Genomic DNA, 53,721 nt, shown 5'->3' on the forward strand with positions numbered 1-53,721 from the left:
GGATCAGCACTTCCAGATCACCCGAGCCGACACAACCCACCAGCGTGCGTCCGCGTGGCGGCTGCCCGTCTCACCCTTGAGGTCGAACTTCAGTTCGACGATGCCACTTTCAAGAGCCTTAACCGTGATGGCTTTACCTTCGTAAATCATCAACTGATCTCCACGATATGGAAGCTGAACAGTACACGTCGGACGCAGGCGAACGGCTGGGCAGGACGTCAATCGTCAATGCTACGCCAATCCACCCGGCACACCCGCCAACGCGATAGTCGGGATTCTGTAGGAGCGGTTTTAAATACAAACGCTCAATTCATACGCCCGTTTGATTTGGGTACGCCACCTTCACGGAATTTCCGACAATTGTCAATCGCCCAAAATGCGGGTTGAAACTCGACTTTCCGGTCACTTCCGTAACACGAAGACCTGCAACACGCGGGTGCATGTGGAGCCATTCATAGGATCAATCATTAGAAAAGTCGCCCTAATTCGCTGCAGCCCGTGCTGAACAAGCTACGCTGGCGAGACCTTGGGGAAAATTTCAGCGCTTTTGGCGAATGCCTGGCGCAAGATGGGACTGCAACAAATTTACCGGCCTGCCTGGCCATCCCGCCCGATGATGTTGTCGGGCTTTTTTATTTCTGCCCCCTTCTGTAGGAGCGAGCATGCTCGCTCCTACAGGGGATCGGTTTCAGGCGAGCGCCTTGAGTGTGGCATCGATGTGCTGCAATACCTCGGCCTCGCCCTTCTCGCCCCAATACAAGGCGATCATTTGCTTGTCGGCCTCGACCCTATAGACATTGCTCGGCAACTTTTCGAAATGATCGAGCAACGTCCGATCCTCGCAGGCTTCCTGCCACTGGTTCACCCACTGACCCGGCGTTTTTTGCCAGTAGCTCCAACAGGCAGGCTGCGTGCCGCGCCGTGGCCGGTAGTACTGCGCACAAGGGTTTGGAGGCTCCTGGCCGAGCCAGTGTGGCCACTCCTGAGGTGCCAGTTGCATGGCCAGCCCGATGCGCCGCGCCTCCATCCGCAACGCCATGCGACCACTCTGGTGGCGGGACGGTCGCAACCATGCCAGGGGGCTGAGCACCACCAGCAGGATTGACACCGCTATCCAGACCGTCATATCTGTACTCCCGATTCTGAATGAGCGCATTGAGTCACTTTGAATCCAATGCGCTTGAAACCAGCCATACTTACCAATATTGCGTTCCTCAGGAGGAGCACCTCATGCCCTACAACCATATTCTGGTCGCTGTAGATCTAACCGAAGAGTGCGACCCTGTCATCCACCGTGCCCGCGAGCTGGCGGTCAACAACGGGGCGAAATTGTCCCTGGTGCACATTGTCGAGCCAATGGCCATGGCCTTTGGCGGTGATGTACCGATGGACCTGTCACAACTGCAACAACAGCAGTTCGATCAGGCCAAGGAACGCCTGGAGCGGCTGATCGTGAAATACCCTGAGCTCTCCAAGGAATACAGCCACCTGACTTACGGCCAGCCACGCCAGGAGATCCACCACCTGGCCAAAGAGCAAGAATGCGACATGATCGTGGTGGGCAGTCATGGCCGGCATGGCCTGGCATTGCTTCTGGGTTCAACTGCCAACGACGTACTGCACGGCGCACCGTGCGACGTGCTGGCTGTGCGTCTGCAAAGCAAATCCTGACAACACATCACGACTACTGTAGGAGCAGCGAGCAGGCTCGCGATGGATGCAAGAACGCCGCTGAGTGTCAGACATCCAGCGGCGCTGTCTACGACATCGCGAGCATGCTCGCTCCTACAGTGAATGCCGAGCCAGGATCAATCAGGCATCCAGCTCGGCCCAGCGCTCGACCATCACGTCGAGTTCGGCCTGCAACTGCGCCAGTTGAGCGATCACCGCCGCAGTCTCGGTCGACGGGCGCAGGTAGAACCCGGCATCTGCCATCTGCGCTTCAATGACAGCGATCTGCTGTTCCATGTCGTCGATCTGCCCCGGCAACGCCTCCAGCTCGCGCTGCAACTTGTAGCTGAGTTTTTTCTTCGCCGCCGGAGCCTCGACGACCGGAGCGACCGGGGCCGGCTCGGCCTTGACGATCGCGGAGTTAAGGTCGGCCTTGCCGGACTTGCTTTCCGTCACGCCCAGCAGGCGCGGCGACCCGCCCTGACGCAGCCAGTCCTGATAACCACCGACATACTCGCGAACCTTGCCCTCACCCTCGAACACCAGGGTGCTGGTGACCACGTTGTCGAGGAATGCCCGGTCGTGGCTGACCATCAGCACGGTGCCGCTGAAGGTCAGCAGGACTTCCTCAAGCAGCTCCAGGGTTTCGACGTCGAGGTCGTTGGTTGGTTCGTCGAGAACCAGCAGGTTGGCCGGCTTGCTGAAAAGCCTGGCCAGCAGCAAACGGGCGCGCTCACCACCGGACAGCGCCTTGACGGGCGTACGGGCACGCTGAGGGCTGAACAGGAAATCACCCAGATAACTCAAGATGTGGCGACTCTGGCCGTCGATCTCGATGAAGTCGCGACCTTCGGCGACGTTGTCGATGACGGTCTTTTCCAGGTCCAATTGGTGGCGAAGCTGGTCGAAATAGGCGACATCGATCTTCGTCCCCTCTTCCACTTTACCGCTGGTCGGCTGCAAACCGCCCAGCATCAACTTCAGCAGCGTGGTCTTGCCGGTTCCGTTGGCACCCAGCAGGCCTATGCGATCGCCGCGCTGCAAGACCATGGAGAAATCCTTGACCAGGAACGGACCGTCGGGATGGGCGAAGCTCACGTTCTCCATCACCATCACTTGCTTGCCGGACTTTTCCGCCGTTTCCAGCTGAATGTTGGCCTTGCCGGTACGCTCACGACGCTCGCTGCGCTCGACACGCAGCGCCTTGAGCGCGCGCACGCGTCCTTCGTTACGCGTGCGTCGGGCCTTGATGCCCTGACGAATCCACACCTCTTCCTGGGCAAGTCGCTTGTCGAACAGCGCGTTGGCGGTTTCTTCGGCCGCGAGCGCGGCCTCTTTATGCACGAGGAAACTGGCGTAGTCGCCGTTCCAGTCGATCAGGCCGCCACGGTCCAGCTCGAGGATGCGGGTCGCAAGGTTTTGCAGGAAGGAGCGGTCGTGCGTGATGAACAGCACGGCGCCCTGGAAATCCTTCAGCGCTTCTTCAAGCCAGGCGATCGCACCGATATCCAGGTGGTTGGTCGGCTCGTCGAGCAACAGCAAATCAGGTTCGGACACCAGTGCCTGAGCCAGCAGGACGCGACGACGCCAGCCACCCGACAGTTCGGCAAGGGTCTTGTCTGCCGGCAACTGCAAGCGGCTCAAGGTACTGTCGACCAGGGTTTGCAAGCGCCAGCCATCGCGAGCTTCGAGGTCGTGCTGGACGTGCATCAGCTTTTCCAGATCGGCATCGGTCACGATGTTCTGGCTCAAGTGGTGATATTCGGCGAGCAACGCGCCAACACCGTCCAGGCCTTCGGCGACGACATCGAACACCGTCCGCTCGTCGGCTACCGGCAATTCTTGCGGCAATTCGCCAATCTTGAGCCCGGGCGTACGCCAAACGGAACCATCGTCGGGCTTCTGGTCGCCCTTGACGAGCTTCATCATGCTGGACTTTCCAGTGCCGTTGCGGCCGATGATGCACACCCGCTCACCACGGGCGATCTGCCAGGACACCTTGTCCAACAACGGCATGGCGCCGAAAGCAAGGGACACATCGCTGAATTTGAGCAGGGTCATGAGCTTCTCCAAAAACCGGGCGCGCATTCTACCTGAATCGAGGCTTCAGAAGGCCGGCAATTTCACTGTCGCAGCACTCTGCACAACAAATGTTGCGAACTGATGCAGTCAGGCCCGCAAAGCTTTCGCCCGCTGCTGGCAAAAGGCTAAGCTACAGATAATTCAGTGCGGGCATCGCCGGCACTTGTCATGATTTTTCTGTCCGGACGTCTCATGCGCAGTCGCCTTCTCAACCTTTTGTCCTGTTTTTTACTCTCTGCCGCTGCCGTTCAATCCGCCCAGGCGGTGGACCTATCCACCCAACGCCAATATTACGATGAAGCCAAGCGCGCCCTGGCCAAGGGCGACAGCGGCCCCTATTTCCGTTACAGCCAGGCCCTGGCCGATTATCCGCTGGAACCTTATCTGGCCTATGACGAGCTGACCGCGCGCCTGAAAACCGCAAGCAACGCCGAAATCGAAAAATTCCTCGCCGAACACGGTGACCTGCCCCAGGCCAACTGGATGAAATTGCGCTGGTTGCGCTGGCTGGCCGATCGCGACGATTGGGCGACGTTCGTGAAATATTACGACCCCAAGATGAATTTCACCGAGCTGGACTGCCTCAACGCGCAGTACCAGCTCAGCCACAACCTCAAGGCAGAAGGCAATGCCAACGCCAACAAACTGTGGCTGACCGGCAAATCCCAACCGGAAGCCTGTGACACGGTGTTCGGCATGTGGGCCGCCGAAGGTCAGTTGACCGAGCAGAAGCGCTGGGAGCGCATCAAGCTGGCTGCCCAGGCGCGCAACTATCCGCTGGCCAACAGCCTGATCAACGGCCTCAACACCCTCGCCCCACGTGGTCGCCTGTTGATCGACGTGGCACAAAGTCCCGAGCTGCTCAACCAGCCATCACGCTTCACCCCGGCCGACGAGGCCATGTCGGATATCGTCAGCCTTGGCCTGCGCCGCCTCGCTCGCCAGGACCCGGACAAGGCCATGGACCTGCTCGACGGTTATGCCAGCAGCATGCACTTTTCCCGCGACGAAAAAGTGGCGATCGCCCGGGAAATCGGCCTGACGCTCGCACGTCGTTTCGACAGCCGCGCGCTGGACGTGATGACCAAGTACGACCCGGAGTTGCGCGACAACACCGTATCCGAATGGCGCCTGCGTCTGCTCCTGCGCCTGGCCCGCTGGGAGGATGCCTATCAACTGACGCGCCGCCTGCCCCAGGACCTGGCCACCACCAACCGCTGGCGCTACTGGCAGGCTCGCAGCCTGGAACTGGCGCAGCCGCAGAGCCCGGAAGCGCAGACTCTTTATAGAAGCCTTGCCCGCGAGCGCGACTTCTATGGCTTCCTCGCCGCCGATCGTTCGCAGTCGCCTTATTCACTGATCAACAAACCGCTTGCCCTGAGCCAGGCAACGATCAACAAGGTGCGTAACACCCCCGGCATACGCCGGGCCCTCGAATTCCACGCCCGTGGGCAGATCGTCGACGGCCGCCGCGAGTGGTATCACGTCAGCAAACACTTCAGCCGCGATGAAATGGTCGCGCAGGCAAAACTGGCCTATGACCTGAAGTGGTATTTTCCGGCGATCCGTACCATCAGCCAGGCACAGTACTGGGATGACCTGGACATTCGCTTTCCGATGGCCCATCGCGAAACCCTGGTCCGTGAAGCCCGGAACCGTGGACTGCATTCGAGCTGGGTATTTGCCATTACCCGCCAGGAAAGTGCCTTCATGGATGACGCCCGCTCCGGTGTCGGCGCCAGCGGCCTGATGCAACTGATGCCCGGCACCGCCAAGGAGACCGCGCGCAAGTTCAGCATTCCCTATGCGTCGCCGCAGCAACTGTTCGACCCGGACAAGAACATTCAGCTCGGCGCTGCTTATTTGAGCCAGGTCCACAGCCAGTTCAACGGCAACCGTGTGCTTGCCTCCGCCGCCTACAACGCCGGCCCCGGACGTGTTCGTCAGTGGCTGCGTGGTGCCGATCACCTGAGTTTCGACGTGTGGGTAGAAAGCATTCCGTTCGACGAAACCCGCCAATATGTGCAAAACGTGTTGTCGTATTCGGTGATCTACGGCCAGAAACTCAATTCACCACAACCGCTGGTGGATTGGCATGAGCGCTACTTCGACGACCAATGATTCCGTAGGAGCCAGCGCCCCCCCCAATCCGTAGGAGCCAGGCTTGCCGGCGAAGGCGTCTTCAATGGCGCCACACCACGTCAAACCAGTTCGCCGGCAAGCCTGGCTCCTACAACGAAAGCGTTTTCGAATGCGCCAAACCGCGTCAAACCTGTTCGCCGGCAAGCCTGGCTCCTACAGCGAAGGCGTTCTCAATGGCGCCACACCGTGTCAAACCTGTTCGCCGCACCGCTCATTCCTACCGTTCGGTCGCGACCTGCTCGTTACTGAATTGCAATGCCGCCAACCGCGCATACAGCGCATTGCTGGCGATGAGCTCCTGGTGCGTGCCCACCGCCACCAGCTTCCCTTGATCCATCACCGCTATTCGATCAACGTTTTTCACGGTCGCCAGGCGATGGGCGATGACCAGGGTGGTGCGGTTTTTCATCAGGCTCGGCAGGGCCTGCTGGATCAGATGCTCACTCTGTGCATCGAGGGCGCTGGTGGCCTCGTCCAGCAGCAGGATCGGCGCATCCACCAACAAGGCCCGAGCGATGGCCAGACGCTGGCGCTGGCCTCCGGACAATCCAAGACCACCGTCGCCCAAGTGGGTCTGGTAACCCAGGGGCATGGCTTCGATGAAATCGTGGGCGTAGGCGATCTTTGCCGCCTCCCGGACTTCAGCCAGGGTCGCTGCCGGATTGCCGTAACGAATATTGTCCTCGATGCTGCCGAAAAACAGCGCCGGGGTTTGCGAGACAAGGGCGAAGCAGCGACGCAAATCCAATGGGTCAAGTCGAGTCAACGCAACACCATCAAGCAATATTCGCCCTTCATCCGGATCATAAAAACGCAGCAGCAGGTCGTAGACCGTGGACTTGCCGGCACCCGACGGCCCGACCAACGCCAGGGTTTCGCCCGCCCGCACAGTCAGATTCAAGCCATCGACTGCAAAGCTTTCGGGGCGCGACGGGTAGGAAAAACGTACATTTTGCAGCAGCAAGTCGCCCTTCACCCGCGCGGGCAAGCTCACTGGATCACGGACCGGCGGCAGGATAATGTTTTCGGAGCGCAACAATTCAGCGATCCGCTCCGCCGCCCCTGCCGCACGCTGCAATTCGCCGATCACCTCGCTCAGGGTGCCGAACGCACTGCCCACGATCAGGCTGTAGAAAACGAATGCCGCCAGCTCACCCGCGGAAATCCGTCCGGCAATCACGTCCATGCCGCCCACCCAGAGCATGACACCCACGGCGCCCAGCACCAGAACGATCACCAGGGTGATCAGCCAGGCTCGCTGAAAAATGCGTTTGCGGGCGGTATTGAACGCCTCCTCCACGGTCATGGCAAAACGCTGCTCGTCCTGGACCTGATGGTTGTAGGCCTGCACGGTCTTGATCTGACCCAGGGTTTCGGAGACGTAGCTGCCGATATCGGCGATCCGGTCCTGGCTCAGGCGCGACAGATGACGTACCCGGCGACCGAAGATGAGGATCGGCGCAATCACCAGCGGCAATGCCACCACCACGATGCTGGTGAGTTTGGGATTGGTGACAAACAGCAGGATGATGCCGCCGATCACCATCAGCAGGTTGCGCAAAAACAGCGACAGCGAGGAGCCGATCACCGATTGCAGCAGCGTGGTATCGGCGGTCAGGCGTGACTGGATTTCGGAGCTGCGGTTGTTTTCGTAGAACCCGGGGTGCAGATAGATCAGATGATTGAACACCTGACGGCGAATGTCGGCGACACAACGCTCGCCAATCCACGACACCAGGTAGAAACGGGTAAAAGTGCCCACCGCCAGGCCAATGACCAGCAACATAAACAGGCCGATGGACTGGTTGAGCAAGTGCGGCGATTGGGTCATGAAGCCCTGATCCACCAACAGGCGGATGCCCTGCCCCATGGACAACGTGATGCCGGCCGTGACGATCAACGCGACCAGTGCACCGAAGGCGTGCCAGCGATAGGGGGCGATGAAGCGACTGGCCAGGCGCATTGCGCGACGGTGACGAATGGAGAGCATGGGCAAGCTTCCAGAGCATTACAGAGATCAGGGCCAGCCTAGACTGCCCAACGGAATGGAACTGGGTCAATCACAATGAGTCAGGTTAATTATGACCACCCAGACTAGGCGATAGACACTATTGGTCTAATCTTCGGGTGGCAACGTCGAGACATTTCTGGTGGACTGGGAATGCCGCTCGGGAGAGATCGCAGGGAGTTGTCACAGCCTGGTCACCTGGCGGATTTACAGTAGGCGCACAACCTGATGAGGAGACAGGCCATGTCCTTGCAAAACAGCAGCGAAGACAAGATTCAAGTGATCCGCACGCAGCCAGATCAGTCTCTGGGTTGCTCGATCATCGATGCCGATGGCCGCGAAGTACCGATCACTGAAAACATGATCCAGGACGCCTGCCGCGAACTGGAGAAGCGATTGGTCAAGCCTGCCGAACAAAAGTGATATAGCCACCGTCTTCTTGACCCGGCCCTCATGTTGGCCGGGTTTTTTATGCCTGTTACCCCGGTATTGGCGGTGAATTCATCGCGAGCAGGCTCGCTCCCACAGTAGAGCGAACGAAAATGTGGGAGCGAGCTTGCTCGCGACAGGGCCGACCCGATCCCTAGACAGCCGTCGCGCCCAACGCCGCCACAATCCGACGCAACTCCGGCGACTCACCCTCGATCCGCACCTGCAACCCGTCGATCTCCCGCCGTGACGGGTAGTTCTTGCGCAAGGCATCGAATGCCGCTCGCTGCTGAGCCACACTGCCGACAAGGCTGCGGCGAAAATCCGCATCGTCACGGCGCGGGTCGTACACGCCACGGCACAACATCGCCAGTGCCCAGGCTGGATCGGTCTCAGCGCTCAGGGCGACTTGCGCCAACCATGGAGCCGGCAACAAATCACTCAAGCTGACACTGGCCGGCTGCCCCAGGAAGTTGCAATAAGCCTGATAAATCTGTGCCGTGCCGCGTTGCTTGCCATCCAGGCTGTAACCGGCAATGTGCGGCGTCGCCAGCACACAGAGCTCGGCCAGCGCCACATCGACTTCCGGCTCGCCTTCCCAGACATCCAGCACCGCCTGCAGGTCCTCACGTTCGAGCAGCACATCGCGCAGCGCCGTGTTACTGACCACTGGCCCACGACTGGCGTTGACCAGCCAGGTGCCGGGCTTGAGCTGGTTCAAACGATTTTTGTCGAACAGATGCCAGGTCGGGTGCTGGCCCTTTTTGGTCAAGGGTGTGTGCAGGCTGATGACATCGCATTGCTCGACAATCTCTTCAAGGCTGACGTAATCGCCACCTTCCGCCGCTTGCCGTGGCGGGTCGCAGACCAACACCTTCCAGCCCAGGCCTTGCAGGACCCTGATCAAGCGACCTCCGACTTCACCGGCACCCACTACGCCATAGGTGCGTTGCGTCAGGTCGGCACCTTCGATTTCGGCCAGGGTCAGCAAACTGCCGAGCACGTAATCGACCACGCCCCGGGCATTGCAACCCGGTGCACTGGACCAGGTGATCCCGGCCTGTTGGAAGTAGTCCAGGTCCAGGTGATCGGTGCCAATGGTGCAGGTGCCGACAAACCGTACCTTGCTGCCTTCGAGCAGGGCACGGTTGACGTTGGTCACCGAACGCACCAACAGCACGTCGGCCTGCTCGACAGTAGCGCGGTCGATGGAGCGTCCGGGCACCCGGCGGATTTCACCGAAACCTTTGAAGAAAGCATCGAGCAGGGGAATATTTTCGTCGGCAACAATCAGCATGGCAGGCTCCTTTGGCGGATCGGCAGTGTAGGCGCATAACGCATCCCTGTGTAGGCGCGAACGTGCTCGCAGCAGAGCGTCACAGGAGGCGTTCCCACGCAGAGCGTGGGAACGCTCATCAATGGATGCAGGTACCGGAGCGCCGTCATTACAAATGCGCAACACAGTCTTTTCCTGACCGATGCGTCAACGCGTAGAATGCGCGCCTGTGCCACAACGCTTTCTGGACGCTTCGCCATTGAATCCCGTGACTGAAAACACTGTAATCGCCCTCCCCCGCACGACTCCGGTTCGCCTGGAACTCAAGGGCCTGCTCGGCCTGGCGCTGCCGATCATGATCGCGCAACTGGCCACCACGGCCATGGGTTTCGTCGATGCGGTCATGGCCGGACGCGTCGGCCCGCGGGACCTGGCCTCGGTGGCCCTGGGCAACTCGATCTGGATCCCGGTTTACCTGTTGATGTCCGGTGTCCTGCTGGCGACCACCCCCAAAGTCGCCCAACGCTATGGCGCCGAACTGTTTGACGAGATCGGTCCGCTGGTACGCCAGGCACTGTGGCTGGCATTGTGCGCCGGGCTGATCGGCAGCAGCCTGTTGCTCGGCGCCGAGCCGATCCTGCACTGGATGAAGGTCGATCCCCAGTTGATCGAGCCGAGCATGGGCTACTTGCACGGCATCGCCTTTGGCTTGCCCGGAATGGCCTTCTATTATGTGCTGCGCTGTTACAGCGACGGCATGGGGCGTACCCGTCCGAGCATGGTCATTGGTTTATGCGGATTGCTGCTGAACATCCCGCTGAACTATGCACTGATCTACGGCCATTTCGGCGCCCCCGCCCTGGGTGGTGTCGGTTGCGGCTGGGCCAGCGGCATCGTGATGTGGTTCATGGCATTGAGCATGGCCGGCTGGACCTTCTGGGCGCCGTTCTATGCCCGCACACGCGTGCTGGTACGCTTCGACCTCCCGCAATGGGCGGTGATCAGGCGCCTGATCGGTATCGGCCTGCCAATCGGTATCGCGGTCTTCGCCGAATCCAGCATCTTCGCAGTCATCGCCCTGTTGATCGGCAGCCTTGGCCCCACCGTGGTGGCCGGGCACCAGATCGCCCTGAACATCAGTTCGCTGCTGTTCATGATTCCCTATTCCCTGGGCATGGCGGTGACCGTACGGGTCGGCCAGGCACTGGGGGCCGGCAACCCGTGGCAGGCACGCTTCGCGGCGAAGGTCGGGCTAGGTGCGGCATTGCTGTTTGCCGCGTTCTCGGCGACGCTGATCCTGTGCCTGCGCGAACCGATCGCTTCGATCTACACACCTGACCGCAACGTGATCGGCATCGCATCGATGCTGATTGTCTACGCGGCGCTGTATCAATTCTCCGATGCCATCCAGGTGATCTGCGCCGGCGCCTTGCGAGGCTACCAGGACACTCGGGTGACGATGATCCTGACCTTGTTTGCCTACTGGGGCATCGGCTTGCCGGTTGGTTATGTGCTGGGCTTGACCGACTGGCTCGGTCCGGCCAGCGGCCCGAGCGGATTGTGGGAAGGCCTGATCGCCGGCTTGAGCTGTGCGGCACTGATGCTTTCGATCCGCCTGACGCGCAGCGCACGCAAACGCATTCGCCTCAGCCACTCGGCGGGCTGAGCCCTTTCACCACCGGCACAAAAAAACTGTGGGAGCGAGCCTGCTCGCGATGCTGTCGTTCTGATCGACCGCTATCGCGAGCAGGCTCGCTCCCACAGTGTTGGTGATGGCTTTGCGATTAACTGGATTTCTTGCGAATCCAGTACAGATAGGTGCCGGCATCTTCGTGCTGCGCCACCAGTTCGTGATCGAGAAAGACGCAGAACTTGGGTATGTCGCGACGGGTCGACGGATCGGTGGCGATCACCTTGAGCAGGCCGCCGGGCACCAGGTCACGGATGTGCTGGTGCAGCATCATCACCGGCTCCGGACAGTTGAGGCCGGTGGCATCGAGAGTGCCGTCAACCGGCGTGTCAGTCATTTCGCTCATGATTCACTCCTGAAACTTGCCGGCATTGTCGCGCATTGCCGGTGGTAACGTCATCTGTCGCACGTCGCTGGACCCTGTGGGAGCCTCCCACAAAATGAGGGGGTATCGCCTATCTGTGGGAGCTGGCTTGCCAGCGAAGGCGGCCTGACGTCATGCAACACATTTGAAAACGCCTTCGCCGGCAAGCCGGCTCCCACAGGTTCGCGGCGTGTTTACCGGCTCTTGGGCTTCTTGATGTCGAGCCTGCGCAAATGACAGGTCACTTCCTCACGGTCGTGGTACAGCTGCTTGCAACCGATCTCCACGCGAATGCCCCGCGCCTTGAAGCCGTCGGCGATGCGTTCGAGCAGTCGCTTGACCTCGGCGTATCGCTGCTTCATCGGCAACTTGAGGTTGACCACCGCTTCACGGCAATGGCCCTCGCCTATCCACTCTTCCAGCATGGCGGCGTTGCGCGCCGGTTTCTCGACGATGTCGCAGACCATCCAGTCCACCGGCTGGCGGGGCTTGAAGGTGAAACCGTCGGCCATCAGATGCTGGACCAGCCCGGTCTCCATCAGACTTTCGGCCATCGGGCCGTTGTCGATGGCGGTGACCAGCATGCCGCGGTTGACCAGCTGCCAGGTCCAGCCACCGGGCGCCGCGCCCAGATCGACACCGGTCATGTCGCTGTGCAGACGATCTTCCCATTCATCGCGTGGGATGAAATGGTGCCAGGCCTCTTCCAGCTTAAGCGTCGAGCGACTGGGCGCTTCGCGGGGAAACTTCAAACGCGGGATGCCCATTGGCCACATCGCGCAATTGTCCGACTCGGCAAGACCCACGAACACTTCACGACCACTCTTGAAGGTCAGCAGCAGGCGCAGCTTGCCGGCGTCATCCACCAGTTTGCCGGCAGCGCTCAGGGCCTTGCGCAACGGACCTTCGAATTTCTTGCAGAAGTTCGACAGTTCCTTGCCGTCGTTGGTATCCAGCACTTCCAGCCACAGGCTGCCGCAGGTCGGCAAGTCCGCCATTTGCGCAAGAATCACACTGATACGGTCGGTTTCCGGCAGATCGATGAAAGCGCCCCTGGCCCATTGGCGCGGGAAGATCAGCCGCTCGAAACGCTCACCGCGCATCAGGCGTTCGGCACCGTCCTCTTCGGTGCAGACAAACTCGGCGCAGGCACTGGCCGGTTTGGCCTTGGCATAACCGGCCACGTTGAGCCGCGCGGCGAGATCGGAGATCTCGGAACAGACTTCACCTTCGAAGCCTGGCCGACAATGCATAAAGAGGGTGTTCATTCAATCTCCTGGGCCATCGGCAATGAGTCGATGCGCAAACGTGCAGCAAAGCCTGTCACGAAAAACGGCGCATGATAGCCGACTTCGCAACCCCGAACTTGTCCATAGCGTCCAGTTATTAGCCAGCTACTTAAAACAGGGCTAGGTTTAATGCTCTGCCCGTTCCCTCTGTCCGTAGCCGTGCGGACTCAAAGGAGTGATCGTAATGCCATCTCTCGATAGCCTGAAAACTCTGAAAACCCTGCAAGTCGACGACAAGACCTACCACTTTTTCAGCCTGCCGGATGCCGCCAAGAGCCTGGGCGATCTGGACAAGCTGCCGATGTCGTTGAAGGTGCTGTTGGAAAACCTGCTGCGCTGGGAAGACGAAAAAACCGTCACCGGCGCCGACCTCAAGGCCATTGCCGCCTGGCTCAAGGAACGCCGTTCGGATCGCGAAATCCAGTACCGCCCGGCGCGGGTACTGATGCAGGACTTCACCGGCGTGCCCGCCGTGGTCGACCTGGCCGCCATGCGCGCGGCGATGGCCAAGGCCGGTGGCGATCCGCAACGGATCAACCCGCTGTCCCCGGTCGACCTGGTGATCGACCATTCCGTCATGGTCGACAAATATGCCACCAGCCATGCATTCGAACAGAACGTCGATATCGAAATGCAGCGCAACGGCGAACGCTACGCGTTCCTGCGCTGGGGCCAGAGTGCCTTCGACAATTTCAGCGTGGTGCCGCCGGGCACCGGGATCTGCCACCAGGTGAACCTGGAATACCTGGGCCGCACGGTCTGGACCAAAGTCGAAGACGGCCGTACTTACGCCTTCCCGGATACGCTGGTCGGCACCGATTCACACACCACGATGATCAATGGCCTGGGTGTGCTGGGCTGGGGTGTCGGCGGCATCGAGGCAGAAGCGGCGATGCTCGGCCAGCCGGTGTCGATGCTGATTCCGGAAGTGATCGGCTTCAAACTCACCGGCAAGCTCAAGGAAGCCATCACCGCCACCGATCTGGTGCTGACGGTTACCCAGATGCTGCGCAAGAAAGGCGTTGTCGGCAAATTCGTCGAATTCTACGGCGATGGCCTCGCCGATCTGCCGCTGGCGGACCGCGCGACGATCGCCAACATGGCCCCGGAGTACGGCGCCACTTGCGGGTTCTTTCCGGTGGACGACGTGACGCTGGACTATCTGCGCCTGTCCGGCCGCCCCGGCGAAACCGTGAAACTGGTCGAGGCCTACAGCAAGGCGCAAGGGTTGTGGCGCCTGCCTGGCAAGGAACCGCTGTTCACCGACAGCCTGGCGCTGGACATGGCCAGCGTCGAAGCCAGCCTCGCCGGCCCCAAACGCCCGCAGGACCGGGTATCGCTGCCGAATGTCGCCCAGGCTTTCAGTGACTTCATCGGTTTGCAAATCAAACCCACCAGCAAGGAAGAAGGTCGCCTGGAAAGCGAGGGTGGCGGCGGTGTCGCGGTGGGCAACGCCGACCTTGCCGGTGAAGTGGACTACGAATTCGAGGGGCAAACGGTCCGGCTGAAAAACGGTGCGGTCGTGATTGCCGCGATTACATCCTGTACCAATACCTCAAACCCCAGTGTGATGATGGCCGCCGGCCTTGTGGCCAAAAAAGCCGTGGAAAAAGGCCTGCGACGCAAACCCTGGGTGAAAAGCTCGCTGGCCCCGGGTTCGAAAGTGGTGACCGACTACTACAAGGCTGCCGGTTTGACGCGCTACCTCGACGAACTCGGTTTTGCCCTGGTCGGTTATGGCTGCACCACCTGCATCGGCAACTCCGGCCCGCTGTCGGAGCCTATCGAAAAAGCCATCCAGAAAGCCGACCTGACAGTGGCTTCCGTTTTGTCCGGCAACCGCAACTTCGAAGGCCGGGTCCATCCGCTGGTGAAAACCAACTGGCTGGCTTCACCGCCGCTGGTGGTCGCCTATGCATTGGCGGGGACCGTGCGTATCGACCTCAGTCGTGAGCCGCTGGGCGAAGATAAAAACGGTAACCTGGTTTACTTGCGCGATATCTGGCCAGGCAGCCAGGAAATCGCCGACGCCGTGGAACAGGTCAATACCGCCATGTTCCACAAGGAATATGCCGAAGTGTTTGCCGGTGACGAGCAGTGGCAGGCCATTGAGGTACCGCAAGCGGCGACTTACGTCTGGCAGGCGGACTCGACCTACATCCAGCATCCGCCATTCTTCGATGACATCGGCGGGCCACCACCAGTGGTCAGGGATGTTGCAGGTGCGCGCATTCTGGCGCTACTGGGCGATTCCGTGACCACGGACCACATCTCCCCCGCCGGCAACATCAAGGCGGACAGCCCCGCCGGGCGCTACCTGCGGGAGAAAGGCGTGGAAGCACGAGACTTCAACTCCTACGGCTCGCGGCGCGGCAACCATGAAGTGATGATGCGCGGCACCTTCGCCAATATTCGCATCCGCAATGAAATGCTCGGCGGCGAAGAAGGTGGCAACACGCTTTACATCCCGAGCGGAGAAAAACTGGCGATCTACGACGCGGCGATGCGTTATCAAGCCGCAGGCACACCGCTGGTCGTGATCGCAGGACAGGAATACGGCACCGGATCGAGCCGCGACTGGGCGGCCAAGGGCACCAATCTGCTGGGGGTCAAAGCGGTGATCGCCGAAAGTTTCGAGCGCATCCACCGCTCCAATCTGGTGGGCATGGGCGTGCTGCCCCTGCAATTCAAACTCGATCAAAACCGCAAGAGCCTGAATCTCAAAGGCACGGAAACCCTGGATATTCTTGGCTTGAGCGGTGTGGAACTGACGCCGCGGATGAACCTCACACTGGTCATCAACCGCGAGAACGGCATCAGCGAAAAAGTCGACGTGCTGTGCCGGATAGACACCCTCAATGAGGTGGAGTACTTCAAGTCGGGAGGCATCCTGCACTACGTGCTGCGGCAATTGATTGCCTCGTAACCTGCAGCAGCGAGCAAACGAAAACGGCAGCGGCAGTCAACGCCATTGTTGACTGCCGCTGCCGTCTTCGTCCGGATACCACCTGAAGCAGTTCGCGTCTGCTGCCGTACAGGACCGCAACTAATACTCGGTATCACCTTCAACCTTGAAATGTCCGACCCAGCCTCTGATTGAAGTCACCAACGTCAAAATCGGCGCCAAGAGCAATAACGTCCCGCTGATCGTGAACCAACTCGTCATGTGCATCTCCTGTTGCTGAAGGCTCGGCAGAGCGCCATTCAAGCCACTATCAGATCCTTTCAAACTACGCCTTTCAAACTACGTCACACACTCCGTTCTACGCACTAAGGCTCGGCACCACAATTGCGGACTGGCGGCCATATCGGCCTAAATACCCCGTTTATAGGCATAACGCTGTTCAATGCAGGAACAAGCCCGCTCGCGATGGTCGTTAACGATAAGGCTCGGGGCCTGACACCCTGTGGCACTCTTTAGTCCATCGCGAGCAGGCTCGCTCCTGCAGGCTCCATAACACCATTGGAAACAAGGAAACCGTGCATGCTCGCGCAGCCCTGGCCGTACCTGACATTGCTCTGTGCCGGCTATGTCCTGGCACTCACTTACGGGCAACTTTCAATCCTGGCGGGTGTGGCAATCATTCTCCTGGTGCTCGCCGCCTTAGCCGTCAGGCAATCCGTCTACCTCTATGGCCGCTACGTCGGTCACTTACTGTTCATGCTTCTGGCGGTCGCGCTGGCCCTGCATGGCTGGCCCGGTTTCTACAACGCCACCGTGATCGACCAGGTGCGTTTCGCCGAAAACGCCGCGCCTTTTTCGATGAACCTCAACCTGGACAAACCGTTGATAGGCTTCTGGCTACTGCTGGCTTGCCCATGGATCATCCACCGCCAGCCGTTACTGACAACGCTCCAGACAACCGTTGTCAATCTGTGCCTGACGGCGACCGTCACCTTTGGCGCCGCCACACTGCTGGGTATTATCGAGTGGTCGCCAAAATGGCCGGATCACGCAGGGCTGTGGATAAACAACAACCTGCTGCTGGTGACCGTGGTGGAAGAAGCGCTATTTCGCGGTTACATACAAGGCGGCCTGAGCCGTCGCTTCGAGCATCTGCGCGATGGCGACCTGTTTGCCTGGTCGATCGCTTCGCTCCTCTTCGGACTGGCTCATGGGGGCGCCGGTTGGCAATGGGTGCTGCTCGCAAGCCTGGCGGGTGCCGGTTATGGGCTGGCCTATCGATACGGTGGGCTGGCGGCCGCCATCGCCACCCATTTCGGAGTGAATGTACTGCACTTCGGCTTGTTCACTTACCCAATGCTGGCGTCTTGAGCCGGCGGGTATCCGAGCAGACACCGGCCCCTGCCGCCCCTTCGAAAAATCGCTGGAAAATCCTGATGCTTGGCCGAATCAGCCGATTAACGGTAGGGAACTAAGCGACTTGACTCCTGTCTGGCGCAACGTTTACCCTCCCGGCCCACGAATGGAAGCGACCTGTCCCACCTCATCATCGGACAGTCCTTTGAAAATGAATTCAAGCAGCGCGTCTATCGCGCTGTTGTGCTATGCGGTAAAAAATGCTCAAGCCTCGCTCTCCCCTGCAGATCAAGAAATCCGTCATTTTTGCCCTAGTGCTGCGTGAAGCGCGTTCGCGTTTCGGCGAACGACGCATGGGGCCTATTTGGACGTTGATCGAGCCGATTTGCCATTTGCTAATTCTCAGCGTTCTGTTCGGGCTGCTACGTGGTCGCAACATGGCCGGTATTGATTTTCCGGTGTTTGTATTGGTTGGACTCGCGCCCTTCCTGTTGTTTCGCAACACAGCTTTGCGCCTGATGAACAGCCCCAAGGAAAACCGCTCGCTGTTTGCCTACAAACAGATAAAGCCGCTCGACACTTACATCGCTCGAATACTGGTGGAGTTCAGTATCTCAGCAAGCGTGTACGCCATTCTGGTGTTCGGTTTCGCCTGGTACGGCTACGACATGTCCATAACATCGCCCATAGCGTGGATGCTGACCATTCTGCTGGGCATGTTGTTTTCCTTTGGTCTTGGCATGCTGTTGTCGCTTATTGCGCATGCCATACCCAGTAGCACGCTATTCATACGGATGATGTTTTTCCCGCTGTATTTCATGTCCGGCGTACTCGTCCCTGCCGCCTATCTACCGCACACCATGCTGCCACTGCTGTTGCTAAATCCGTTTTTGCACCTGCTGGAACTGATTCGTGCTGAGATCTTCCCGCACTACGTTCCGGTCGAAGGTGTCTCGGTGCAATACGTTATCGGCGTCACTCTGATTTTGCTGTTCGTGTCCCTGGGTACTTATCGGGTTCGTCGACTGCATTTGATCTCCACCAAGAACGGCTAATTGCAGGCTTCCCGTGTTCGAGCTTAGAAATATCACCAAGTCGTACCTCACTCCCAAAGGTCGTCGCCATGTGTTTCGCGACTTGTCGCTGAAAATCCCCGCTGGCAAGAATATCGGCCTGATCGGCCGAAATGGTGAAGGCAAGTCGACATTGATGCGCTTGTTGGGCGGTGCCGACGTGCCGGACTCCGGCACCATCGTCACCGACAAGAGCATTTCCTGGCCCGTCGGATTGTCCGGTGGCTTCCAGGGCAACATGACTGGTCGCGAAAACATCAAATTCGTCAGCCGTGTCTATGGGGCCGAAGGTGATGCCATGCGCCAAAAAGTTGCTTACGTGGAAGACTTCGCAGAAATCGGTAACTGGATCGACGAACCGGTCAAGACTTACTCCTCCGGTATGCGCTCGCGCTTGGCCTTCGGCCTGAGTATGGCCTTCGACTTCGACTACTACTTGATCGACGAAGTGATGTCGGTAGGTGACGCGCACTTCAAGCGCAAGTGCGCCGAGGTATTCGAAGAGCGCCTGCAGAAATCCAAGGTTGTATTGGTTTCACACAACATGAATGAAATTCAAAAACTTTGCGACGTCGTACTGCTGGTGCGCGATGGCGGAGTGCGGATCTTTGACGATGTCGCCGAAGGCATCAAGTCCTACAACACCTAATCGCCATGATTGTGGCGCGATTGATTCATTTCAAGGATGCAAACGCATATGAGCAGTACGGGTAAACTCAAGGGCTGGCGACTGACGCTGGCATTGATCGTGTTACCGATGGCCTTGGCCATCGTTTACTACAGTTTTTTTGCCGTAGACCGTTATGTCAGCTCCGCGCAAGTTGTGGTACGCCAGGACGGCAACAACCCCGCCGCACAAATGCCTGGCCTGGGCATGTTGCTCAGCGGCGCCAATCCTGCGTCCAGGGAAGAGACCCTGTACCTGCGCGAGTACATTGTGTCGATGGACATGATGCAGTTGCTGGAGGATCGTCTGCATTGGGTCGAGCAGTATAGTAAGCAACGCAATGACCCGTTCTTCTGGCTGGCCGCCGACACGGAACGCGAAGACCTTCTCGAATACTACCAGCGCATGGTGACCGCTCACTACGACGAAACTACCGGCCTGCTGAAAGTCGAGGTACAGGCGTTCAGTCCGGAGTTGGCCGAGCAAATGGTCAAGACCATTCTCGAAGCCAGCGAGCACTTCGTGAACGAAGTCTCGCACAGCATCGCTCGCGAACAGATGCGCTTCGCCCAGACCGAGCTCGAAGGTGCGAAAAAGAACTACACCAAGCGCAAGGAAGCGCTGCTGACCTTCCAGAACCGCAACAAGGTACTGGACGGCAAAAGTTCGGCACAAGGTCGCGCCAGCATCATCGAAACCCTGGAAGGCGAACACTCCAAAGAACGCGCCGTGCTCACCCAGATGCTCTACAAGCTTCGCCCGGACTCGCCTCAGGCCAAGCAACAGCAGCAACGCGTGAGCGCCATTCGCGAACAGCTGAATGCGGAAAAACACCTGCTGGTGTCCGCTCCTGACGGCGACCAGCTCAACGTTGTCGCCTCGCGCTTCCAGCAATTGACCCTGGACGCCGGCATCGCCGAAGAAACTTACAAAACCGCCGTCGCCGCGCTGGACAACGCGCGTATCGAAGCCAGCAAGAAAATTCGCACCCTGGTCACCGTGGTCAGCCCTAACACACCGCAGATGGCGCTGTACCCAGAGCGCATCTACAACATCGCAACCATTTTCTTGGCACTTTTGCTGCTCTACGGCATTGCTCGCTTCCTAATTGCATCGATCGAGGATCATCGTGATTAAATCCACTCCAGGCCTGTCCATTCGCCCCCTGAACTTGAGCATGCGAAACAGTGCTGTCACGGGTTTGATCGTGATGACTTTGACACTGGCAAGTTGCGGCGGAACCCTGTCCGGCGCAGGCCCGTACAAAGGCGATATCGAAAGCAAAAGCCAAAACACGGCGTATGACTTGGTGGAGATCAACGCCAACACCATCGCACCGTTCATGCGTCCGCCATCCAAACCCGTCAAAGCGAACATCACCAGCCCGATCGCTCAAAGTGTCCGGCTGATGGGTGGAGACGTGATTAACGTACTGATCGCCGACAACGCTCCGGAAGGCTCCAGCTTGTTCGCCCCCCTTTCCACCGGTGGCACCCAACTTAAAGTACGCATCGACTCACAGGGCATGATCTCTCTGCCCTATGTTGGCCATCAGTTCGTTGCAGGAATGACACTGATACAAGTTGAAGAGTTGATTAAGCAAAAGCTCAAGGGCGTGACCTCTGATGTTCAAGTACATGTTGATCTAGTTGGCGATCTATCCGGTTCAGTACTTGTGGCCGGTGCGGTAAAAGCTCCCGGGCGCTTCTCCACTTTACAAGGACCGCTCACTCTTCTTGACGCTATCAATCAGGCCGGCGGACCACTTCTGGAACCACATTTGGTAAATGTCACCGTGCGCAACGGCGATCAAGCCAATTCGTTCAACTATGAAGAGATCCTTGCGGGCAGTAACTTTGTCTTGAAAGCTAACTCTGAGGTCATTCTGGATCGCTCACGCCAGCGTTTTGTGGCTATGGGTGCCGTAGGCGAACCTGGACTGCACGATCTACCATCCCAAAACGCGAGTCTGCTAGACGCACTTGGCTCTGTCGGAGGTTTGCGAGAGACGAATGCAAATCCACAGGGAGTCTTCGTGTTTCGAATGGGTGACTCCAGCCTGAAACAACCCGCCAAACCAATTGTCATGCGTATTGACATGCGTGATCCGGCTGCCATTTTCTACGCACGTCAGGTCATGCTCAAACCCGACGATACAATCTATGTAACTAACGCCGCTGTCTATGAATGGCAAAAAATCATAGGCCCAATCGTGCAGACTCTCGTACTTGGACGTGCTGTCGGTGTAAACCCCACAAACTGACTGCCGGAGCAACCTGTCATCACGCTGTCGCCTTGTGCATGACAAGGCGACATCAATCACACTCAGTGATCAAATATTTGACTGTTAATTCTACCTCTTCGAGTACTCGTTAGTACCGCACAGCCATTGTTAGCAGCCCATTACAATGAGTACCTTAAATGGACGTTATCAACAGCAAAACCGCCACTTCACCTGCCACCAGTCAAATAACAAACAATAATACCGAAAGTTCCCCCGGCAATAAAAGCACGACACCGCATTCCGAGATGGATAGCACATTTCAACAATTCACATACAAAGCAAATGGTATCGATGCTCTTGTCATGTGCGGAAAGCAGCCAAAAAGAGCGGTCATCTCTTTTACAAGCATGAACCCAGGAAAATATGAACGATGGTCATGGTTCTACAACAAACACAAAGAAGGCTGCGACAATTTATACATTATCTTTAGGGATAATGACCATCGCTACTATATAGGAAGTGATACAGCCCCTATGCAAGCTCGCTACTACAAATTCATTAGCGAGCACCTGCAGAGATACAACATCTCAAACAAAAACACCTATTTTATCGGCAGTTCGATGGGAGGATATGCGGCATTATATTTTGGATTCTGGCTGGATGTCGGAGGAGTTATCGTCACAAACCCTCAAATAGACTATCAGAGTTCACGCAGGCACTCATTGCAAAATTGGGAACGCCAAATTCGTGAAGCAGGCACTAACTGGGTTGACCTCAATGATTTCATCTATAGATTTCAATCCAAACCCAACCTGTATATAGAACATGGTGACTACCCGGCAGACGCTGCAGCAGCTAAAAAATTATTCTCAGCACTTGACGACTTAAAACTTACATATACGCGCTGTTATGTAGGAGGCGATCACAGCTCGACAAATATGAATGCACGCTCAATGTTCAAGATTATTGATTTTTGGGAAAACTAAATCAATCGCACTCAAACTACTTTCAGGCATTCCTGTTTGCGCTGAACGCAAGCAGCGACAACCTTTACCTGAACCATAACCTTCCGAAGCATTATTTCACAAAACAAAAATGCCAAGTACTCCACAAAGGGCCTTGGCAATTACAATTAACAACACCCACCCTATTTTTGTATAACCTCAAGCACAATGTTGTTCACAGCAATAATGCACTCTTCATCGAAAGCCCTTAGACCAACACGAACTTTTTGCACGTTGTCAGGCAGCGTAAAGGGTATCGAAAACTGCTGCCTACGATCCGCCATCAAATCCACATAAAAATGCCAACCTGATGACCTTGAGAAAGAATATTTATGTTCTCTTGAAAACTCAGGCTCTTGATCAAACTCAACTTGCAACACTAAAGCCTTGTGCTTGCGAACAGACTTTGTTTCACAATCAATATTAAGCGAAACGATAAAATTTGGTAAATCCTTGCATACAAGATCCTGCCAGGCCAACCAATACACACTGGAATAATGTAAATCAACATCAGTTGCACTCATTGAGTGCGAAAAACGCACATCATTCTCAGTCGGCAGCGATCCCTTTATACAATCAAAAATGCTTTTGGCAGCGACAGATGCCCCAATATGACTAACATGAAGCTTATCGTAATAATAGATATCATTCTTCATGATCAGCTTATCCAAATCGATAAGCGCAACACCTTCTCTATAAGAAAAATTTCGCACCCTGGAATTAATGAGGCTTAGATCCTCATTACTTTGAATCTCAGGATAAGTACAAACGTAAAAATCTATTTTATGAAGCTTACAAATAAAATTCATAACTTTTAGATTATCATCAAGCTGGGCAATATTTTCACCCACAGAAGACTTGGTCCAACTCTCGCCCAAATTCTCCGGAACTAAATTTCCATGAAATTTGCTGCGATTACTGTAACCACCCTCGTACCTCAAAGCCGCCAGATCATTGGACGATGTGACAAATACGACTACTTGAGGCTTGTGATAGACAATCTTGTTCAACAATAAATTTGTAGCATGTAAATTAGTAGTGCCTGAAACACCAGCGTTCAATACTTGAAAATCATAGCCATTCGCCAAAAGCATTCTTTCAAGTTGCGAAGCTATCCTCTTGTCTTCGTCAATGTATAGATTCTCCACAAACGAATCTCCCATCAACACTATTTTTCGGGAAGATTGCTGATGAGTACCACTAAGAATGTACCCATCCACATCAGTTCTTACGATGTAAGAAGTACTTTTATCAAGGCGCGGCCGAACATTTAAGTATGAATCATCAGGAGTATAAACTTTGTACAAACCAGGCTGAAATTCCTTTAGTCTTATTTGTCGCTTCAACATCGTCACACTCTCGAAAACACTATAGATATTTATATTATGGCCAAACTCATTCCCACAAACTAATCGACCACAACAACTTCAAACCCTGGAAGCAGACTGAGCAATTCAGCATGACTCTTTGCGCTGATAAATGTATTGTAATCTGGAGGTTCAATAGTAACCGGTGGCGTCAAGTGCTGAAATATCTTCATGGATGACTCGAAAATCTTATAGTACTTGTAGCCCAAAGAATCAAAGAAAACAGCGATATCATCAGCTTTAGCAGTTGGCAGAAACTCACATATTATATCCGGCAAGTAATTGCAAATTACTTCTTTAGCACCGCCTATTATTAGATGCTCAGCGCCCTCTGCATCTATCTTCATTAGCCCAACGCTGGAAATGCCATTCATTTCAACAAAGGAATCAAGTGATAGAGATCTGACTTTCTTTGTCTCATGTGGAGTACGAGCACAGGCATCAGGAACCGTTGAGGAGCCTGAAACCAAAATATCCTGCCCAGAATAAACAAGTAGATCTATTTCCGCATTACAATCCGAGACAGCAAAATTAAAACAACTTATATTCGCAGAGGAATTTGCAGCCTTGTTTATCAATAATCTTGAGTAAACTCGATCCAGAGCTTCAATCGCATAAATTTTCGACTTTGGGCTGGCTTTCGACGCTGCAAGCGAATAAACACCGGAGTAAGCTCCTATATCAATAATATTCGCACTTTTTCGTGCTAACGCCGTCCATAACTTTAGACTAGTACTCTCATAGGCGTCCAAACCTCTCCAAAAATACGCTTGCGCAACAAAATCGTCGTTATTGCTGAACATCGTAAAAGACGGAACGCCTGATATCTCTACATCAACAAACCCATACCAAGGCAAAGCTTTTGGACTTGTCAACTGATCCAAAATATTTTTGGGGACATCATTGATATACTGGAGGGCATTTTTTAAGGCAAGCGCACCCGCATTTTTTGAATTTATGATATTCATACGATATCAGCGCTACGCTTTACCGCCTGTTCAAAAGGGACGTACTCGATATAAGGGCGCAAAAACGATATCTCACTGCAGTTGACCAATTTTTTGCCCTCAATCTCAAGTTGCTCACCAGCATTCACAATGTTCCAAATCTGAACACTAGTGAAACTATCCTCTAATTGAGGATTGGTTTCTCTGTAGAACCTAGGAGACTCCTCCTGATACCTCAAATCACACCCAAGCAAATATATTTCAGATACGCCTAAATAATACGCCAGTTGAATCGCGAGCATCGTCGTCGTACAGCCAAAGAAATAACCTGCATGGAGATTTCTAGAGAATCCGTCGCGCTGCAATGCTGGAATATAATACGTAGGGTTAGCCAACGCATTGTGATCGACTGCTTTTAGCTCCGACCTCAAAATTCGAATTGTTTCTGGATGAAGAGCCGTGGTCGCCAGCTGTCTTTTTTCTGGATGAGTAATAAAGCGCGTATCAGATAGTACGTAGTAATCGGAATGGAAGCCATGTGCAGATTCCAAGAGAGTGGACGCATTCATTCCAATTGTTAATTCATTCTTGAGAATGGACAGGTCTTCCTTTGCGATTGAAGGCCCATTCGCCAAAATAAAGGCCCGACGACCAGCCTCTTTGTTTTTCAACGACTTCACACTATTAATTAATTTCATATGCTTTATCGAAAACCGCTGCCATTTTTTCTGGAGTAAGGTGAGTTTTGAAGAACTCTATACTTTGCTCTTGGAGTTGAACGGTTCTCTGCCAATCATTGGCAAGCTCCTCCAGCAAACTTGCTATGCTTTCGCCAGTCGCGTATACAAATGGAGGAAATTCCCCGCCTGTAAAGTTCGAAAACACAGCCTTACAGAAAAAATCTGCCCTATTAACAGTAACGTTGCCTGCCGCCAACCCCTCAATTGAAACCTGATGAAACCCACCGGTAGCTATTTCATCGATAGTGACATGACATGACTTTCGCATAGCCATCAACGTTTTCGGCGCAACTGGCTCGGTAGGAATTATCGCTTCGATTTTCCCTAACTTCACAAGTGCGTCTATCGCAACATCAAGTTTTTCAACATGCTTATTATTCCATCTTCCAGGGCGGAGATGAGTCGGACTAAATATCACGCGAAGCTTTTGATCTTTTTTTCGAGGAGAAAAACTCGGAATATCATGAATAATATTCGGTACAAAGATATGATCTTTGTGAATTCTCGGTTGAAATTGCCCAACAACCAAATTACTACTAAAAGGCAAGCGTATTTCAGAATGTCGCGGCAAATATAGTGGCCCCTCCCTGAGAGGCGAATGCGCTTGATAAAAATAACGAGCACTTTGATTACTATTAATCAATCGCTCAGCCCACGCGTCCGGTATATCATTATGTACATGTATTATGTCAGCCGCGCGTATCGCGGCATCAATGAACGGTTTGGTAAATTCATCTTCCAAAATATACTCTTCTATGAATTTACCAGCTAGCGGTCCTTTGACTGGATAGTCGCTTAATGCCACCGCAATCGAGTCATGACCGTTCAATCGCTGCGCAAGAGCAATCTTTGACGGCGCTGCCACTAAAGGGGTTTGGGAAATGTGGACAATTTTATACTTCCTTGACATCAAACAGCCCTCCATCCATCAAAAATGCTTCAATCAGGTTCGTAGCTGGATGGCCCGCTTCCACCGCTTCGCAAAGATTGCGATAACGCATATAGGCTGACTCAAGCACTGCTATACCTACGACCGAATGTGAAATTTTTTCGTAAACATCCATCATTGTTTTAGAACTTGCAAATTCAGTTTTTCTTATCTTCAGTATTCCTTGATGATGACGCTCATCAAAGTTAGCGAAATCTGCTTTGTCGAATGCGCATACTCCCCCTATATGCAAAGGCAGAAGCATATCCCGCTTCCGGGGAAAGCCCTCCTGCAGAATTCGCCGCATAGCCAGCGAGATTCCGTCCACAGATTCAATTCTAATCACACGCCGAAGCTTTCTGTTCCCTGTATCTTCAGCACTCATTGATATGACCCCATCCACAGCGTCCGGATCAATAATTAAATCATTGCGTGTTTTTATCAAAATTATTTTTTGTTCCACCCCTGCATAGCGTAATGCATTGCATACATTGCTTGGGGCGTTCAACAAAACAATGAAATTCAGGAGAGACAGACTATTTTTATTCTTAACATCAATTCGGTTAACAATCGACAATGCCGATTGCGTTTCGGAAACGCTAAACCTCCCAAATTTCATTCTTGAAGAATTCACATACTTGAAATCTTCGAACTCATTCAGATCATCAACAATTTTTTTAACTAATGCTTCATCTTCAAGCTCGTGGTGCATAAATGCAGTTGAGTATCCCGCCGGTTTCGACTCCCCCACTCTAACTTCTATTCGCGAACTTTCATCTATTACTACGCAATAGTCTCTATCGGGGAATGCGCCGCTTGACTCAGCAGAAAGCCCTGAATTAACCAAAGGTCCTGCCAAGTCTTGCACCGGCTGACTTGCGACCTTAAATTCCGGGTGTTCTTTAAATTCCTCCCGAAGTACCAGCAACCGCTTTAGCTTCCGTTCAGAGATTTTTTTGCGCAGATACTTTGCCTCTGACGAATCACGAAAGAAGGCAACCGGATTCAAAAAGAGTTTTTTTGTTTTCCTGATAAATGCTGAATTTTTCTTTTTTTTCATTTTTTCCTGCTGGCTTTCAACCAACTCCCTTAAATATTTTTCTACACTTCCGTCAGGACGACGAATAAAATTATTGTTGCCAGCGCCTCCGGCAAGCAGCTCCGTAGTCCCCCCACGAAAGGCGAAATTTAGATCATCAGATACATTACCCTGATGACCTTTCCATGGCTGCTTAAGGCTACTCTCTATTTTCGATACAAAAGATTCAATACTCCCAGAGGGCACAGGAATCAAATTTGGATTCCCATCAAAATATTCCACTACACCCAGGTGCTGCCACAGCACAACTTTACAGCGATATGCTAGAGCTTCTATTGCCACCATAGAGGCTGTTTCAAATATACTGGGGACCACCACAAGTTTTGAGAGCGAATAAATTTCACTCTTCTGCATTGAACCACCATCAAAGAATGTAACATTACCAAAGGAGTCCAGAATCTGATTTTCTGTTGGCGGGCATACAATCGCAAACTTTAAATATGGAAGCCTTGAAACTATGTCAGCCAGATAAGTTATTCCCTTAAGCCGCTGAAACCTCCCTACAAACGTCACATCAAATTTTTGTGTGCGGTTGGCCCCCGAATTTATCTTCGGCGCTGGATTAGGAAAGGCGCATGGGATTTTATCAAACTTGAATAACGCACAGCTTGCAAAGTAAGCAGCCCATGACGGTGAACTGAGATAACGAGCACGAGAGATTTCCTTTTGCTCATTTCTAATGGCGTGCGAGGAATATGGCAGTCCCTGAACGATAGCACCCAAGCTCCTGGAGCAATGCAATCTTATATGTACGGGGTATGCGTCAGGCACCAAAAGTGTAGCAGCAAGAGACTCCGGAGCCTCAATACACAGAATATTCTTTTTAAAAGCCAAGATCTCAGCTTTCACTCTAACTCGAAAAGCCTCGATGCTTTCAAAGCTGCTTATCTTAATCACCTCCACTTGAAACCCAAGTGCAGACAATTGATCCACAGCTAATTTCACATACGTCGTGACGCCGCTGTCCGCTCGATTGAAAGGATCGATAAATATGTATGTTTCACAATTAGAACTAGCCAATTGAAATCCTTTCATCGACTCAGCAGCCACCGCTACCTTATGGTTGCCCAGGCAAACATCTTCAAATTTAACTAAAGGACAAACTAAATCCCCAGATCTGTTGCTTGCCCTTCAAGACTGACTTTTAGTAGAAACAATTATTACTGAATTACCACCACACAGACTTCATTGTTCCGAACATCGGATCAGGTATTGCAAGCAAAAATACTCAGTCAAAAATCTCCACAACCCCCACCACCTCATCACTCCCCTGCGCCGTCACCAGCAACGCACGAATCTTGTGGTCCAGCATATAAGCCTCGGCCTCACTCAACTGTGCATTGGCTTTTACGGTGTGCGGGTTGGCCGTCATGAAGCTGGCGACGCTTTCGTTCACTACACCCGGATTGCCCAGCAATGCGCGGCGCAGGTCGCCGTCGGTGACGATGCCGACCAGTTTGTCGTTGTCCATGACCAGGGCAAGGCCCAGGCGGCTGGAGGTCATGACCAGGAGGCAGTCATGGAACGAGGTGTCGCGGGTGACTTTGGGCAGGTTGGTGTGCATCACGTCGCTGACGCGGGTCAGCAGTTTGCGACCGAGGCTGCCGCCGGGGTGGTAGCGGGCGAAGTCCATCGGTTTGAAATCCAGGGCGCTGATCAGGGCGACGGCCAGTGCATCGCCCATGGCCATGGTTGCCAGGGTCGACGTGGTGGGTGCGAGGTTGTTTGGGCACACTTCGCGCTCGACGGAGATGTCGAGCCAGATGTCGGCGTGTTTGGCCAGCGTGGATTGGCCATTACCGGTCATGGCGATGATTTTGTTGCCGAAGGACTTCAGGCTCGGGATCAGCTTGATGACTTCTTCGGTTTCCCCGCTGTAGGAAATCAGAATCAGGACGTCTATCGGCTTGAGCATACCGAGGTCGCCGTGGAAGGCTTCCGCCGGGTGCAGGAACAGGCTTGGAGTACCGGTAGAGGCGAAGGTGGCGACCATTTTCTGGCCGATCAAACCGGATTTGCCCATGCCGCATACGGCGGCGCGGCCTTTGCAACCGAGGATCAGTTCAACTGCGCGTTGAAATTCGCCATCCAGGCGCTCTGCAAGTTGGCTGATGGCTTGCGCCTGGGCACTGAGTGCTTCTTTGGCAATGGGAAGGTGATTCATGGGGGGACGCCTATCGTTCCTTGATTTGAGGGCGCGTATGGTAGCGGCTCAATGCAAGTGAGGGAATGTAGTTGTTCGTCGCGCCCGCATCGAGGCTAAGCAGTCAAGCGCACAGCATAACGCCTGACGATCACTCATCAGTTTTTTTGACCTGTCAAATAGGCGATGTCAAAAAACCGTCACAACTGTAAAAAATTGTAGGAAATTCCCTACATTTTCTTAAGTGGCAACGTGCCATTTGTATTATCATTCGCGGCTAATTCGATAGCGCACTATCTACAGGCCTCCCCTTCTCGGCCTGGCATCAAAGTGCGCCCGCTATGGGCTATGGATAGCTGCTGTTTTTATGGACAATGTCGCTTCACCGCGTCGCTCTTTGCTGATTCTTTCCAAGGGCGCGCAACAGATACCTACCCTCCCTGCCTTGCTGCACGAATACCGGCTGCTGCATGGGAGCGTGCGCGACATTGCCCAAGCCGATGTTCTTCTCGCCTGGGGGCGCAAACCCAGCGCGCTGCGCGCTCGGACCGCGGCTGAAGAGGCCGGTTTGCCGCTGCTCACTGTCGAAGACGGTTTTCTGCGGTCCGTGGGCCTGGGAGCTGAAGACCCGCCGCTGTCGCTGATCGTCGACCCGGTGGGCATCTATTACGACGCCACCCTCCCTTCTCGCCTGGAACAGCTGATTGCCGTGCCGCTGTCGCAAGCACAGATGCTGCGTGCCCGTGCCTTGCAAGCGAGTTGGCGCGTGGAGCGCGTGTCCAAATACAACGGTGCGCGGATCGAGCCCTGTGTATGGCCGCAGCCGTGTGTACTGGTGGCCGATCAGACCCGTGGCGATGCCTCCCTGCAAGGCGCCGGTGCTGCCGATTTCGAGCGCATGCTTGAAGCTGCACTCAACGAACATCCGCAGTGCACGGTGCTGGTCAAGGTTCATCCGGACGTGGTGGCCGGGCGAAAACAAGGTCATTTCGAACTGGCGAAGCTGCGCAAGCACCCTCGGGTTCAGTTGATCAGCGAGAACGTTCACCCGGCCGAACTGCTGCAGGCCGTCCAGGCGGTGTACGTGATGACATCGCAACTGGGCTTCGACGCACTGCTGTGGGACGTGCCCGTGCACACCTTTGGCGTGCCGTTCTATGCCGGTTGGGGGTTGACCGTGGATGCCCTGCCCGCCCCCGAACGCCGCAAGCCGGTCACTCTTGAACAACTGGTGCATGCCGCGCTGGTGGAATACCCACGCTACGTTGATCCGGAAACGGGGGCGCCGTGTGATCCCGAAACGGTGATTGCTTGGCTGGGTCTGCAGCGAAGGATGCGCAGTCGCCTGCCCGGCGACCTTCAAATGGTGGGTTTCAGCAAGTGGAAGCGGCCGCTGGTTCTGGATTTTTTCAACGGCTCGTCAGTTCGTTTCCCAGGACGTTTTACCCCTCGAAATACCAATACATCGGTCATTACCTGGGGCTGTCAGCATGACCTTGCACTGAGCAAAAAAGCAGGCAAGCACCTTGGCCGCGTCGAAGACGGCTTTTTACGCTCCGTCGGCCTGGGCGCGAAGAAAACCCGTCCGCTGTCCTGGGTCTTTGACGACCTGGGCATTTACTACGACGCGACCCGCCCCTCGCGCCTGGAACACCTCCTGCAGAACGAACCGTGCAGTGCGCAGCTACTGCACCGGGCAGCGGCATTGCGCGAAGCGATCTGCACCGCTGGCGTCACCAAGTACAACTTGACCGGCACTACCTGGAAACGCCCCGCCGGTGTCGAGAAGGTGATTCTGGTTCCGGGCCAGGTCGAGTCCGACGCCTCGATTCACTACGGCGCGCACCGGATCCGGCGCAATCTCGATTTGCTCAAGGCGGTGCGCGAGCGTCACCCGATGGCCTGGCTGTTGTACAAGCCGCACCCCGAAGTACTGGCCGGCACACGCCAGGCCGGCGAAGACGAAGAACGAGCCGCCGATTGGTGCAGTCAGGTGGTGGGCGATGTGCCCTTTCACGAACTGTTGTCAGAGGTGGATGAAGTGCATGTGCTGACGTCGCAATCGGGCTTCGAAGCCTTGTTGCGCGGGGTGCCGGTGACCACCTACGGCCAGCCGTTCTATGCCGGTTGGGGTTTGACCCTTGATCAGGACCTGAGCGCCGAAGTCCGGGCGCGTCGCACCCGGCGCCTGAGTCTGGACGAGCTGGTGGCCGCGACCCTGATCCGATACCCGACTTATGTCAGCCGCATCACCCGAAAATTCACCACTCCCGAACGCACGTTAATCGAGATTCAAAACTGGGATGAAGCACCTACACAAGGAAGACCTCCAGCATGGCTAGAGATGATTCAGCGTTTACTCGGTGCCGCGTTGAAACCACGCCCAGGAAAATCGTAGTGCCTGCAGAGCACTCGCGACGTCCGGTTTCCGTGAAAGTACGCAACTCATTCCTGTTTCTGCAGGGTGTCAGTTCGCCGTTTTTCGCCCGCCTGATACAGGCACTGCGGGCCGAGGGCCAGTTGGTCAAGTCGGTCAACTTCAACATGGGCGACACCCTGTACGGCAGCGGCGTGCGGGCATTTTATTCGGCGCGCCCCGAACAGTTGATGGACTTCTACAGTCAATGCTTCAAAGCGGACCACATTACCGACGTGGTGCTGTTCGGCGATTGCCGCCCCGTGCATCAGCCGGCGGTGGAACTGGCCCGATCGCTGGGCATCCGCGTGCACGTGTTCGAAGAGGGCTACTTCCGCCCCTACTGGATCACCCTTGAGCGCAACGGCGTGAACAATCACTCACTGCTGCCCCGTGATCCAGAATGGTATCGGGAAGTCGGCAAGTACATCCCTCGCTATCAGAACGGCAATCCGTTCCGCCTGTCCTTTGCCTCCCGCGCCTTTCACGATGTGATGTACCACGTCGGGGGCGCACTGAACAAAGTGGTGTTCCCGCACTACAAGACCCATGCGCCATTCAACGCAGCAGTGGAGTATGCCGGCTACATTCGCCAGGGCATCCGCCTGCTCAATGCCAAGGGCCGCGATGCAGAAGTGATCAGTGAAGTGGCACGCAATCGCCACCGCACGTTTCTGTTGCCCCTGCAACTGGACAGCGATGCGCAGATCCGCGATCACTCGCCGTTCAAGCACATGAAGGATGTACTCAAGCACGTGATGGGCTCGTTCGCTCGCCATGCCGGCAGCGACACACGCCTGGTGGTCAAGAATCATCCCCTGACGCCTGGCATCGTCAATTACCACCGGATTACCCGACGCATTGCCCAAAAACTCGGTATCGCCGACCGCGTGGACTTTCTGGAAAGCGGCCACATGCCAACCCTGCTGTCCCACGTCGCCGGTGTGGTCACGGTCAACAGCACCGTGGGCGGTTCATCGTTGATGCACAACGTGCCGACCATCGCTCTGAGCGATCCGATCTACAACCTCAAGGGGCTGACCCACCAAGGTGGCCTCGACGATTTCTGGCACACACCGGAGCCACCCGACTCCACGCTGTTCCAGCGCTTTCGCAGCACCGTGATTCACACCACCCAGGTCAATGGCGGCTTCTACACGCGCTGTGGAATCGAGATGGCCGTGAACAACTCGCTGGAAGTACTGATGGCCAAGACCTCCAGGATTGAACGCTACTTATGACGTTGCAAAAAAAACCACGCTGCATCCTCATCACCGGCGCCACGGGTGGCATAGGCGGGGCATTGGCGCCTGCCTACGCAGCGCCGGGAGTGACGCTGATCCTGCAGGGCCGACGCACCGAGCGCCTGGAGGAAATGGCCGAGCAGTGTCGCGCCGCCGGCGCCCGGGTACTGCTTCACGCCCTCGATGTACAGGACCTGGAAGCCGTACGTGAGTGGGTGACCCGCATCAGCGAAGTCGAGCAGCCGGACCTGATCATCGTCGGTGCCGGGCTCAACACCGCGACCGGCCCGAATGCCGAAGATGAAGACTGGGCGTTGTCCCAGTCGGTGATCGAGGTCAACGTCATGGCCGCCATTGCCACCGTGCAGGCGGCGCTGCCAGCGATGCGCGCACGCAAGCACGGGCAAATTGCGCTGTTCAGTTCCCTCGCCGGCTGGCGCGGGCTGCCGGCCACACCCAGCTATAGCGCCAGCAAGGCGGCGATCAAGGCATACGGCGAGTCCATGCGCGACCTGGTCGCCGCTGACGGGGTGCGGATCAACGTAATCATGCCGGGTTATGTCGAGTCGAAAATGTGCATTGAAATGCCGGGACCGAAACCGCTGCTGTGGAACCCGGAAAAAGCCGCGCAACGGATTTGCCGCGGCCTGGCACTCAACCGGGCGCGAATCAGCTTCCCCTTCCCCTTGAACCTCGGATGCTGGGCCCTGGGCGTGATTCCCCCGCGGATGTCTTCTGTAATTTTGCGATGGCTGGACTACGGTGCCTGATTTTCTGAACAGTGCTTTTTGCTGGGTGATCCTGAGCGGTTTTTTACTTTCCTGCGGCATCGAAGCGTTGCTGACGCCAAGGCCGACCCTGCGCCGGCCGCTGCGCAGTTGGCTGCTGCATGCCGGGGCATGGCTGTTCGCCGTTGCCCTGCTTTTCGGCATGACCGCACGCCCCTGGTTCAGCGGCGTGAACGTACTGGCCCTGTGGCTGTTGATCGTGCTGGTGAGCAATTCGAAATACCATTCTTTGCGCGAACCTTTTGTCTGTGCCGACTTTGAGTATTTCAGCGACGCGGTGCGTTTTCCGCGCTTGTACCTGCCCTTCTTCGGTATCGGCAAAACCATCGTCCTGGCACTGGCGTTTGTCGCCTATCTGGCCTGCGGGATTTACTTCGAGGCCGTCGCCACGGATTCGCTATCCACGGCGGCCATGGCATTGGTCAGCGCCATGGTGTTGCTGATCATCGGCGCGCTGAAACCATTGCAACCCAGTTACGACGCCAGCCTGGATTTGCGTCGCTGGGGACTGGCCGCCAGTTTGTGGACTTACTTTTGCGCCGCCCGCCGCCAGGTGTCCGTCGACACACTGGGTTCGCCTTTCGCGATGCGCCCGTCTGCAAGGAATAACCCTTCTGGCATGGCACTGCCTGACTTGGTCTCGGTACAGAGCGAATCGTTTTTCGATGCTCGCCGATTGTGGCCGGGCATTCGCGAGCAGGTACTGAGCCAGTACGACCTGTTGCGCAGCGAAGCCAGGGCTCATGGCCGCCTGCACGTCGCTGCCTGGGGCGCCAACACCGTTCGCACCGAATTCGCTTTCCTGACCGGGATTGCCGGCGACAAGCTGGGCGTTCATCGTTTCAATCCCTATCGCCACCTGGCCCGCCAGGGCCTGCCCGGCATCGCAGCCGAGATGAAGCGCCGGGGCTATCGCACCGTGTGCATTCACCCTTACGCAGGCAGTTTCTACGGCCGTGATCAGGTTCTGCCGGCACTGGGCTTCGATGCGTTCATCGACGTGCGCGCCTTCAATGACGGGCAAAAGGCCGGCCCCTTCATTGGCGACTGTGCCGTGGCCGACAAGATCATCGAGCTGCTCGACGACGGTACCCGAACCCAACCCTTGTACATCCATGCCATCACCATGGAAAACCACGGACCGCTGCACCTGGAACAGGTTGAAGCGTCAGAAATGCCAACCTGGTTCGATCGCCCGCTGCTGGACGGCATGCGTGATCTGGCGCCCTATATGCGCCATCTGGGCAATGCCGACCGCATGCTTGGAAAGTTGCGGGACTACCTGCTGGCCAGCCCGACATCGACCGGGCTGTGTTTCTTTGGTGACCATGTACCGATTCTGCCCGATGTGTATGACGCGCTTGGCGCACCGGATGGCGATACCGACTACTTCATCTGGTCCAATCAGGCCGCATGCTCCATGCCGCCTCGCACCATGAGCGTGGATCAGTTGGCCATCCACTTCGTCGAACAACTTTCCAACGACCAGCCACCGGTCAGGAAAGCGGGCCAGGTGCAGACCGCCACCCATGACTGAGATCGACGCCAGGTCCGTTCGGATCACCCTGGGTTCCAGCCTGCCGGAACCGGATGAGTCGACACGGCGGATGATCACTTCGGGACGCAGCTCGCTGGCCTTCATTCTGGGTGATGAAGCCTGCCGCTATCGGCTGCTGGCAAAGTCGATCAATTGGGACCGGATTCTGATCGCCTACCGCGATTGCACCACGGTTGGCTACGCCGCGTTCAAGCACCATCGGCGCGGGCCTTTTTCGCCCGGCATCGGCCCTTTTTTGCACGAGTTCGGCCGGTTTCGGGGTGCGCTGCGCTACCTGCTGTTCGCAATCACCGAATATCGAGAGTGGTACTACGGTTTCTATCTCTATGGCTTGCACGTCATCAAGCATGCGCGGCATCAGGGCATTGCCAGTGCACTGCTCGAAGCGACGTTTGATCAGGCCCGACTGGCCGGCCATGACCGGGTAGAACTGGAAGTTCATTCGAAGAACCAACGGGCCCGTCGGCTCTATACGCGACAGGGGTTCATTCAGGCACGGACGACTCCCTTGAATTGGCTCGGCCGTCTTCTGCCCTTTCCCGCGGTGATCAGCATGCGCCGCTCGCTTGCACCTCTACCAGGAACTGCCAGGAAATGAATCGAACGGTCCCCCTTGAGTCACTGGTGGAAGGCCCCGGCTGGGTGGGCATCATGTCGCAATGGGTGATGTGGAAAGTCTTTCACCTGAGCGAGTTTCTCGACCCTGAAGGCCCTCCGCACTGGTTGTGGCGGCGTGGTCAACAACGGCCTGAAGGGCTGAAGGCGATTTCCGGGATCGGCTATAAACGTTCATCCGATCATGCGCGGGTTTTGTGCAAGCGCTGGGGCATTCCTTATGTGGCGCTGGAGGACGGCTTTTTGCGTTCCTCTTCGCTCGGTGTGGAAGGTGACACCCCGATGTCGATGGTGGTCGATCCCATCGGCATCCACTACCTGGCCGATCGCCCGTCGCTGCTGGAAAACATTCTGCAGGCCCCACAAACCCTGACCGCTGCAGAGCTGGAAACTGCCCGGGCCTTGATTGCCCTGATGCGCAGCAGCGGCATCGGCAAATACAACAATGCGCCGGACCTGAGTGACGACGATCCCCTGGGCCGCGACAAGCCACTGGTCCTGGTCGTGGATCAGACATACGGCGACTTTTCAATTCCTGGTGGCGGGCTTTGCGAAGCGGACTTTATCACCATGCTCGATGCGGCCCTGAGGGAAAACCCGGACGCCGACGTGCGAGTGCGGATTCATCCCGACTGCATCAATGGCCACAAGAAAAGCTGCCTGCTCGATGCGGCCCTGGCGCGCGGTATTGCGCTGGAAAGTCGCCATGTGTCCTGGGCCTCACTGGCGCGTCGGGCTCGCAGGGTTTATGTCGGTACCAGCCAGGCCGGGCTTGAAGCCTTGATACAAGGTGTTCCGGTGACCTGCTTCGGCTTGCCGTTCTATGCCGGCTGGGGGCTGACCAATGATCGTCTGGACATTCCCCGTCGGCAGGCAAGACCCACTCTGGAACAGCTGGTCGCTGCGGCGTACATCCGTTATTGCCGTTATGTCGACCCACTGACGGACCAGCGCTGCGATGTCATGACCGTGGCACACCAACTGGCCCGGCAAAAACACCAGGACAGCCTGTTCGCCGGCAACGTGACGGTGCTCGGCGTGCCCCGGCACCAGCAGCCGACAATGCGCCGACTGCTCAAAAGCCGCTGGGGCCGCCTGACGTTCGCTCGCGACAGTACCGGGTTGATATCGGCGATCGCTGGCGAAACCGGAAAGCTGTTGGTCTGGCACGCCAGCGAACCCACCGATCTGCAAAGCCGTGCCACGACCCATGACGTACCGCTCTGGCGCATCAGCCCGGGCGTACTGCATACACCGGCCGGGGACCCGCACCCACTGGTCCAGATTCGCGGCCTGCCGTGCAGTGCACAACAAGCCCTTGAGCATGGCGACCGCCCCAAGACCGGCCTGCTCGACAGCTGCCCCCGCTATCGCCAGATTCGCCGCTACCTCAAAGGGATGTTCTGATGACTTGCCGATACCTTGCATCGCGTTTGCAGGCCGGCGAAAGCGTTGCGCCGCATGACGTGAGGCCGCCTTCGTCGTAGGAGCCAGGCTTGCCGGCGAAGGCGTTTTTAATGGAGACGCATGACGCAAGACCGTCTTCGCGGGCAAGCCTCGCTCCTACAGGCGAAGGTGTTTTCAATAGCGACACATGACGCAAGACCGCCTTCGTCGTAGGAGCCAGGCTTGCCGGCGAAGGCGTTTTTATGGCCGACGCACGACGCCAAACCGTCTTCGCGGGCAAGCCTCGCTCCTACAGGCGAAGGCGTTTTCAATGGCGCCGCATGACGTGAGGCCGCCTTCGTCGTAGGAGCCAGGCTTGCCGGCGAAGGCGTTTTTATGGCCGACGCACGACGCCAAACCGTCTTCGCGGGCAAGCCTCGCTCCTGCAGGCGAAGGCGTTTTCAGGGTCGCCGCCTGACGCCAGGTCCCGGTTCAGAGCTTTTGCAGTTCCTGCACAACGATGGCGACGGTCTCGGTGATTTGCTCGGGGGTGTGCAGGCACGACAGGAAGAAGCGTACCCTGGCCGATTTTTCCGGCACGGCCGGGTGCAGGATCGGCTGGGCATTGATCCCGCGCTTCGCCAGGGCCCCGGACAATTGCGTGGCCTTGAGTGAACTGCCGGTGATGACAGGGATCACGGCCAGTCCGGTGCTGGTCCCGGTATCCAGCCCCGCTTCGCGTGCCAGTGCGAGAAACTGCTGCCCACGCGCCTGCAAGGTCGCCACGCGCTCGGCGTCCCGGGCCATGCAGCGCACCGCTGCCAGAGCCGCTGCGGCCACCGGTGCCGGCATCCCGACGCTATAGAGAAAACCCGGCGCCATGAATTTCAGGTGTTCGACCATCGCCGACTCGCCTGCGATGTACCCACCGCAACTGGCCAGGGTCTTGCTCAATGTGCCCATCCAGATATCGACATCGCTGCCGGCCAGGCCGAAGTGCTCGCGAATCCCCTTGCCATTGGCGCCCATGACGCCCAGCGAGTGGGCTTCATCAACCATCAAGAACACCTTGTGCCTGTTCTTCAGTTCGACAAAGCGCGGCAGATCGGGGTAATCGCCGTCCATGCTGTAGATGCCTTCAAGCACCACCAGCACCCGTTCGAAATGCTGACGCTGCTCGCCGAGCAGGCGATCGAGGGCTTGCCAGTCATTGTGGGGAAACCCGAGGCGTCGCGCGCCGGACAACTGAATCCCTTGCAGCACACTGTTGTGAATCAGCTCATCGTGAATCACAAGATCCCTTGGGCCGAACAGGTAACCGATCGTGGTGACGTTGGTGGCATGGCCGCTGACAAACGTGATGGCATCGTCCACTTCATACAGACGCGCCAACTCGGCTTCCAGCTCGCGATGGATCGGCCGGTCACCGGACACCAGCCGACTGGCCGACACTGACGTACCGTAATGATCGATGGCAGCCTTGGCCGCTTGCGTCACCACCGGATGCCCGGAATAGCCCAGATAGTTGTAGCTGGCAAAGTTCACATAACGCTGCCCCTGGATCGTCGTCTCGGCGCCGGCCAGGCTGTCATGCAGCTTGAAGAACGGATTGGCCAGGCCCAAGCGCGCCGCGCCGTCATGCATGATCCGCAGCTGCTGGTAACCTGGATGCTGATCGAAGCGATAAAACTGCTCCGGCACCACGGTGCCGCGATTGACGTCTGCCAGGGACGCAGGCGGTGCACCATCGCCGGTCTGTCGCAAGCGCCGCTCCAGCGCTTGCTGGATCAGCTTGTCTTTCATCGAGGCGCCAAGCCCTGGTGAACTTTTCGAGGTCATAGTCAGTGGTCAGTTGATCAAACGGGTCATTCGGGAATCAGCGCTACGCACATCTTCGCTGACCAGGGCCAGTTCGGCCTCGGACAACTCGACGCCATGGCGCACCATCGATTCGGCGGTGCGTGTCTGCAAGCTGTCCCCGGTATCCTGGCTGCCGCGCAGCAATTCGAGAATGCGCACAGCCAGCCTGGAAATAGTCGACGACTCACCGAGTTCCATCACTGGCAAGCGAATGCCGAAACGCTCCTCGACCGCCACCACCAGCTCCACACTCATCAACGAGTCCAGCCCCAGTTCGTGAAGGGGCCGGCTGCCGTCGAGCTTGTTGGTCGGCATACGCAGGATTTCGCTGATTTCCTGCTTGAGCATTTCGGCAAACAGCTCGGTGAGCTCCTCGTCATTCATTTCCAGCAACAGGTGCTGGATATCTTCGACGTTGCTTTCTTCTTCCTGCTCGCCACTGTGCAGACGCGCCAGCTCACTGAACTTTGGCGTACCGGCAGCAGGCAGGAAGCGTGACAGTGCTTTCCAGTCCAGCTCCAGCACCCCGAGCCCTGAACGCTGCTGCAGCAGCAGGTTTTCCAGAACATCGAGTGCCGCTTGAGATTGCAGGGCCGCACCGCCCATGCGACTTTGCAGCGCGTCCTTGATGCCCTGGTTGCGGGCAAGAAACCCTGCATCGTCAATCGCGCCCCACAGCACGGCCGTGGCCGGCAAACCTTGCAGCAGGCGATGGCGGGCCAGGGCTTCGAGCCAATGGTTGGCCGCCACATAGTTGGCCTGCCCCGGATTGCCGAACAAGGTCGTCGCCGATGAGAACAGCACAAAGAAGTCCAGCGCCATGTGCGCAGTCAGTTCGTGCAGGTATTGCGCGCCTTTGGCCTTGGGTTCCAGTACCCGCTGCAGTTGTTCTTGCGAGAGATTGCGGATCAGGCCGTCATCGAACACGGTGGCCGCATGCACGATGCCGCGCAAAGGCACCCCGGAGGACTCAATGCTCGTCAGCGCGCTGCGCAATTGGGCCCTGTCAGTGATGTCACATGCCAGCGCCTGCACGTCGATCCCCTGCTCACGCCAGGCCGCCAGCGCCGGCTGCGCTTCTTCGGTGGCCGCACCACGCCGGCCAAGCAACGCCAGGCGACGCGCGCCTTTTTCCACCAGCCATTGCGCGGTGCGCAGGCCGAAACCGCTTAGCCCGCCCGTCACCAGGTAGGTGCCGTCGCCTGCCAGCTGCAAGGTCTGCGACTTTGCAGCCGGTGCGCGGAAGACTTGCTGGATCGGTGTGCGATAGGTGACCACGATCTTGCCGATCTGCCGTGCCTGCTGCATGTAGCGGAATGATTCGACGACATCGTTGGCATCGAATTCACGGTACGGCAGAGGGCTGAGGATGCCCTCGCGGAACAGCTGCATCATGTCGCCGAACAGACGACGGGTCAGGTCCGGACGCTCGCTCATCAACTGGTCGGCGTCGATGCCGAAGTAGCTGATGTTGTTGCGGAACGGTCGCAGGCCGATTTTGGTGTTCTGGTAGAAGTCGCGCTTGCCCAGCTCCAGGAATCGCCCGAACGGCTTGAGCACTTGCAGGTTGCGATTGATCGCCTCACCCGCCAGGGAGTTGAGCACCACATCGACGCCACGTCCCGCCGTGATGGCAAGAATATCGTCGGCAAAGGCCAGCGAGCGCGAATCGAATACATGCTCGACGCCGAGCAAACGCAGGAAATCGCGTTTTTCGTCACTGCCGGCAGTGGCATAAATCTCGGCCCCGCACCATTTGGCGATCTGGATCGCGGCAATACCGACACCGCCCGCAGCGCCGTGGATGAGGATCTTTTCGCCTGGCTCAAGGCGTGCCAGGTAGTGCAACGCGTAGTAAACGGTGAAGAAGGTACTCGGGATGGTCGCCGCCGCTTCGAAGGACATGCCCTCGGGGATTCGCGCCACCGCGTTGGCATTGGTGACCAGACGGTTGGCGAAGCTGGAGGGACCGAAACCGACCACGCGATCCCCCGGCTGGAAGTCACCTTCGACCTGAGCGCCCTTGCCCTGCACGATGCCGGCAAACTCGAAGCCCAGGGTCGGGCCGGAAAAGCCGTTCTCGATGGCTTCGTCCGACAACAGACCGAGCGCGTACATGACGTCGCGGAAGTTAAGACCGGTAGCCCGGACTTCGATGTCCAGCTGATCGCCTGCCGGCACCAGAGGCTCGTGGGCTTCCCAGCGCAGGTTGCGCAACTGGCCTGGCAGTTCAAAACCGAGGCTGACCTGTGCAGGGGGGTGTTGCCCGGTCCGACTGTCCAGTTGATCGGGGCGTACCCGCAGGCGCGCAACAAATCGATCGCCATTGGCACTCACGGCCAGTTCGGTTTCGTTATCGGCATTGAGCAGGGCCGGCAGCAAGGCTTCGACGCCGGCTCCCGGCGCGAGGTCGAGCAGACGAACGCGGCACCCCACCACTTCATTGGCCAGCGTGCGGCCAAAGCCCCACAGCGCGGCATCCGCCAGGGATGACAAGTTGCCAGCGACTTGCTCGGCAGCGGGCAGCAGATGCACCGCGGCACCTCGGGTCAGCAACCAGCAGTCGGGGCTCATGCCCGCCTGCTCGCAAGCCTGGGTCAATGCAGCGGCCAGCATGCAGCGTCCGGCCTGGTCATCCAGCCCTTCGCAGGCGAACAACCCGGAGAGCATCAGCACGTGCTGCGCAGCCTCGGCGGCGCACAGTTGCAGGGCCATGTCATGCGCCGACGCCGGCGCCAGCCAGGCAACGCTTTGCCCTTGTTCGCGCAAGGCTGAAGCCAGTTGCCGGGCGAAGGCGCCCTCCTGGCCCTGTTCGTCGGCCAGCAGCAACCAGCGCTGGGCTGGTACCGGCTGCGATTGCAATGCCATCGCGCCTTGGGCGTCAGCCAGCAGCACATAGCTGCCGCTGGACAGGGCCGGCGTCAGTTCCAGTGCCTGATTGACGCTCAAGCCATGGCGACGCAACTCCTGTTGCCAGAAATCAGGACGCTGCTGCAGCGACAAACGTAGCTGGTCTTGCCCGGTCAGCCACCAGGACGCTCGCGCACCGAAGACGAAATCCGCCCAACGGGCCGGATGCTGCGCCTGCAGCATCAGTTGACCACCTGCCGACAAGCGCGCCACGCCGTATCGCAGCGCTTCGCTGATGGACTCCAGCGGCGCCAGGTCGCTGGCGACCAGAATCAGGTCAAAGCTATCGGCGGGCACGGCCGGCAACTGCGCGGCATCGCGCAATTGGAGCAGGCGCAGGTCCGGGCAATCGGCCTGCAGCAAGCTGGCCGGCTCCAGATCATCAGCGCTGTACTGGAAGTCGATACGGTCAAAGTCCAGTTGCGCGCAGAGTTGTGCGGCGAAAGGCACGCCACCAAAGCCGAGTTCAAGGATGCGCAGACGCTGCCCCGCCGGCAGCACGGCCAGGCGCTGTTCGATGTGCTGCTTGATCGCGTCCAGCAGGGCTTGATGGCCGCTGGCCCCCAGTACCTGACGGGACAGGCGAGCTGGCGAGGTTTCACGGGGCAGCAGTGCTTCGATATCCACCACGCCATTGAGCAGGTCCAGCAGATGGATACCGATACGCCCCACCGAGTGGATTATCTGGAAATGCTCCGGATAGCTGCGAAACAGCTCCTGCCAGATGTCCCGGGTGCTCGGACGCTCCCCCTGATCGACCACCTGCCAGGCCTCTCCAAGAGCGATCAGGCTGCCATCGTCCAGTGCCTGTTCCAGGAGATGGTCCAGGTAGACGGACAACCCAGGCGCCTTGACGCGCCACTCGGCCCTTTGCGCAGCGCTGACCTTGCCACCCAGAGACTCGATGGCCTCCAGCAGGAAGCAACTGCACAAGCTGTCCAGCAGCGGGTCAACTTCCTGGCTGTAACGCAGCAATGCCGGCTCATTGGCCACCGTGGCCAGACTCTGCATCACGGTTTCGCGCAGCGGCGAGCCCGGTTGTGGCAGGGTCCGGACGGCCTGTGGATAAGGTTTGGCGATGCCGGCGAAATCCACCAGCTTCAGATCACCGCTACGATCCTTGTGCAACTTGACCGCGCGGAATCGCGCATCCTTGATGCACACCACGGCGCGCTGTCGGGCGTCGTACAGGGTGAAATCGGCCAGCAACGAGTGCTCCGAGCGGCGCACCAGGCGTACCTTCGCCAGGCACGGTGGCTCGCTGCCCGCCGCGAAATTGATCCGGCCCAGTTTTACCGGGATGAACGCCAGGTTGTCGCGTGCCTTCGGATCGCGGCCCAGCAATTGGGTAATCAGCTGGAAAGCGCTGTCCAGCAACGCCGGGTGCAAGTGCAAGGCTGCCAGTTCGGCGTCGATGACGTCCGGCGAGACCAGTTGTGCCAACACCTGATCGCCATCGATCCAGCCTGCCTCGATGGCCTGGTAGGCCGGACCGTAGTTGAGGCCAACGGCGCGGGTGAGCTGCAAATGTTCATTGCGCGTGAAGTCCGGGGCGCGATCGGGCAGTGCCGGAGCCTGTTCGCCCAGCAACACACCGCGGGCCTCGCCCGGCAAACGGGCAACCACGTGCCGCACCCAAGGCTCTTGCTGGGTTGTGCTGCGCGAGGCAACAGATACCGTGCCATCGCTGCTGTCGATCTGCACGCGCACGCGTTTGCTCGATTCGGCATGGAGCACCAGCGGACTGTGAATTTCCAGCTCTTCGATGTCGACGTACTCACCTGGCTGGTAGCACTGTGCAGCCGCCAGCATCAGCTCGGTGAATCCAGCCCCCGGGAAAAGCACCGCATCGCCGACCTTATGGTCCTCAAGCGACGGGAACAATTGCGTGTCCATGCGATTGTCCCAGGTCAGATCATGCCCTGGCACCGCATGCCCCAATAAAGGATGAGCCCGCTCCAGGTACAGCGCTCGGGACGATTCCGGCGTATCGCCGTGCCAGTGTCGCTCGCGCTGCCAGGCATAGTTGGGCAGGCGCACGAACCGGCCGGCGCTCGGGAACGGGCAGGTCAGGTCCGTTTCGACACCACTGATCAAAACCTTCGCCACGGCACGGGTGACCCACTGTGGGGCGTCGTCGCCACGCTTGAGTGTGGTGATGACCACGCCCTGCTGCTCGCGCACCGCCAGGGCATCGGCGACATAGCTGCGCAGGATCGCGTGCGGGCCGACTTCGACGAAAACGTTGAAGCCCTGCTCGCACAAGGATTCACTGGCGGACTGGAAGAGCACCGGCAAACGGATGTTCTGCCACCAGTACTCGGCATCCAGGCGTTCGCCGTCCAGCAAACCACCGGTGACCGTGGAATACAGCGGGATCCGGCTGGCACGCGGAGCGATATCGCGCAGTGCCTCGATGACCTGGTCACCAATCACGTTCATCGCTGGCGAATGGAAGGCGTAATCCAGGGCGAGCCGACGGACAAATACCTGGCGCTCGGCCAGCGCTTGTTCCAGACGCTCCAGGCCGGCCACGGAACCCGCCACGGTGGCGCCCTTGAAGCTGTTTTCACCCGCGACGACCACCTCGTCCAGCCCCAGCTCCAGCAACAGCTCAGCGGTATCGCCGGCAGACAGGCCAACGGCAGACATCTGCCCGGAGCCGGCCGTCAGCCCTTGCAGACGACTGCGGTGGTAGATCACCCGGGTCGCGTCATCCAATGTCAGGGCGCCACAGGCCCAGGCGGCGGCGACTTCGCCCACGCTGTGTCCCATCACGACCTGCGGTACCACACCCTGGCTGGCCAGCATGCGGGTGACGCCCACTTGCAGCGCGAACAAGGCTGGCTGGGCGATTTCTGTCAGGTGATAGCGGTCCTGCCCGTTTTCGCCTGCCAGTTCGGCGATCAGCGAGTAACCGGACAGCGCCTGGAACACCGCGTCGACCTCGGTCACTGCAGCATGGAACACGGGATCGGCGAGCAATGTTCTGCCCATGCCTTGCCACTGCGAGCCGTTGCCGGAGAAAACGAACACTGGCCCCTTGGCCTGATCCAGCGCGCGACCGCTTTCCACCACGGTACTCGGCACAGGGACGGACGGATCGAGGGCGAAATCCAACAATGCCTGCGCACTTCGCTGGCGATCGCTCTCGATCACCACCACGCGTTGCGGATGCAGGTCACGGCGCATGACGGCCTGATAGGCGACGTCATACAGGCTGGTTGCGGGGTTGCCGTCCAGGTATTGCGCAATGCTTTGCGCCATCGCCGCCAACCCGGCACCGTCCTTGGCCGTAACCAATAGCGGCACAGCCGTTGTCTCGTCTGCGTGCTGCACCGTTTCCGGGGCATGGCTTTGCAGGATGACGTGAGCGTTGGCACCGCCAAAGCCGAACGAGTTGACCCCCACCACCAAAGTGCCGCTTGGTTTGAGCGCGTGATTACGGGTGGCGACGTTGAGGTTCAGGTCGGCAAAGGGAATACGCGGGTTGAGATTCTTGATACCGATGGTGGCCGGTACCTGGCGTTCGGTGACGCAGTGCAGCGCTTTCATCAAGCCGGCGACACCGGAGGCGGCCTCCAGGTGGCCGATATTGCTTTTGATCGAACCGATCAGCAATGGTTTGTCAGCCGCCCGGACCTGCCCCAGAGCGATGCCGATCGCCTGGCTTTCGATGGGATCGCCCACCGGCGTGCCCGTACCGTGCGCTTCCAGGTAATCGATGTCGGCCGGCGAGATCCCGGCGCTGGCGTAGGCCTGGGTCATCAACGCTGCCTGGGCATCGGCGCTGGGCACTGTCAGGCCGGACTTGCGCCCGTCCGTGTTCACCGCACTGCCAGCAACCACGGCCAGAATCTGGTTGCCGTCAGCCACAGCCTTTTCGTAATCCTTGAGATAGAACAGCCCCGCCCCTTCGGAACGCACATATCCATCACCGGCTTCGTCAAAGACGTTACAGCGTCCCTTGCGCGACAGCATCGACGCCTTGGAGAAAATCAGGAAACCGAAAGGGTGCAAGTGCAAGCTGATACCGCCGGCCAGTGCCTGGTCGATATCCCCGCTTTGAATGGCCTGACAGGCCTGGTGAAACGCGACCAGCGACGATGAGCACGCGGTGTCGATGGCCAGGCTCGGGCCATGCAAGTCATAAAAGTAGGACAGGCGATTGGCTGCGATGCTGAATGTGTTGCCCGTGGCCGTCGAGGCATCCACCAGCGACAGGTCGTGAGACAAACGATAGGCATAGTCGGTGCTGGCGATGCCCAGGTACACACCGCATTGACTGCCGCGTACGCTCGATGGCTTGACCCCGGCGTTCTCGAACACTTCCCAGCCCAGTTCCAGCAGCAGGCGTTGCTGCGGGTCCATGATTGCCGCTTCGCGGGGGGAAATGTTGAAAAAGCCCGCATCGAATGTGGAAATATCACCCAGCGTGCCGGCAGCCAGGGTATAGGACGTACCCGGATTGGCCTTGTCTGGATGGAAAAAGGTATCGCGGGACCAGCGGGAAGGGTCGACCTGGGTGATGAAGTCCTGCCCGTCCAGCAGGTTCTGCCAAAAAGTCGCGGATGTGGAGCCGGGAAAACGGAACGAAGCCCCAATGATTGCAACTTTTTTACGCATGATTTTTTCCACCATTTATATTCTCAACGCAACCGCCATCACCTCGTGCGATGGTTGCGTCGAACGCTTCCGAGCGCTCAACAAGACGTTGAGAAACCAGCTGAATTCAGTTGAGTAGTGACTCTGTAATTATTGTTAGGAGTACTTTTTTACCCCACATCGACTCACATTCAGCCTTTGAGAACTCACCAACGGAGTGCCGGATGCGGGGCGCAAAATCATACGCGGAGCGCCACACAAGGGAAACCCTTACAAATCCTTGCATGACCATCCAGTGCCTTGCCCCCTCTTTGGATGTACGCCAGGCGCTCGATAAAAATAAATTCAATTAAACCCATTCGCTGCCGAAACCCTTTGAAAGCCTTGCGGATTGAAAAGCCATGCGTAACAACCAGCCAATTACACAACGCGAACGGACCTTTCCGGCCCAGCAACGGTTGATCTCCACCACCGATGCCAAAGGCGTGATTACCTACTGCAACGATGCGTTCATCGAGGTCAGCGGGTTTTCTCGTGAGGAATTGATCCGGGCGCCGCACAACCTGGTCCGTCATCCCGACGTTCCGACTGCGGTGTTCGCGCACATGTGGGGCACTCTGAAGCAAGGCTTGCCATGGATGGGTATTGTCAAGAATCGCTGCAAGTCCGGTGATCACTACTGGGTCAACGCCTACGTGACGCCGATCTTCGAAGGCAATCAGGTGATCGGTTACGAGTCGGTACGGGTCAAACCGACCGCCGAACAGATCCGCCGTGCCGAAGCGCTTTACCAACGCATCAACCAGGGCAAGCCGGCCATTCCTGCCACCGATAAATGGATGCCGGTCCTTCAGGACTGGTTGCCGTTCATTCTCGTCAGCCAACTGAGTTTCATGATCGGTGCCACGCTCAACTCCCAGTGGGGTTTTGCCTTGGCCGCCGGCCTTTCAGTGCCGCTGGGCCTGATGGGTCTGCAATGGCAGCAGCGTGGCCTCAAACGCCTGCTGCGTCTGGCCGAGCAGACCACGTCCGACCCGCTGATCGCGCAGATGTACACCGACAGCCGCGGCGCCCAGGCGCGCCTGGAGATGTCGATCCTCAGCCAGGAAGCTCGCCTGAAAACCTGCCTGACACGCCTGCAGGACACCGCCGAGCACCTCACCGGGCAGGCGAAACAGTCCGATTCCCTGGCGCACAACAGCTCCAGCGGCCTGGAGCGCCAGCGCGTGGAAACCGAGCAAGTGGCGACCGCTGTCAATCAGATGGCCGCCACCACTCAGGAAGTGGCCAGCCATGTGCAGCGCACCGCGGATGCCACCCAACAAGCCAATCTGCTGACGGGTCGCGGTCGCGACATCGCCGGGGAAACCCGCGAGGCCATCGAGCGCCTGTCCGTGGTGGTCGGGGAAACCGGCCAGACCGTGACGCAACTGGCCAAGGACAGCAATGAAATCGGTGGCGTGGTCGACGTGATCAAGGGCATCGCCGACCAGACCAACCTGCTGGCGTTGAACGCGGCCATCGAGGCGGCCCGTGCCGGCGAGATGGGGCGTGGCTTTGCGGTAGTGGCCGATGAAGTCCGGCAACTGGCGCAACGCACCAGCGAGTCCACCGGCCAGATTCATGCCCTGATTGCCAAGTTGCAGCAAACCGCCGGCACCGCCGTGCAAACCATGGAAGCCGGGCATCGCCAGGCCGAGGAAGGTGTGGCACGAGTACTGGAAGCCGACCAGGCGCTGGTGGGTATCAGCGAAGCGGTGGCCAACATCACCGACATGACCACCCAGATCGCCGCCGCAACCGAAGAGCAAAGCGCCGTGGCCGAGGAAATCAGCCGCAACATCAGCAACATTTCCGAACTGGCCGACCAGACTTCGGAACAGGCGCAGAATTCAGCGTTGCTGAGTGAAGAACTGACCAAGACCGCGAATACCCAGTACTCGCTGGTGGAGCGGTTCAACCGCTGATTGTTGCTGGTTCGATCAAAACCCGGACGGCGAAAGCTTCCGGGTTTTTATTGTCAGTTTGAAATGGATGTAATTTGGTAAACCGCTATCGCGAGCAGGCTCGCTCCCACAGGGGATCGTTCCGAACACAAAAATTGTGCTCACTAGAGATCGAATGTGGGAGCGAGCCTGCTCGCGATGGGGCCGTCGAAACTGCGCAGAACTTCACTGAAGGAATGCAGCCACCTTGTGCGCCGCAGCTGCCAAATGCTGTTCATGGGTAAATCCTGAAGCCTTCAACGGCTTCAAATCATGATCCCCGGCCACCAGCCAGAACAATTCGATACTCGGCGATAACGCATACGCCTGGACCGCCTCACGGTTACCCAACGCATCCCGCTCGCCCTGCACGATCAACGTGCGCGTTTTCAACGCCGCCAGATGCTCGACCCGTGGCTTTTCCGGTTTGCCTACGGCATAAAACGGATAACCCAGGCACACCAGCGCATCGGCGCCCAACTCGTCGGCGAGCAAACTGGCCATTCGCCCGCCCATGGATTTGCCGCCCATGGCCAGCGGCCCAGTGACATGGCGTCGCACCTGGGCATACACCTCGCGCCAGCATTCCAGCAGTTTCGGTGCCGGGTTCGGCGGGCGCTTGCCGCCGTCGATGCGCCGCTGCGCCATGTACGGAAACTCGAAACGCAAGACGTTGACGCCTTGAGCGGCCAGGCGTGCAGCCATGTCGTTCATCCAGTCGCTATCCATCGGCGCGCCGGCACCGTGGGCGAGGATCAGGGTCGTCGCAGCCTGGCCAGCCGCGGCATTCCACAACCATCCATGTTCGCGCACGCACCGCCCCCATTGATCCCCGTCAATACCGGCCTTGTGCCCTTTGTCCATGCTTGCCTCGCTTTAAGTCTGCCTATAACTCCAGGCGAAAGGGACGATGCCTTGCGCACGCGCCCGATTCGGCTGAACCGTGGATGGGGAACCATGAACACTTCTATCAGTACCGCCTACAACTACAAGGTGGTCCGCCAATTCGCCATTATGACGGTGGTGTGGGGCATCGTCGGCATGGGGCTCGGGGTTTTTCTCGCGGCCCAGTTGGTCTGGCCCGAACTCAACTTCAATTTGCCGTGGACCAGTTTCGGCCGTTTGCGTCCGCTGCACACCAACGCCGTCATCTTCGCGTTCGGTGGCTGTGCCCTGTTCGCCAGCTCGTTCTACTCGGTGCAACGCACCTGTCAGACTCAGTTGTTCGCGCCAAAAATCGCCGCGTTCTGCTTCTGGGGCTGGCAACTGGTGATCCTGCTGGCAGCCATCAGCCTGCCGCTGGGTTACACCAGTTCCAAGGAATACGCAGAGCTCGAGTGGCCGATCGACATCCTGATCACCATTGTCTGGGTCGCCTACGCCATCGTGTTCTTCGGCACCCTGATGCAGCGCAAGACCAAACACATCTATGTGGGCAACTGGTTTTTCGGCGCGTTCATCATCACCGTGGCGATCCTGCACATCGTCAATAACCTTGAATTGCCGGTAAGCCTTACCAAGTCCTACTCGCTGTACGCCGGTGCGACCGACGCCATGGTTCAGTGGTGGTACGGGCACAATGCCGTGGGCTTTTTCCTGACCGCCGGCTTCCTCGGCATGATGTACTACTTCGTGCCCAAGCAGGCCGAACGCCCGGTGTACTCCTATCGCCTGTCGATCGTGCATTTCTGGGCGCTGATCACTCTGTACATCTGGGCCGGCCCCCACCACTTGCACTACACCGCGCTGCCGGACTGGGCCCAGTCACTGGGCATGGTGATGTCGCTGATCCTCCTGGCACCGAGCTGGGGCGGCATGATCAACGGCATGATGACCCTGTCGGGCGCCTGGCATAAGTTGCGCAGCGACCCGGTCCTGCGCTTCCTCGTGGTCTCCCTGGCGTTCTACGGCATGTCGACCTTCGAAGGTCCGATGATGGCCATCAAGACCGTCAACGCCCTTTCCCACTACACCGACTGGACCATCGGCCACGTACACGCCGGCGCCTTGGGCTGGGTGGCAATGATCTCCATTGGCGCGCTGTACCACATGATCCCGAAAGTCTTCGGCCGCGAGCAGATGCACAGCATCGGCCTGATCAACGCCCACTTCTGGCTCGCCACCATCGGCACCGTGCTGTACATCGCGTCGATGTGGGTCAACGGCATTGCCCAGGGCCTGATGTGGCGTGCGGTGAACGAGGACGGCACGCTGACCTACTCCTTCGTCGAGACCCTGGTGGCCAGCCACCCCGGCTTCATCGTGCGTCTGGTGGGCGGGGCAGTCTTCCTCAGCGGCATGTTGCTGATGGCTTACAACACCTGGCGCACCGTGCGGGCCTCGCAACCCGCCGAAGTCGCCGCTGCCGCGCAGATGGCCTGAGGAGTCCGCCATGAAACACGAAACAATCGAAAAAAACGTCGGCCTGCTGCTGATTCTGATGGTGCTGGCCGTGAGCATCGGTGGCCTGACCCAGATCGTCCCGCTGTTTTTCCAGGACGTGACCAACAAACCGGTTGAAGGCATGAAGCCCTACACCGCGCTGCAACTCGAAGGCCGGGATATCTACATCCGCGAAGGCTGTGTCGGCTGCCACTCGCAAATGATCCGCCCGTTCCGTGCCGAGACCGAGCGCTACGGCCACTACTCGGTGGCTGGCGAAAGCGTCTGGGACCATCCCTTCCTGTGGGGTTCCAAGCGTACCGGTCCGGACCTGGCACGGGTCGGCGCGCGCTATTCGGATGACTGGCACCGCGCGCATTTGTACAACCCGCGCAACGTGGTGCCTGAATCGAAAATGCCCGCCTATCCGTGGCTGGTGGCCAATCAGCTCGATAGCAGCCACACCGAGACCAAGCTCAGGACCATGCGCACCCTGGGGGTGCCCTACACCGACGATGACATCGCCGGCGCGACCGCATCGCTCAAGGGCAAGACCGAAATGGACGCACTGGTCGCCTACCTGCAGGTGCTCGGCACCGCGATCAAGAGCAAGAGGTGAACCATGGTCGTTGAAATCAGCACTGGAATGATCCGCGGCCTGGGCACGGTCGTGGTGTTGGTGGCTTTCGTCGGCCTGACCCTGTGGGTGTTCAGCGCCAGACGTGGCCCGGAGTTCGCCGAAGCCCGTTTGTTGCCGTTCGCCGACGAACCGCAACCCGATCACCCTACCCCTGAAGAAACCGCAACAAGGAGCACCCGGCCATGACCACCTTCTGGAGTACGTGGATCTGCGTACTGACCATCGGCAGCCTGGTCGGCCTGACCTGGTTGCTGTTCGCCACCCGCCGCGGCGAAACCAAAGGCAGTGTCGACCAGACCATGGGCCACAGCTTCGACGGCATCGAGGAATACGACAATCCGCTGCCGCAATGGTGGTTCATGCTGTTCGCCGGCACCCTGTTGTTCGCCGTCGGTTACCTGGTGCTCTATCCCGGCCTGGGTAACTGGAAGGGCATTTTGCCTGGCTACGAAAATGGCTGGACCGGCGTCCATGAATGGGAAAAGGAGATGGAAAAAGCCGACGCCAGGTTCTCTCCGATCTTCGCCAAATTTGCCGCCATGCCAGTGGAGGAAGTGGCCAGGGACCCGCGAGCACTGAAAATGGGCGGGCGTTTGTTTGCCTCCAATTGCTCGGTGTGCCACGGCTCGGATGCCAAGGGTGCCTACGGCTTCCCCAACCTGACGGACAGCGACTGGCGCTGGGGTGGCAGCGCAGAGACCATCAAGACCACCATCATGGGTGGACGCATGGCAGCGATGCCGGCCTGGGGTGAAGTGCTCGGTGAAGCCGGCGTGAAAAACGTGGCCGCCTATGTGCGCCATGAACTGGCCGGCCTGCCATTGCCGGCCGATAACGGCGCCGACCTGCAAGCCGGCAAGCAGGTGTTCAGCACCACTTGCGTTGCTTGTCACGGGGCAAACGGCCAGGGCACGGAGGCGATGGGTGCGCCAAACCTGACGCACCCGGCCGGTTTCATCTACGGCTCGAGCCTGGCCCAGCTTGAACAAACGATTCGCCATGGCCGCCAGGGCCATATGCCGGCCCAGAGCGAAATGCTCGGCAACGACAAGGTGCAACTGCTGGCCGCGTATGTTTACAGCCTGTCACACGGTTCGAATACAGATCGAGCGCAGCCTGAAGACAATCGCGAATAAATCTCGACCGCTCTACTGCCGCATTCTCCCGGATGCGGCACCCTCCTCCCTTTTTGCGACTCATTGTCGCACCCTCTCCGCGTCTTCCTTTCGGTTCCCCTGATTCGGGTCTAAGCTTGCCGATGCGGACTGGCCGGTGCCGGTTCCAGGTCGACCCTCAACGATGTGTTCGACGAAATCTGCCCGAGGACAGGCCGCAAAGGCTGGTAGATACCGGCTGTCGCGCCAAGTGCCATCGGTCACTTGTTCGTTGCATTTGAACACACCCTGTTACACCCGACCTGAACCCCTTCCTTGATCAGTCCGCCGGGACGTTTTTTCCGTGGCCGATTTTGACCTTACTCGGCGCATGGAAAGGCCGCAGAATCAGCATTTGAAAGCATTGACCCAGGTCATGGCGCGTTGCAATGACCCCCCGCTTTCTCCATACTTGCGACCGATTTTAAATCCTAATAAAACACCCAAACCGTGGAACCTTAGAATGAGCACAGCAATCAGTCCGACTGCTTATAACTATAAGGTAGTCCGCCAGTTCGCCATCATGACGGTGGTCTGGGGGATCCTTGGCATGGGGCTCGGTGTCTTCATCGCCTCTCAACTGGTCTGGCCGGAACTGAACTTCGGTCTGCCATGGACGAGCTTTGGACGCCTGCGCCCGTTGCACACAAACCTGGTGATTTTCGCCTTCGGTGGATTACGTTTCCGCGCCGACCTGTATTACCGCCTGAACGTCGCGCCACTGCGTATTCCGCCACTGCGTGAACGCGGCGAAGATGCGCTGGTGCTGTTTCA

At 57.8% G+C, this 53,721-nt stretch carries 38 protein-coding genes and 2 pseudogenes; 23 read left to right on the forward strand and 17 right to left on the reverse strand.

The window, feature by feature from the left end:
* The 3 genes and pseudogenes from ACQKP2_RS16325 to ACQKP2_RS16335 all read right to left on the reverse strand — a co-directional run.
* Nucleotides 1-67 (reverse strand): annotated as a pseudogene (locus tag ACQKP2_RS16325) (malonate decarboxylase acyl carrier protein); the annotation flags it as partial.
* Nucleotides 67-150, reverse strand: a pseudogene (locus ACQKP2_RS16330) (hypothetical protein); the annotation flags it as partial. The pseudogenes ACQKP2_RS16325 and ACQKP2_RS16330, both read right to left, overlap by 1 nt.
* Before the next feature lie 538 nt (nt 151-688).
* A complete protein-coding gene (locus tag ACQKP2_RS16335; protein ID WP_427577850.1) occupies nt 689-1,126 on the reverse strand; it encodes a hypothetical protein in 438 nt (145 codons plus the stop codon).
* A 104-nt stretch (nt 1,127-1,230) separates the two neighbouring features.
* On the opposite strand from ACQKP2_RS16335, the gene ACQKP2_RS16340 reads away from it, so the two are divergent.
* Nucleotides 1,231-1,671 (forward strand): universal stress protein, encoded by a 441-nt coding sequence (locus tag ACQKP2_RS16340; RefSeq protein WP_427577851.1) that lies wholly within the window; start codon nt 1,231-1,233, stop codon nt 1,669-1,671.
* A gap of 141 nt (nt 1,672-1,812) precedes the next feature.
* On the opposite strand, the gene ACQKP2_RS16345 is transcribed toward ACQKP2_RS16340, so the two are convergent.
* A complete protein-coding gene (locus tag ACQKP2_RS16345; protein WP_427577853.1) occupies nt 1,813-3,732 on the reverse strand; it encodes an ATP-binding cassette domain-containing protein in 1,920 nt (639 codons plus the stop codon).
* Between the two features lie 213 nt (nt 3,733-3,945).
* On the opposite strand from ACQKP2_RS16345, the gene ACQKP2_RS16350 reads away from it, so the two are divergent.
* A complete protein-coding gene (locus tag ACQKP2_RS16350; RefSeq protein ID WP_427577855.1) occupies nt 3,946-5,874 on the forward strand; it encodes a transglycosylase SLT domain-containing protein in 1,929 nt (642 codons plus the stop codon).
* A gap of 238 nt (nt 5,875-6,112) precedes the next feature.
* Here ACQKP2_RS16350 and ACQKP2_RS16355 read toward each other — a convergent pair whose 3' ends face one another.
* Nucleotides 6,113-7,891 (reverse strand): ABC transporter transmembrane domain-containing protein, encoded by a 1,779-nt coding sequence (locus tag ACQKP2_RS16355; protein WP_427577856.1) that lies wholly within the window; start codon nt 7,889-7,891, stop codon nt 6,113-6,115.
* Nucleotides 7,892-8,146: 255 nt separating this feature from the next.
* Between ACQKP2_RS16355 and ACQKP2_RS16360 the strand changes: the two genes are divergently transcribed.
* A complete protein-coding gene (locus ACQKP2_RS16360; protein ID WP_427577857.1) occupies nt 8,147-8,326 on the forward strand; it encodes a PA1571 family protein in 180 nt (59 codons plus the stop codon).
* 160 nt (nt 8,327-8,486) lie between these two features.
* Here ACQKP2_RS16360 and pdxB read toward each other — a convergent pair whose 3' ends face one another.
* Nucleotides 8,487-9,629 (reverse strand): 4-phosphoerythronate dehydrogenase PdxB, encoded by a 1,143-nt coding sequence (pdxB, locus tag ACQKP2_RS16365; protein ID WP_427577858.1) that lies wholly within the window; start codon nt 9,627-9,629, stop codon nt 8,487-8,489.
* A 238-nt stretch (nt 9,630-9,867) separates the two neighbouring features.
* On the opposite strand from pdxB, the gene ACQKP2_RS16370 reads away from it, so the two are divergent.
* On the forward strand, nt 9,868-11,274 hold the full coding sequence (locus tag ACQKP2_RS16370; protein WP_427577860.1) for an MATE family efflux transporter: 1,407 nt from the start codon (nt 9,868-9,870) through the stop codon (nt 11,272-11,274).
* 118 nt (nt 11,275-11,392) lie between these two features.
* Here ACQKP2_RS16370 and tusA read toward each other — a convergent pair whose 3' ends face one another.
* Both tusA and rlmM read right to left on the reverse strand, forming a co-directional pair.
* On the reverse strand, nt 11,393-11,644 hold the full coding sequence (gene tusA / locus ACQKP2_RS16375; RefSeq protein WP_427577862.1) for a sulfurtransferase TusA: 252 nt from the start codon (nt 11,642-11,644) through the stop codon (nt 11,393-11,395).
* A gap of 212 nt (nt 11,645-11,856) precedes the next feature.
* A complete protein-coding gene (gene rlmM / locus ACQKP2_RS16380) occupies nt 11,857-12,930 on the reverse strand; it encodes a 23S rRNA (cytidine(2498)-2'-O)-methyltransferase RlmM (protein WP_427577863.1) in 1,074 nt (357 codons plus the stop codon).
* Between the two features lie 205 nt (nt 12,931-13,135).
* On the opposite strand from rlmM, the gene acnA reads away from it, so the two are divergent.
* From acnA to ACQKP2_RS16415, 7 genes are all read left to right on the forward strand, one after another.
* The gene (gene acnA, locus ACQKP2_RS16385; protein WP_427577864.1) at nt 13,136-15,877 is read left to right on the forward strand and encodes an aconitate hydratase AcnA; all 2,742 of its coding nucleotides are present in this window, start codon (nt 13,136-13,138) and stop codon (nt 15,875-15,877) included.
* 558 nt (nt 15,878-16,435) lie between these two features.
* The gene (locus ACQKP2_RS16390; RefSeq protein WP_427577866.1) at nt 16,436-17,227 is read left to right on the forward strand and encodes a CPBP family intramembrane glutamic endopeptidase; all 792 of its coding nucleotides are present in this window, start codon (nt 16,436-16,438) and stop codon (nt 17,225-17,227) included.
* 245 nt (nt 17,228-17,472) lie between these two features.
* Nucleotides 17,473-18,267: an ABC transporter permease gene (locus ACQKP2_RS16395; protein WP_427577868.1), complete on the forward strand. Its 795-nt coding sequence runs from the start codon at nt 17,473-17,475 to the stop codon at nt 18,265-18,267.
* Nucleotides 18,268-18,280: 13 nt separating this feature from the next.
* Complete coding sequence (locus tag ACQKP2_RS16400) at nt 18,281-18,934, forward strand: ABC transporter ATP-binding protein (RefSeq protein ID WP_427577870.1); 654 nt, start codon at nt 18,281-18,283, stop codon at nt 18,932-18,934.
* A 48-nt stretch (nt 18,935-18,982) separates the two neighbouring features.
* Complete coding sequence (locus ACQKP2_RS16405; RefSeq protein WP_427577871.1) at nt 18,983-20,089, forward strand: ABC transporter permease; 1,107 nt, start codon at nt 18,983-18,985, stop codon at nt 20,087-20,089.
* A 40-nt stretch (nt 20,090-20,129) separates the two neighbouring features.
* Nucleotides 20,130-21,215: a polysaccharide biosynthesis/export family protein gene (locus ACQKP2_RS16410; protein WP_427577905.1), complete on the forward strand. Its 1,086-nt coding sequence runs from the start codon at nt 20,130-20,132 to the stop codon at nt 21,213-21,215.
* Between the two features lie 158 nt (nt 21,216-21,373).
* Nucleotides 21,374-22,162: a hypothetical protein gene (locus ACQKP2_RS16415; RefSeq protein WP_427577872.1), complete on the forward strand. Its 789-nt coding sequence runs from the start codon at nt 21,374-21,376 to the stop codon at nt 22,160-22,162.
* 161 nt (nt 22,163-22,323) lie between these two features.
* Here the strand turns inward: ACQKP2_RS16415 and ACQKP2_RS16420 are convergent, their stop codons facing one another.
* The 6 genes from ACQKP2_RS16420 to ACQKP2_RS16445 all read right to left on the reverse strand — a co-directional run bounded on the left by ACQKP2_RS16420 (nt 22,324) and on the right by ACQKP2_RS16445 (nt 29,425).
* Nucleotides 22,324-23,529, reverse strand: coding sequence for an SGNH/GDSL hydrolase family protein (locus tag ACQKP2_RS16420; protein ID WP_427577874.1), 1,206 nt, complete (start codon nt 23,527-23,529; stop codon nt 22,324-22,326).
* Nucleotides 23,530-23,588: 59 nt separating this feature from the next.
* Complete coding sequence (locus ACQKP2_RS16425; RefSeq protein WP_427577875.1) at nt 23,589-24,515, reverse strand: FkbM family methyltransferase; 927 nt, start codon at nt 24,513-24,515, stop codon at nt 23,589-23,591.
* Nucleotides 24,512-25,192 carry a 6-hydroxymethylpterin diphosphokinase MptE-like protein gene (locus tag ACQKP2_RS16430; RefSeq protein WP_427577877.1) on the reverse strand — a complete coding sequence of 227 codons (681 nt, stop codon included), beginning with the start codon at nt 25,190-25,192 and terminating at the stop codon, nt 24,512-24,514. The genes ACQKP2_RS16425 and ACQKP2_RS16430 overlap by 4 nt, the downstream gene beginning before the upstream one ends.
* A complete protein-coding gene (locus ACQKP2_RS16435) occupies nt 25,179-26,144 on the reverse strand; it encodes a hypothetical protein (RefSeq protein WP_427577878.1) in 966 nt (321 codons plus the stop codon). Before ACQKP2_RS16435 ends, ACQKP2_RS16430 begins: the two co-directional genes overlap by 14 nt.
* Complete coding sequence (locus ACQKP2_RS16440) at nt 26,128-28,296, reverse strand: glycosyltransferase (RefSeq protein WP_427577879.1); 2,169 nt, start codon at nt 28,294-28,296, stop codon at nt 26,128-26,130. Before ACQKP2_RS16440 ends, ACQKP2_RS16435 begins: the two co-directional genes overlap by 17 nt.
* 193 nt (nt 28,297-28,489) lie before the next feature.
* Complete coding sequence (locus ACQKP2_RS16445; RefSeq protein WP_427577881.1) at nt 28,490-29,425, reverse strand: KpsF/GutQ family sugar-phosphate isomerase; 936 nt, start codon at nt 29,423-29,425, stop codon at nt 28,490-28,492.
* Nucleotides 29,426-29,771: 346 nt separating this feature from the next.
* Here ACQKP2_RS16445 and ACQKP2_RS16450 point away from each other — a divergent pair, with 346 nt between their 5' ends.
* From ACQKP2_RS16450 to ACQKP2_RS16475, 6 genes are read left to right on the forward strand one after another with little or no spacing between them, the layout of a single operon-like run.
* On the forward strand, nt 29,772-31,802 hold the full coding sequence (locus ACQKP2_RS16450) for a capsular polysaccharide biosynthesis protein (RefSeq protein ID WP_427577882.1): 2,031 nt from the start codon (nt 29,772-29,774) through the stop codon (nt 31,800-31,802).
* Nucleotides 31,802-33,061: a capsule biosynthesis protein gene (locus ACQKP2_RS16455; protein WP_427577884.1), complete on the forward strand. Its 1,260-nt coding sequence runs from the start codon at nt 31,802-31,804 to the stop codon at nt 33,059-33,061. The genes ACQKP2_RS16450 and ACQKP2_RS16455 overlap by 1 nt, the downstream gene beginning before the upstream one ends.
* A complete protein-coding gene (locus ACQKP2_RS16460; RefSeq protein ID WP_427577886.1) occupies nt 33,058-33,834 on the forward strand; it encodes an SDR family NAD(P)-dependent oxidoreductase in 777 nt (258 codons plus the stop codon). The genes ACQKP2_RS16455 and ACQKP2_RS16460 overlap by 4 nt, the downstream gene beginning before the upstream one ends.
* On the forward strand, nt 33,827-35,389 hold the full coding sequence (locus tag ACQKP2_RS16465; RefSeq protein WP_427577888.1) for an LTA synthase family protein: 1,563 nt from the start codon (nt 33,827-33,829) through the stop codon (nt 35,387-35,389). The genes ACQKP2_RS16460 and ACQKP2_RS16465 overlap by 8 nt, the downstream gene beginning before the upstream one ends.
* A complete protein-coding gene (locus tag ACQKP2_RS16470; RefSeq protein ID WP_427577889.1) occupies nt 35,382-36,008 on the forward strand; it encodes a GNAT family N-acetyltransferase in 627 nt (208 codons plus the stop codon). Before ACQKP2_RS16465 ends, ACQKP2_RS16470 begins: the two co-directional genes overlap by 8 nt.
* Nucleotides 36,005-37,432 (forward strand): capsule biosynthesis protein, encoded by a 1,428-nt coding sequence (locus tag ACQKP2_RS16475; protein ID WP_427577891.1) that lies wholly within the window; start codon nt 36,005-36,007, stop codon nt 37,430-37,432. Before ACQKP2_RS16470 ends, ACQKP2_RS16475 begins: the two co-directional genes overlap by 4 nt.
* Before the next feature lie 471 nt (nt 37,433-37,903).
* On the opposite strand, the gene ACQKP2_RS16480 is transcribed toward ACQKP2_RS16475, so the two are convergent.
* Both ACQKP2_RS16480 and ACQKP2_RS16485 read right to left on the reverse strand, forming a co-directional pair.
* A complete protein-coding gene (locus ACQKP2_RS16480; protein ID WP_427577893.1) occupies nt 37,904-39,250 on the reverse strand; it encodes an aminotransferase class I/II-fold pyridoxal phosphate-dependent enzyme in 1,347 nt (448 codons plus the stop codon).
* Nucleotides 39,251-39,259: 9 nt separating this feature from the next.
* Nucleotides 39,260-46,807: an SDR family NAD(P)-dependent oxidoreductase gene (locus ACQKP2_RS16485; protein ID WP_427577894.1), complete on the reverse strand. Its 7,548-nt coding sequence runs from the start codon at nt 46,805-46,807 to the stop codon at nt 39,260-39,262.
* Nucleotides 46,808-47,187: 380 nt separating this feature from the next.
* Here ACQKP2_RS16485 and ACQKP2_RS16490 point away from each other — a divergent pair, with 380 nt between their 5' ends.
* Complete coding sequence (locus ACQKP2_RS16490) at nt 47,188-48,753, forward strand: methyl-accepting chemotaxis protein (protein WP_427577895.1); 1,566 nt, start codon at nt 47,188-47,190, stop codon at nt 48,751-48,753.
* Between the two features lie 204 nt (nt 48,754-48,957).
* On the opposite strand, the gene ACQKP2_RS16495 is transcribed toward ACQKP2_RS16490, so the two are convergent.
* Nucleotides 48,958-49,635, reverse strand: a complete 678-nt coding sequence (locus tag ACQKP2_RS16495; protein WP_427577896.1) for an alpha/beta family hydrolase — start codon at nt 49,633-49,635, stop codon at nt 48,958-48,960.
* 93 nt (nt 49,636-49,728) lie between these two features.
* Here ACQKP2_RS16495 and ccoN point away from each other — a divergent pair, with 93 nt between their 5' ends.
* The 5 genes from ccoN to ACQKP2_RS16520 form a co-directional block, all read left to right on the forward strand.
* Complete coding sequence (gene ccoN, locus ACQKP2_RS16500) at nt 49,729-51,153, forward strand: cytochrome-c oxidase, cbb3-type subunit I (RefSeq protein ID WP_427577898.1); 1,425 nt, start codon at nt 49,729-49,731, stop codon at nt 51,151-51,153.
* A 10-nt stretch (nt 51,154-51,163) separates the two neighbouring features.
* Nucleotides 51,164-51,772: a cytochrome-c oxidase, cbb3-type subunit II gene (gene ccoO, locus ACQKP2_RS16505; RefSeq protein WP_427577899.1), complete on the forward strand. Its 609-nt coding sequence runs from the start codon at nt 51,164-51,166 to the stop codon at nt 51,770-51,772.
* A 3-nt stretch (nt 51,773-51,775) separates the two neighbouring features.
* Complete coding sequence (locus tag ACQKP2_RS16510; RefSeq protein ID WP_427577900.1) at nt 51,776-51,979, forward strand: cbb3-type cytochrome oxidase subunit 3; 204 nt, start codon at nt 51,776-51,778, stop codon at nt 51,977-51,979.
* Entirely contained in the window at nt 51,976-52,929 is a 954-nt protein-coding gene (gene ccoP, locus ACQKP2_RS16515; protein WP_427577901.1) for a cytochrome-c oxidase, cbb3-type subunit III, read from the forward strand. Before ACQKP2_RS16510 ends, ccoP begins: the two co-directional genes overlap by 4 nt.
* A gap of 481 nt (nt 52,930-53,410) precedes the next feature.
* On the forward strand, nt 53,411-53,721 hold a 311-nt coding region (locus tag ACQKP2_RS16520; RefSeq protein ID WP_427577903.1), incomplete at its 3' end, for a cbb3-type cytochrome c oxidase subunit I.

The organism is Pseudomonas sp. NPDC089569 (assembly GCF_050280625.1).
Taxonomy (GTDB): Bacteria; Pseudomonadota; Gammaproteobacteria; order Pseudomonadales; family Pseudomonadaceae; genus Aquipseudomonas.

Excerpts from the sequence above, each read along its gene's own strand:
- ACQKP2_RS16450 (WP_427577882.1), top strand. The coding sequence starts at position 29,772 with ATGGACAATGTCGCTTCACCGCGTCGCTCTTTGCTGATTCTTTCCAAG.
- ACQKP2_RS16460 (WP_427577886.1), top strand. The coding sequence starts at position 33,058 with ATGACGTTGCAAAAAAAACCACGCTGCATCCTCATCACCGGCGCCACG.
- ACQKP2_RS16410 (WP_427577905.1), top strand. The coding sequence starts at position 20,130 with ATGCGAAACAGTGCTGTCACGGGTTTGATCGTGATGACTTTGACACTG.
- ccoN (WP_427577898.1), top strand. The coding sequence starts at position 49,729 with ATGAACACTTCTATCAGTACCGCCTACAACTACAAGGTGGTCCGCCAA.
- ACQKP2_RS16415 (WP_427577872.1), top strand. The coding sequence starts at position 21,374 with ATGGACGTTATCAACAGCAAAACCGCCACTTCACCTGCCACCAGTCAA.
- ACQKP2_RS16340 (WP_427577851.1), top strand. The coding sequence starts at position 1,231 with ATGCCCTACAACCATATTCTGGTCGCTGTAGATCTAACCGAAGAGTGC.
- ACQKP2_RS16480 (WP_427577893.1), bottom strand. The coding sequence starts at position 39,250 with ATGACCTCGAAAAGTTCACCAGGGCTTGGCGCCTCGATGAAAGACAAG.
- ACQKP2_RS16395 (WP_427577868.1), top strand. The coding sequence starts at position 17,473 with ATGCTCAAGCCTCGCTCTCCCCTGCAGATCAAGAAATCCGTCATTTTT.
- ACQKP2_RS16390 (WP_427577866.1), top strand. The coding sequence starts at position 16,436 with ATGCTCGCGCAGCCCTGGCCGTACCTGACATTGCTCTGTGCCGGCTAT.
- ccoO (WP_427577899.1), top strand. The coding sequence starts at position 51,164 with ATGAAACACGAAACAATCGAAAAAAACGTCGGCCTGCTGCTGATTCTG.
- ACQKP2_RS16430 (WP_427577877.1), bottom strand. The coding sequence starts at position 25,192 with ATGAAATTAATTAATAGTGTGAAGTCGTTGAAAAACAAAGAGGCTGGT.
- ACQKP2_RS16470 (WP_427577889.1), top strand. The coding sequence starts at position 35,382 with ATGACTGAGATCGACGCCAGGTCCGTTCGGATCACCCTGGGTTCCAGC.
- ACQKP2_RS16485 (WP_427577894.1), bottom strand. The coding sequence starts at position 46,807 with ATGCGTAAAAAAGTTGCAATCATTGGGGCTTCGTTCCGTTTTCCCGGC.
- ccoP (WP_427577901.1), top strand. The coding sequence starts at position 51,976 with ATGACCACCTTCTGGAGTACGTGGATCTGCGTACTGACCATCGGCAGC.
- ACQKP2_RS16495 (WP_427577896.1), bottom strand. The coding sequence starts at position 49,635 with ATGGACAAAGGGCACAAGGCCGGTATTGACGGGGATCAATGGGGGCGG.
- rlmM (WP_427577863.1), bottom strand. The coding sequence starts at position 12,930 with ATGAACACCCTCTTTATGCATTGTCGGCCAGGCTTCGAAGGTGAAGTC.
- ACQKP2_RS16490 (WP_427577895.1), top strand. The coding sequence starts at position 47,188 with ATGCGTAACAACCAGCCAATTACACAACGCGAACGGACCTTTCCGGCC.
- ACQKP2_RS16445 (WP_427577881.1), bottom strand. The coding sequence starts at position 29,425 with ATGAATCACCTTCCCATTGCCAAAGAAGCACTCAGTGCCCAGGCGCAA.
- ACQKP2_RS16405 (WP_427577871.1), top strand. The coding sequence starts at position 18,983 with ATGAGCAGTACGGGTAAACTCAAGGGCTGGCGACTGACGCTGGCATTG.
- ACQKP2_RS16420 (WP_427577874.1), bottom strand. The coding sequence starts at position 23,529 with ATGTTGAAGCGACAAATAAGACTAAAGGAATTTCAGCCTGGTTTGTAC.
- ACQKP2_RS16475 (WP_427577891.1), top strand. The coding sequence starts at position 36,005 with ATGAATCGAACGGTCCCCCTTGAGTCACTGGTGGAAGGCCCCGGCTGG.
- ACQKP2_RS16345 (WP_427577853.1), bottom strand. The coding sequence starts at position 3,732 with ATGACCCTGCTCAAATTCAGCGATGTGTCCCTTGCTTTCGGCGCCATG.
- ACQKP2_RS16510 (WP_427577900.1), top strand. The coding sequence starts at position 51,776 with ATGGTCGTTGAAATCAGCACTGGAATGATCCGCGGCCTGGGCACGGTC.
- acnA (WP_427577864.1), top strand. The coding sequence starts at position 13,136 with ATGCCATCTCTCGATAGCCTGAAAACTCTGAAAACCCTGCAAGTCGAC.
- ACQKP2_RS16435 (WP_427577878.1), bottom strand. The coding sequence starts at position 26,144 with ATGTCAAGGAAGTATAAAATTGTCCACATTTCCCAAACCCCTTTAGTG.
- ACQKP2_RS16360 (WP_427577857.1), top strand. The coding sequence starts at position 8,147 with ATGTCCTTGCAAAACAGCAGCGAAGACAAGATTCAAGTGATCCGCACG.
- ACQKP2_RS16335 (WP_427577850.1), bottom strand. The coding sequence starts at position 1,126 with ATGACGGTCTGGATAGCGGTGTCAATCCTGCTGGTGGTGCTCAGCCCC.
- tusA (WP_427577862.1), bottom strand. The coding sequence starts at position 11,644 with ATGAGCGAAATGACTGACACGCCGGTTGACGGCACTCTCGATGCCACC.
- pdxB (WP_427577858.1), bottom strand. The coding sequence starts at position 9,629 with ATGCTGATTGTTGCCGACGAAAATATTCCCCTGCTCGATGCTTTCTTC.
- ACQKP2_RS16350 (WP_427577855.1), top strand. The coding sequence starts at position 3,946 with ATGCGCAGTCGCCTTCTCAACCTTTTGTCCTGTTTTTTACTCTCTGCC.
- ACQKP2_RS16440 (WP_427577879.1), bottom strand. The coding sequence starts at position 28,296 with ATGAAAGGATTTCAATTGGCTAGTTCTAATTGTGAAACATACATATTT.
- ACQKP2_RS16425 (WP_427577875.1), bottom strand. The coding sequence starts at position 24,515 with ATGAATATCATAAATTCAAAAAATGCGGGTGCGCTTGCCTTAAAAAAT.